The following is a 55,147-nucleotide window of genomic DNA, read 5'->3' on the forward strand; positions in this document are numbered from 1 at the left end:
TCCTGAGCCAGGATCAAACTCTCCATAAAAAGTTTGAATAGCTCTTTTAAAAATAAATCTAGAATTAACGTTGACGTGTTTGTCTTGTTTTGTTCAGTTTTCAAGGTTCAATTGTTCGTTGCTTCGTTTGAAGCGACCCTTATAATGTTACAGGTTTTTCATCTCAATGTCAACAACTTTTTTCAGAAGTTATTTTCATCTGGTTGTTTCTGCGTTGCTCGTTTGCGGCAACAGATAATACTATACCACCATATCAAAGGGTGTGCAATAGTTTTTTTCGATATTATATCAACTTTGTTAAAAAACATTTCGAACCCTACAATGCCCATTGCCCTACCCTAAAACGATTGCTTCTATATATAAGAATCATCATCCATTTCAGGCATAAAAAAAGGCCGCGGATATCCGCAGCCTTTTTTTATGGATCAGTCGCGATGGCGCATTTGTGGGAAGAGCAGGACGTCGCGGATCGAAGGGGAGTTTGTCAGTAGCATGACAAGCCTGTCGATCCCGATACCAAGTCCCCCTGTAGGAGGCATACCGTACTCTAGTGCTTCAATGAAGTCATCATCCATCATATGGGCTTCATCGTTTCCTTCTTCCCGTTCTTTCAACTGAGCTTCAAAACGCTCGCGTTGGTCGATAGGGTCGTTGAGCTCGGTGAAGGCATTAGCATGCTCACGTCCGACGATGAACAACTCGAAACGATCCGTGAACCTTGGGTCTTCGTCGTTCTTCTTCGCAAGTGGAGAAATGGCAACCGGATGACCATAGATGAAGGTAGGCTGAATAAGCTTTTCTTCTACAAGCTGTTCGAAGAACTCATTCACGACGTGGCCATACGTCATATTGTCTTTGATTTCAATGCCATGTTCTTTCGCAAGCGCACGAGCCTCTTCGTCGCTCATTTCCTTCCAGAAGTCTACACCGGAATGTTCCTTGACGGCATCCACCATGTGAAGACGGGTCCATTGCGGTTCGAGGTTCACTTCGTAGTCACCGTAAGGGACGGTGGTAGAACCGAATACCTCTTTTGCGATATGGGCAACCAGGTTCTCAGTCAGTGCCATGATATCACGGTAATCCGCATAGGCTTCATACAGTTCGATCATGGTGAACTCTGGATTGTGGCGGGTTGATACGCCTTCGTTACGGAATACGCGTCCGATCTCGTATACCTTCTCAAGACCGCCGACAATGAGGCGCTTCAGATGAAGCTCGATGGCGATCCTCATGAATAATGGCATGTCCAAGGCATTGTGGTGCGTCTTGAACGGGCGGGCGGACGCTCCACCTGCAATGCTGTGCATCATTGGTGTTTCCACTTCAAGATAGCCGTTTGTATCAAGGTAGCGTCTCATGGACTGGATGATGCGGCTTCTTGCGATGAAGGTTTCTTTGCTTTCCTGACTTGTGATGAGGTCAAGATAGCGTTGGCGGTAACGCTGTTCAACATCTTTGAGTCCGTGGAACTTCTCAGGCAGTGGGCGAAGGGCTTTTGATAGATGGCGGAATTCCTTCGCTTTGACGGAAAGTTCCCCGACCTTCGTTTTGAAGACAGTACCGGTTACCCCGATGATGTCCCCTAGGTCTGCTGAATTGAAAAGTTCATATGCCTCTTCACCGATGGCGTCTTTACGGACATAGATCTGCACTTGGCCTTCGAGGTCCTGAAGATGCGCGAATCCTGCCTTACCTTTTCCACGCTTCGTCATGATCCGTCCTGCGATGGTTACCGTGATGTCTTTTTCTTCAAGCTCTTCTTTTGAAAACTCGTCAAATTGAGATTTGATTTCGCGAGAGCTATGGGAACGGTCGAAACGTTTACCGAATGGATCCAATCCTTTTTCGCGGATGGCTTCCATTTTGTCGCGTCTGACCTGAAGCTGGTCATTTATTTCTTCGCTCATTTGTTTCACTCCTATTCTATCTACTTTCACTGACTGTCTAAATTATATACCCTACTATTTTACACAATATCTCGGTTTGTAACACCCCTAAAGTATCCGCTTCTAAAAACATCCAAAAAAGGCCGATCGGGCAGGCGGGTTCATCCGCTCACCTTCTCAAGCCTTTCTTCTATGCTTGTCCCAATCGTCCGTTGATATGGGCAACATTCACTCTTCATCGTCCGAAGGGGAAAGCTCATCCAACGGGATACTCAATGCCTCGGAGACACTTGTCAGAAAATCATCGCTCGGAACACGACTCCCCCGCTCGATCTCTCCCAGGACCGAGACAGACACTCCGAGTTCCTTTGCAAGACCGTCCTGTGTAAATCCTTTTAATTTCCTGAATGCACGAATGCGTCTTCCCCATTTATCTGTTTCCATAGCCGAACTCCTTCTTTATCAGGTATTTCGTCCAGAAGATTCTCCAACGGGGCACCGAATGAGGGATGTTCCAGGCCGGGAGCGATCTCCAACAGCGGTATGAGGACAAAAGCTCTTTCTTGCATCCTCGGGTGGGGGATGAGAAGATCTGCGTTTTCGATCGTCTCTTGTTCATACAACAGCACGTCAAGATCGATGATCCTCGGACCCCACTTGAACTCCCTTTCCCGACCAAGATCAAATTCCACCTGTAAGCATTGATGCAACAGCGTTTCTGGACGCAAACTGGTTTGAACTGCAATGACCATGTTCAAAAACTCGCCTTGATCCGTATATCCGACGGGCTCTGTTTCATAAATGGAAGAGAGCCTTTTGACTTCTATCTTACCATGACTGCCGAGGATTTGAATGGCTTTTTCCAAATATGCCTCCCGGTCCCCGATATTGGATCCGAGAGAAATGTAAGCGGTATACATATTATCGGCCCCTGGTGATTTCGACGGCGACGGATTTATAATGACCGGGAATCGGGGGATCGGGCTTGATAACGGTGATCTTGCACTCGGCAACGCTCGGGAAAGACTCAAGCAGGTTGCCGGCAATCCTCTCAGCCACTGCTTCTACAAGATTCAGCGCCTCACCCTCCACAACCGATTTGGTGACCGTAAAGATTTCAGCATAGTTCACCGAGTCCTCCAGGTTATCGCTCTTCCCGGATGTGCTGAGATCCAGGTGAAGTTCGGCACTCACCCTGAAACGCTGGCCCAGCTTGTTCTCTTCTTCAAACACCCCGTGATATCCGTAGAATTCCATTTCGTTCACATAGATTTTATCCATTCCACTTCCCCTTTCCGACTAATGCGTCCATCATTTTCGCCATCCTCGCCATTTCCTTCACATCATGGATCCGTACGATGTGGCAGCCTTTCTGGATACCGTAACATACCGTTGCACCCGTTCCTTCCATCCGTTGGTCGACAGGAAGATCTAGGACATGACCAATCAACCGCTTCTTCGATGTACCGAGAAGGACAGGGTAACCCAGCGACACAAGAATATCAAGATTCCTCATCATTGTCATGTTGTCATCCATCGTTTTCGCAAAGCCAATGCCAGGATCGAGGATGATCTGATCATCCTTCACCCCCGCCTGTTTCACGAGAAAAATGCTTTCCTGGATGTCCTGAATGCTGTCACGGACAAAGTCTTCATATTCTTCCGTTTCCCGGTTGTGCATCAGGATGATGGGGACACCCGCATCGGCAGCAACCCTCGCCATATCCGGATCCTTCTTTGCGCCCCATACATCATTGATGATAGATGCGCCTGCTTCAATGGCCCTTCTGGCCGTCTCTGCCTTGAATGTATCAATCGAGATCGGTACGTCGACTCGGGAAGCGATCGCTTCAATGACGGGGACAACGCGTGCGATTTCTTCCTCGGCCGATACAGGTTCATAGCCTGGCCGGGTGGACTCGCCTCCGATATCGATGATATCCGCCCCCATGTCCACCATTTCCTTGGCACGCTCCACTGCCGCTTCTATATGATTGTATTTCCCTCCGTCCGAAAAGGAATCGGGGGTTACATTCAGGATTCCCATGATCAACGTCTTTGCGCTGAAATCGAGTTCGTACTTTCCACATTTGGTTACTTGCTTCATTCCGCTGTTGCCTCCTAGCTCAATTCACTGATTCTTGTAAGGGTGGAGGTGCAGGCTCCATATTCCCGTTGCAGATGCACAGTCCATCTTCCCTCTGCCCCGGGATAAAGGGTCTCTTCCACTTGATGGACCGGTACCACTTCCTGAACGGAGTTGGTGAAGAAGATTTCATCAGCTTCAAGAAGATCTTCCTTTTTATAATACCCTTCTCTTACCCTTAGTCCCGCTTTTCCTGCCAGGGCCATAATGAAGCGGCGGGTGATCCCATTGAGCAACCCCGTCCCGACCGCAGGAGTATATAGGTCATCGTCTTTCGTCCAGAAAAGGTTGGACGTCACTCCTTCGCAAATCCAGCCTTCATCCGTTAAGAAGATGCCCTCTTTGACCGGGGAAGGGCCCACTTCCCTTTTACCTGCCAGGTTGTTGAGGTAGTGGTGGGATTTAAGCCGCTCACCGGTTTCAGGTGTATTGCGAGCCAATGACAGGAACACTCCTTCTTTGGAAGCCGCTCCTTTGTCAGGAAGGGGCTTCTGGAACAGAATGATTGTCGGATCCTCATAAGGTGCTGAGGGAAGGCCGATTTCCCCTGGGCCACCGGAGATATTCAGGCGGCAGTAGGCGTCTTCCCATCCATTCCGCTCAAGAAGGTCCTTCACGATCCCCATGACCTTGCTTTCAGGAAGGGAGCAGTGGATCTTCATATCCTGGAGGGATCTTGAGAGCCTGTCCAGATGGTCCCCGATGAGGAAGGGATGTCCACCATATGTCCGGAACGTCTCAAAAAGGCCCATTCCGTATAAGAACCCATGATCGAATGGTGATATGCGGGCTTCATCCCTGTGTATGATCTGACCGTTCAAGTAGATATACATCCTATACCGTCACCCCAGCACTTTTATAGGTTGCAAGGAAGTTTGCCAGGAGTTGCTTTCCGCCTTCGGTCATAATGGACTCGGGGTGGAACTGAACGCCTTCGATGGGAAGTTCCTTGTGACGAATCCCCATGATTTCCCCTTCTTCCGTTTCACCCGTGATCTCCAGACAGTCAGGAAGCGTCTCCCTCTTTACAATCAAGGAATGATACCTGGTGGCGGCAAACGGAGCGGGAAGATCCTTGAAAATCGTCCTTCCGTCATGGTGAACAAGGGAGACCTTGCCGTGCATCAGCCGTTCGGCCCGAACCACTTCTCCACCGAATACCTGGGCGATGGATTGGTGGCCGAGGCAGACACCAAAGATGGGGATCCGTCCCTTGAAGGTATGGATCGCCTCAAGACTGATCCCTGCATCATCAGGTGTGCACGGTCCTGGAGAAATCATCAGATAGGCCGGATTCAACTCCTCGATTTCCGCCAACGTTACGTCGTCATTCCTTCGCACGATGAGCTCTTCACCAAGCTCCCCGAGGAATTGAACCAGATTATACGTAAATGAATCATAGTTATCGATCATAAGGATCATGCCTTCACTCCCCTTCCTTCCGCGCGGTCCTTCGCCACCCACATAGCTTTTGCCTTCTTGAGGGATTCTTTGTACTCGTGGGCAGGATTGGAGTCGATGACGACACCCGCTCCAGCCTGGATGTGGCCGATTCCGTCCTTCACCAACATCGTGCGGATGACAATATTCAGTTCCATGTCACCGTTCACGCCGATCCACCCGACCGATCCCGTATAGATCCCCCTTCTCACAGGCTCCAGCTCCTCGATGATTTCCATCGTCCTCACCTTCGGGGCCCCAGTAATCGTCCCACCAGGGAACACTGAGCGGATCAAGTCCGCCCCTGTCTTGGTGTCGTGAATCCTCCCCCTCACGTTGGACACGATGTGCATGACGTGGGAGTATTTTTCAATGACCATGAATTCATTCACTTCCACGGTTCCATATTCACAGACCCTTCCGAGGTCGTTCCGCTCAAGGTCGACGAGCATCACGTGCTCGGCGCGCTCCTTCTCATTGTGGATGAGCTCGGAAGCAAGGCGTGCGTCTTCTTCATCGTCTGCCCCTCTTGAGCGCGTCCCGGCAATCGGCCGGGTGCTGACTTCAAGACCCTGCTTTTTGACGAGCAGCTCCGGAGAACCCGATACCACCTGCAGTTCCGGGGAATGCATGTAGCTCATATATGGAGAAGGATTCAAAAGACGGAGCTCTTTATAGACCAGGAACGGGTCGACTTTCAATTCCTGTGATTGTCGTACGGATAGGTTCACCTGGAATACGTCCCCTTGAGCGATGTACGCCTGGATCTTCCTGACCGCATCTGAAAAAGCTTCTTCGTCCATGGATACATGAATTTCTCCCGATTCATACACATCTTTACTGGAAGCAGTCGCCCCTGCAGGCTCGCTCCATTCAGCCAGCCGTTCTTTCAGCCTGTCCCCGGCGCCCTCATCCCCCAGAGAAGAAAGCATCATGATCCACAGGCAGTCGGTTTCATGATCAAAGACCACCCACTCGTTGAAATAATAAAAGTAGAGATCAGGCAGGGACTGATCATCATGGGCAACGTTCGGGATGCGTTCGATCTGCCTCGCATAGTCATAGGTGATGAAACCGATCACCCCCCCTTGAAAATCGGGGAGCTCTTCATGTCTCGGGGCTTTGCGCTGGGCGAGCCATCCTTCCAGCTGTACGAGGGGATCCCCCTCAAGCACCTCGACTGACCCTTCATGTTCAACTTCAAGTCCGTGGGAGTGTCCTGTCAGAATAGCTTCGGGCCTGATGCCAGCGATGCTATACCTTCCTCCGCGCCCGCTCTCCAGGAGGACGTGATGTGATTCACGACGGCTGATCCGTTCATATGATGCGAAAAATTGTTCTTTGGATGATGGATGCTTCAGAAAGTATACGTGCTGCATTGGCCACACTCCCTCATGTTTTTCTTCTTTCATGATACATGAAGAAGCACAAGGTTTCATCGATTAAAGTATGAAAAATACAGGCAATTAAAACGGCCGTGAAGCAAAGACTGCTCCACGGCCGCATGTTGTTATATCACTCTTCGTCGAATTGATAGAGAGGCGTGCTCAAATAGCGCTCTCCGTTACTTGGGATGATGGCAAGAACTTTCTTGCCTTTCCCTAACTTCTTCGCTACTTCATTCGCCGCGTAGATTGCCGCTCCGGATGAGATTCCGCCAAGGATTCCTTCTTCGCTTGCAGCTCTTCTTGCATAGTCGAACGCTTCTTCCTTCCCGACCTGGATGACCTCGTCATAAAGGGAGGTATTCAGAATCTCGGGAACGAAACCGGCACCGATCCCCTGGATCTTATGAGGACCCGGCTTGCCACCTGACAGCACAGGGGAATCCGATGGCTCCACAGCATACAGTTTGATATCGGGATATTTCTCTTTCAGGACTTCACCGACACCTGTGATGGTACCACCTGTACCGATCCCTGCGATGAAGGCGTCGAGCTGATCACCCATCTGCTCCACGATCTCGGGCCCCGTCGTTTCACGGTGCACCTTTGGATTGGCCGTATTCTTAAACTGCTGAGGCATGAAGTAACCCTTCTCCTTGGAAAGCTCTTCGGCTTTGCGGATTGCTCCACCCATTCCTTCTGCCCCAGGCGTCAAGACAAGCTCGGCACCGTAGGCACGCAGGAGGTTGCGACGTTCCATACTCATCGTATCAGGCATAACAAGAAGGGCACGGTACCCTTTCGCCGCAGCCACCATGGCAAGGCCAATTCCCGTATTACCACTCGTCGGCTCAACAATCGTATCCCCAACCTTCAATGTGCCTGCTTCTTCACCGGCTTCGATCATCGCAAGGGCAATCCGGTCTTTTACCGAGCTTCCCGGATTCATATATTCAAGCTTCAAATAAACGTCGGCACTTCCATCTTCCACAATTCGATTCAGTTTCACAATCGGCGTCTGCCCGATCAATTCCGAAATTGAGTTAGCTACTCTGACCATTACTCCTCACTCCTAATCCCAAGCATTTTTGTTGGTTTTGATTAAAATGTAACAATTTTCAATTTATTTGTCAACACATATGACTTCAGTCCCTACACAAACTTAACATATGCCATTGGGATCATTACTATGATTTGCACCCGGCAAAAGCATTTTTTCCGAGGTATTAAAATAAAGCCACCGATACACAATCGGTGACCCATCAACATGCTTATTTGGTTTGGTCTTTTCCATAGTACCAATCCACATCGAGCTCATCCCAAAGGATTCCGCCCGCATGGGGGATTCAACCTGCTCAAGAGCGATCTTCCGCCTGATTTGCTCTTTCACCTGTTTGAAGGAATAGTGATTCTTCTTGATCGTATCCTCCACAAAGTAAATGAGGTATCCGTCATCAGACGGAACAGGTTTGCTCCAATCTCCCTTGGACAGGGTGTTGACCTCTGCTTTCGCTTCCTGGGTCAGGATGTTTCCATCGTCAGGGATGTAGCCGAGATCTCCCCCAAGGGGGGCAGTCTTTTGATCAGTGGATTTTTCCATGGCCAACGCTTCAAAGCTTGAACCATCTTTCAGTTCCTTGAGTATCTGGTCGGCCTCAGACTGATCTGGCACTTGGATCTGCTTCAACTTCACCATTTTTGGAATGGTGTATAAGCGTTCATTCTGTTCATAATACTTCTTCAGTTCCTTATCGGAAATCTCCACGTCTTTTGTGAGGAGCTTTTCCAAGAGGAGATCCGCTTTGATCTGGGACTTGATGTCTTTCTCGTCCTGGAGATTGCCTTCATCGAAGACATTATAAGCGGACTGGATCATGGCGAATTCCCGATCGATCTCCTTTTGAGAGACGGAAATATCGTATTTCAGGGCCAGGCGATCCATCACCTTCCGGTTGATGAGCGCCTTCAGCTCCTCTTTTCCATACTTATCTTCAAGAGAATGGAGCCACTCCTCCCGGGTGATATCCTTCCCGTCGATGCTTGCCACTCTCTCTGTATTCTTCCCTTCCCCTTTTCCGGAGAAGATGAGCGTCAGGATATTTGTAGCCAATAAAAGTCCGATCACCGTCAATAGGACGGAACGTTTAATTCTCATCATCCATTCTCCCCGGCCTGAGATCGTATTATTTTGCTTGCAGCTGAAGCTCTTTCAGTTCTTTTTCAGAGAAGATATACGTTTCGTTACAGAAGTGACATTTGGCTTCGGCCATGCCGTCTTCTTGGATCATATCTTTGATTTCCTCTTCACCGAGGCTGATGATCGCATCACCGAACCGCTCCTTCGAACATTGACATTGGAAGTTGACAGGCATGGTTTCAAGGACCTTCACATTGTCCTTGCCCAGGACCTCGTCCAAAATCTGTTCAGGCGAAAGGCCGCGTTGGATGAGCTTTGAAATCGGCTCGATCTTTCCTAGGCGTTCCTCGATCTTCGTAATCGTCTCATCTTCTGCTCCAGGAAGAAGCTGAAGGATGAAGCCTCCTGATGCCAGGATCGTATTGTCAGGGTTCACAAGTACGCCGACTCCGACAGAAGAAGGCACCTGTTCACTGGTCACAAAATAGTAGGTGAAGTCTTCACCAAGTTCGCCTGATACGATCGGCACCTGTCCGGAGAAGTTATCCCTCATGCCGATATCTTTTACAACAGAAAGGGTACCTTCTGTCCCAACAGCACGACGCACATCCAATTTACCATGTTCATTCAGGTCGAAGTGGACATGGGGGTTGGTGACATATCCCCTTACCTCACCCTTTGCATTGCTATCGACGATGATGGCACCGATCGGTCCGCCACCTTCCACTTTTATCGTAAGTTTGTTCTCACCTTTGAGCATGGCCCCCATCATGAGACCTGCACTCATGGAACGCCCTAGGGCTGCAGAAGCAGTCGGCCATGTATTGTGGCGTCGCTGTGCTTCTCCTACGGTTTCTGTACTTTTGACGGCATATGCCCTTACTTGACCATCATAGGCCAACGCTTTTACTAAATAGTCGCTCATATAAAAGCTCCTTCCTTATCCGTTAATGTTGCGTTTATAAATCAGCTTCAAGCCTTTCAGCGTCAGGAATGGATCGACCACATCGATGACTGACGATTCTTTCGAGATCAACGTCGCCAACCCGCCGGTGGCGATGACGGTCGGCTCCTGAGTACTTTGTTCTTTCATACGGCGTACGATGCCTTCCACTTGTCCCACATATCCGTATAAAATTCCGGCTTGCATGGCAGTGACAGTATTCTTTCCAATAATATTCTCCGGACGCGCAATTTCAATCCGCGGCAATTTCGCAGCCTTTGAATAGAGTGCTTCCGTCGAGATCCCGATCCCAGGGGCAATGGCACCGCCCATATACTGCTTGTCTTCATTCACATAGCAGTAAGTGGTTGCTGTACCAAAGTCCACGATGATCAGTGGTCCTCCGTATTCATAAATACCTGCTACGGCATTGACAATACGGTCGGCTCCGACTTCCTTGGGATTATCATATTTGATATTCAAGCCCGTCTTGATTCCAGGTCCTACGACAAGGGGCGTGATATGGAAGTACTTCACGCACATCCTTTCAAGACTGAACATGATGGGAGGAACAACGGAGGATATAATAATACCATCAATATCATCAAAGGATAGCTTCGCATGCTCAAACAAATTCTTTACAAGCATGCCAAATTCATCCTCGGTCTTATGGCGATTCGTCTCGGCTCTCCAGTGATACTTCAATTCGTCATTTTCATATACACCGAACACAATGTTCGTATTTCCAACATCCATTACAAAAATCACAATTTTCACCTACTCGGTCATTGTTTTCACACTGCCAACATCATACCATAATCCGTTTGGGGAGGCGACTGGGTTGAACTGAATGGGAGATAACCGACAAGCGCTGTACACGTCTTGATGGGTTGAACGGACCGGATGTTTCGCAAGGGAGGGCCTGGAATTGTAAAGCACCGGTATCGTACCCAACGTGAGCAGGCGTGACCAATCGCTTTACCAACAGGGGGAACACATTGGAGGTTCTCAAAGGAATCGCTCTTTCTGCCTACTCCCATCTCAAAGACTTCTCACAAAAAACCAAAAAAAATCCGAACGGCTTCGAGTGCCGTTCGGATTTTCATTTGGTCGGAAGTCCAACCATTATTATACGCGGTCTGTATCGTCTCTGTTTGAGGAGTCTCCACTTACCGGTTCATCATTCTTTTTCTGGATGTTCACTTTCACGTCGCTTGTTTCGACGTCGGATTCATATACACGCTCTGGAAGTTTACCGTGATCCATTAGGTTCTTAATCTGAGCGGCATCAAGAGTCTCGACTTCAAGCAATGTCTTAGCGATGAGTTCCAGTTTGTCGCGATTCTCAGTAAGGATCGTTTTTGCACGCGCATAGCTTTCATTGATGAAGCGCTGCATTTCAAGATCGATATCATGAGCAATGGCGTCTGAATAATTTTGCTCGCTGTTGATGTCACGTCCAAGGAACACCTGACCGCCTTGTTGCTGACCGAATTGAAGAGGTCCGAGTTTTTCACTCATTCCATATTCCGTCACCATCTTGCGGGCAATGCCTGTGGCGCGCTGGAAGTCATTATGGGCACCGGTCGAAACTTCTCCGAAGATGACCTCTTCCGCTACTCGCCCACCAAGGAGTCCTGTGATTTTATCAAGGAGTTCCGGCTTCGTCATGAAGTAACGATCTTCCTTAGGAAGCATGACTGCGTATCCACCGGCCTGACCACGAGGTACGATGGTCACTTTATGAACCATATCGGCTTCATCAAGGACACAGCCGATGACGGTATGACCTGCTTCGTGGAAGGCAACGATCTTGCGTTCCTTCTCTGAAATGACACGGCTCTTCTTGGCAGGTCCGGCAATGACACGGTCCGTTGCTTCGTCGATGTCGCGCATGTCGATCTTCTTCTTATCTTCACGGGCGGCCACAAGGGCAGCTTCGTTGAGGAGGTTCTCAAGATCGGCACCAGAGAAACCAGGTGTCCTTTGGGCAATGGCTTTCATATCAACTGAATCATCAAGCGGCTTGTTCTTCGCATGTACGTTCAGTACCGCTTCACGACCGTTCACATCCGGGCGATCGACTGTAATCTGACGGTCGAAACGTCCTGGACGAAGCAATGCAGGGTCAAGGATATCAGGTCGGTTCGTTGCAGCCACGATGATGATTCCTTCGTTGGCACCGAATCCGTCCATTTCAACAAGGAGCTGGTTCAACGTCTGCTCACGTTCATCGTGACCTCCGCCGAGTCCTGCGCCACGTTGACGACCGACTGCATCGATCTCATCGATGAAGATGATACATGGAGCATTTTTCTTCGCATTTTCGAACAGGTCACGTACACGGGATGCACCGACCCCTACGAACATTTCCACGAAGTCCGAACCACTGATGGAGAAGAACGGAACGCCTGCTTCACCGGCAACCGCACGGGCCAGCAAGGTTTTACCGGTACCAGGAGGTCCTACAAGAAGGACACCCTTTGGAATGCGTGCACCGATTTCAGAGAACTTACGTGGATCCTTGAGGAATTCTACGACTTCCACAAGTTCCTGTTTCTCTTCGTCTGCTCCGGCAACATCCTTGAAGCGGACTTTTTTCTTCTCTTCGCTGTAAAGCTTGGCTTTGCTCTTACCGAAGTTCATGACACGGCTTCCACCGCCCTGAGCCTGATTGAGCAAGAAGAAGAAGAGAATGAAGATGATGACGAATGGGATGATCGTCGTAAAGACGGAAATCCACCCGTTGGTTTCTTTCGCTTCCAGGATTTCGACGTCTACCTTCTTAAGGGCATCTTCACCAGTTGTGCCACTGGCGGCGTCGTTGATCCGATCCATGAGCTTTCCATCGGTAGACAGGATGTGAGTCACGAAGTACTCGTCTTTCTTAGCATCCCTCATCTGCCCCTTCAGTTCATAAACGCCCCTTGAAGGCTGGACGGAGAATGATTTGACTTGATTGTCTTCCAACTTATTAATAAACGTACTGTAATCGATCGTTTTGGTTGGTTCGTTGTTGTTGTTGAAAAAACTCACCACACCTATGATCAGTAAAAATACAAGTAAATAGAATATGGTGTTAGAAAAGATCCGTTTCATCCCTTACCTCCTCCCACGGTAAACAAACTACGTAAAATAGTATCATAGTAAATCATGGCATTACAACAAATTGCACTTGCGAAGACCCTTCTTAAGATGGACGTTATTCCCCTGTTGTATACACCGCTGGTTTCAGTACTCCGATGTAAGGGAGGTTACGGTATCTTTCCGCATAATCAAGGCCATAGCCGACAACGAATTCATCCGGTACGATGAAGCCTACATAATCTGCCTTGATATCTGCTTTGCGTCCTGTTGGCTTATCAAGCAGAGTGACGATGCTGATTGATTTTGCCTTACGGTAGCGGAACAGTTCGACAAGATAGCTCAGCGTCAAGCCGCTGTCGATGATATCTTCGATAATCAGGATGTCGCGCCCTTCCACTTTCGTATCGAGGTCTTTGACGATCTTCACCTCTCCTGAAGAGACAGTGGAGCTGCCGTAGCTGGACACATCCATGAAGTCCATTTCCATATGGGCATCGATGCGCTTGCACAGATCCGCCATGAATGGCATCGCGCCTTTCAGTACACCGATTGCCAGCGGAAACTTATCTTGATAGGCATCCGTCAGTTCAGCACCCAGCGCTTTGATCTTTTCTTGAAGTTCTTCTTCTGAAATAAGTACCTTTTCAATATCCTGATTTAACAATGTTCAACTGCCTCCTAGAAGATGATTGCTCTTGACTTGTAAAACTAAACTATCCTCGCGTCCCTCTCCCGTATCGTAAACGGACTTCCTTAATCCGGGAACCCAAAGGATCCTGCCTTCAGAATCAGTGACGACCGGCCACCGGTCCCGAAGATGCAAAGGGATTTTTTCATCGATGAAAAGGGTCTTGAGCTTCTTCGAGCCCTCCATCCCTTTCACCTTCATGCGATCCCCGGATTCCCTCGTGCGTACAATCAACGGAAGGGTGACTCCATCCCTGTTCAGATGGATCGTTTCACCCCCGTCATCCTGTACATACCCCATTGAGGGCATAAGCGAGATCCGGATGCCGGTCGGAAGGATGATCGATGAATGGATTTCCAGTTCAAAATAGTATGGACCTCCGGAAAGGTTCCCGAAGTGAAAATAACATGTCTGATAAGCCTTTGTAACCTTAAGCCCTGAGGGTAAATCCAATTGTGCATTGGGATTCTCCCCCTTTAACAGACGTAATACATCGTAAATATGTATAGACGATAAAGAAGCGGGTTTAAGTTTATAAAGATAGTTTAATATTAGATTAATCGCTCTTCTTTGTAAAGGCTGAGCCATCTGGAGAAAGCGTTTGATATCAAGAGTGGAAAAATCCTCCTCCACCTTCCATATCTTATTCAACTTTACCCTTGTCAATTCCTCCAAAAACTCTTCATCTTCCAATGATTCTTCACTGAATTGTTGGAAATTTCGATGGACGTGCGGATTCTCTTCCTTTAAGAAGGGCAGCACCCTGGAACGGTATCGGTTCCTCGTATATGTATCCTTGCTGTTGCTTGGGTCGATCCTCGGGAAAAGATACTCCCGCTCGCAGTAATCCAAGATCTCTTCCTTGGTCACAGGAAGGAACGGCCGGATGATCTCCCCTGTTGAGAAGGGCCGTTTGAACGGAATGCCGGCACGTCCTTTGGCTCCCGCTCCACGCGTCCACTTCATAAGGATGGTCTCGACCTGGTCGTCCCCGTGATGCCCAAGAGCGAGTTTATTGCCTCCGTATCTATCCATAACCTGTCGGAGATACCCATAGCGGACCTTTCTTGCCATCTCCTGAAGGCTGCCTTTTTCCGTCTCCATCATTTCCGGGATATTGATGCGCTCACCAAAAAAGGGGATGTCCCGCTCCTTGCAGAACCCTTCGACGAACAAAAGATCTTCATACGACTCCCGGCCCCTGAACATATGATCGACATGGGCACAAGCCACCTCCACGTCGAGCTGGTCACGGAGAGCATGAAGGAAATGGATAAGGGCCAGGGAATCGGGACCTCCGGAAACGGCAACGACGAGCCGGTCTCCTTTTTCGAGCAATCGATGCCTTTGAATGAATTCCCGGGATGTCTGTTCTAGCATAGCAATCCTCTTTCCAACCGTTTTCCTTATATTGTATCAGTATCCCCGTGGAAACTCACGGGAGACGCTACAACAGTTCCCCGTAGAGGTAGAGGAAGTAGATCATCCCCACAATGAGGATGATGAGGACGGTCTCCAAGGACCTGCTTGTCTTTGATTGTTTAGCAGGCTTCTTCGGCGCTGCCTGTGGCGTCTTCCTGGTAGATGCAGGCTTGTGCGAATGCTTCTTTGCCGGTCCGTGATTCGCTGAGCGGGATATGCCTCTTAGAAGGTCTTCTCTCATCTCCTGTGCGGAAGAAAAGGTCCCCTCCAGCGCCCCGAAGATCGTCCCCCGGTATTTCCTCAAGCTGTCTGTTCCCTCCACCGCCATCTTCAGCTGCTGAAGCTGTCCGTTCTCGCGTTTGGAGAATCGGTTTGGATAAGCAAGATTGATCAGGATCATCCCGACGGCGAACAGATCATAGCTTGGTTCCGCCCGGCGGGACCCCCCGATCCAGTAGCCCCGATCGAAGAACTCCGTGAATTCCTTGATGGCACGTCCCTGGATGGTCGTGCCCCCCACATCGATGCACCTGATCCGGTGGGGCGCACCTGTGACGATCAGGTTCTCAGGCTTAAGATCTCCGAACACCCACCCTGCTTGGTGGATCCGCTCCAGGTCGGCAAGGAGCTGGGCGACGAGGACACCCGTCCAGGAGAACCCCTTCCCCTGTACGAAGGAGAGAAGCGTAGGTCCCTGGATGTACTCCATTGTATAAAAAGGGATCTTCTTCCCCCTGTATTCCCAATCATCCACATCCATGAGCCCGGGGCCAAGCGGGGTACCCTGGAGTTTCGAGAACGCTTTGAGTACGTTCACCTCGGATGTGATGGTGACATTATTATCGCTCATCTTGAGGGCCTGGTAGCCCTGCCCGTCCCTTACCAGATACACGATGCCATTGGCCCCGTATCCCAGCTCTTTCATGATGGTATAAGAAGCCCCATGCCATTTCCCCGTTATGGTCGTACCGGGCGGAAGATTAAATGGTTTCTTCGAAGTATTGTTCATCATCGCCACGAGAGAGCAGTCCCCTTAGTGAACGTTTTTTCTTGAAGTGGGTGATGGCCTCTGAAATCGCCGGCCCCGTCGGAGTGATGCCTCCCGGGGAAAGCTTCGAGAATATACTTGATAAGGTTTCAAGACGCGGGGTCCAGTCCAGCAATTTTTCGACATCCTGTCGTTTCCCGGGAAATACGAAAACGGAAAATTTGTTATCTCCCATTCTGGCATTCAAGCTGAGGGACAGGTCCAATAGCGCTTCCTTCACAGTGGGAAGCTTGTGCTTCATGCTTGCAGAAGTATCGACAAGGATCAACACTTCCATATCCACCGATTCACCCAGTTCATCCACTACTTCCATCACTTCTCCTCGCTGTTCCGGTGGGAGCTCCTCCATGGAGGCCGATTTCCCGAGGATCGACTTCAGCTCTTTATTGATGACACCCTGGAGCGTCTGGGTCATCGCCTTCCGCGTGACCATCTGGACGGTTTGGGAAAGTTGCTGGGCATAAACGACCTGACTGACCCCTCCTCCTGATAGAGCGATGCCCTCGATCTCCACCATTCCATTTTGATCGATGACGTCATTGTCCATGACGCCGATGACATTGACGGAGATCCCCTGTTCCTTTGCTAACGCGGCCATGGCAATGGGGTCTTCCCCCTGATTGGAGCATCCATCCGTGATCAATAGAATCTGACGAAGTGTACCTGCTTTCATAAGAGTCTCCTCCTCCTTCATAATTGCTATCAGCATCGCCGAATGGAGAGGGATTTATACTCTAGTGAACTACTTTCTTCTCTTTTTATGGCGGTTCCGTGAACCTTTCTCAGGAGATCTGCTTCTTCTGCCTGCTCTTCTGGATCGGGATCGATGACCATTTCGGAATATTATGTTTGATCGTGGAGACCACGATCGTCATGTCGTCATCAATCATACCCGAGCTCGACCGGATGACTTCTTCCATGAGGAGATCGGCCACTTCCTGAGGATCATCCGTCTGTAGTTCTTTGATCTTCCGTTTCATCCATACGTCATAGTTCTCTACGTGCTTCGGTCCTTCAAATGCCCCATCGCTCATCATGATCAAAAGGTCTCCCGCCTTCAACTGCTCGGAGACGACATCCACATCGAAGTCCTGCTGCAACATCCCCATGGGAAGGTTGCTCGCTTCGATCTTCATGATCTGGTCATTCCTTTTGATGAAGCTCGGTGTCGAACCGATCTTAAGGAAACGGGACGAAGCGTTCTGAAGGTCGATCATGGCCAGGTCCAGGGTGGAGAAAATCTCGTCATTGGTCCGCAGTGACAGAATCGAGTTGATCGACTTGATGGCCACCTGCTCTTCAATCCCCGACTCGAGGATCTTCTTAAGCAGTCTCAGGGTCTCATTGCTTTCATAATGTGCCCGTTCCCCATTGCCCATCCCATCGCTTATGGCCACGGCATATTTCCCCCTGCCGAGCTCGATCATGGAATAGCTGTCTCCCGAGACCAGACCTCCCCCTTTGGCTGCATGGGACACACCTGTGTCCACTACGAATTTCTTCGCTGATTGGAAGGTGACATGGCACTGTCCATTAGGGAATTGGGAACAGTCCTCTTTTTGGACGACAATGTTTTCACCAAGGATATCCGACAGCATCGGTGCAATCAACTTTTCCCCTTCACCGTGCCCCCCAGAGTACGGGATCACCATATCGATATCGACGTTGCCCTGTTCAAGGTTATAGATTTCAATATGATCGATTTCAATACCGAACTCGCCGATGCTCGCAAGGATCTGCTCTTCCTGCAGATAATGGTTCTCCCTCTCCCGCTGGATTTCTTTCGCAAAGTTGCCCATGACTTCCGAGACGCCGAGAAGCTGATCGGCCACGAGCTTCCTGCTTTCCTGCACCTGCTTCTTCAGCTTCAGATTGGCCTGATAGAACGTCAACTCCTGATAAATGGTTTCTTTCAGCTTTTTCTCCCTTGTACAGTGCTTCTCCACCTCTCGTGATAATCGGGAAGACAGGGGTACCCTGCCCTGGTCGTATTCAGTCATGACCTCTTTCATCATATTGTAGGTTTTATCAAAATTCCTCGCCCAGCACTGATCCTTCTTGAAGCAGGTCTGGCACGTCTTCTCCGTGACATTGCTGAGGAAATAGTCAAACTCTTTATCCTCGACTTCTTCCATTTTCATCTTCTCTTCCACCTGCTGAAAGCTGTTCGATAGCGCCTGGAAGACAGAGGAGAACTGCGTGACGCGGCTTGCCGTCACGTCCCGCACCTTGCGCATGTAGCCCTGCTGCTCCTGATGGTATTCTGCCGTACCCGGTATGTGCTTGGCGATTCGCTTGACCAGGCTCTGGGGCGTAAGGAATAAAAGCACGATCGCCACCCCTGACTCATAAAGGGTGGTCGTCAGTACCATACTGTTATCCCCGTACATCCCCATAAGGAGGGTGGCAATGAGCAACCCGATGGCAGCACCGAATTTCTTCCCTTCCTTCATCAAGCCCCCGAGAAGGCCCGCAAATGCAAGTAGGCTCATTTGTTGAAAGCTTGCCACGCTGGCCAGGCTGAATACAAGCCCTGTGACGACGCCAACCGTAGAGCCCACTGTCGCTCCTGCAACAAAGGAGAATAGAAGGACCAGATACCGCGAAAGGATATGCTCGACAGAAAGCCCCTGGAAGGCCCATCCGATCGTTCCGGTCATGATGGACGCAAGAAGGATGATCAGGCTGACGACTTCCTCCGTCTTCAGGGACCTCCTTCTCCTTTGAACAGTGACGAACGGGACGCTTTGGATGAAGATATAGGTAAGGAGGAAAGCAAGGAACGCTTCGATGAGAGCCATGACCCCGTTATAGAGGGTGAGCACCTGCCCCTGCTGGACGTAATCAAAGCCGAGCTTGACGAAAGCGACGGAAAAGAGAACGTAAAAGGACACGATCTTCATATCATTCTGGTGGAATTTTTGCGTCAGCCGGAACGCAAGGAGGAATATTATCGCCGTTGCGAACGTATAACTGATACTGGAGAAGGATAAGGTGACAGCTCCGGCCAGCAGCCCCATGAGCGCGATGGGTGATTTTTCCCTTCGGACAAGATAGACAGCTGCAAAGAACGGCAGGGCAAATGGTGTAAGATGAGAGAGGATCAAGGCTCTCCCAAGTAAAAAGCCGATCACAAACAGAGCCAGTCCCTTTTCAATGAAGAGCCACTCCAGCTTCGAATAAATCGATTTGATCCCTTTGGACATCTCGACCCTCGTTTGTTCGATGTCTACGTTCTGAACAGGTTCGATGATTGTTTGATCAGCTTTCCCCATGTAACAAACACTCCCCATAACTTTTTTTACTAGTATAAATGGGACATGCTCAGAACTTTGTCAGAATGAGGGAATGTATACCCAAAAAGTTTCGACGTGTTTCTGGACGAAGTGGTAAAATATTCAGAAAATAAAACGGTGATTTTTCCCTTTTCGTCCTCAAATCCAACTCCTATCAGGCTCAACCGCGTTTTGACAAATTATTTATGAAATAGTATTGACTTTGCATTTCTTTGTGGGTATTATAGTTTTTGTGCCTTAAAGGCCACTATATGGCGGTGTAGCTCAGCTGGCTAGAGCGTACGGTTCATACCCGTGAGGTCGGGGGTTCGATCCCCTCCGCCGCTACCATATCTTTGAGGCCCGTTGGTCAAGCGGTTAAGACACCGCCCTTTCACGGCGGTAACACGGGTTCGAATCCCGTACGGGTCATCATACAGAAGGACCACTTCAATCGAAGTGGTCCTTTTTTGTATGCACCTGTATGAAAAACAATAAAAAAACAGATACATTCATTGAATGCATCTGCATGAGGACCTGCTATATGGATTAATAGACAGCAAGTTATCCTTTTTTCGCTCCCCTTCCACCACGGCGAGACTCTGTATTTTTTTTCAATGAAGATAAGCGGTCTTCGCTGTCTTTCAAGAAGCGCGCCATCTTTTGTTCGAAGTTTTCCTTCGTACGGGTGTCAGCCGGTTTGTTGTTGCGTGGGCGTTGAGGACGTTGCGGGCGCTGTGGGCGTTGTGGTTGGTCTTTAGCTTTACGGATGGACAAGCCGATCTTTCCATCTTTCTCAACGTTGATAACCTTAACTGTCACTTCGTCTCCAACTTTAAGGTGCTCGTTGATGTCTTTGACATAATTGTCGGCTACTTCACTGATGTGAACCAGACCTGTCGTACCTTCTGCTAATTCCACGAACGCTCCGAAATTTGTAATTCCTGTTACCTTACCCTGTAACTTGCTGCCTACTTCAATTGACATAAAAGAAATGCTCCTCCTTAGAATGTTAGATAAACCTACTCTATATTATAGCCAATTAAAAAAAAGAGTGTCAATAAGACACCTCTCCTTTAGTTCTCTTTATCCTTTCCAGATTCAGGAATATTAAAGATAATCTCTCCATTATCCGATAGGAAATAATCACGCCTGGCCAGTTTGGCGATATAATCATCATCATTCAACTTCACGATTTCTTCTTCCAATGCCGTTTGTTTTTCCTTCAGTGCGTCAAGGTTTTTCTCCAGCTGTACCTTTTCTGCTTTCTTGTCTTCAAGCACCTGAGCCCTGGAAATGAGCGTCGAGACCATAAATCCTGTGATGGCGATTGCTAAGACGAAGAACACGGAAAGACGGCGGACTAAACGTTTTTTTCTTTTAGAGGATGCTTTATGTTTGTTTTCCTGCTGGCGGACATATTCATTCTCCATCGGAGTGACGTTTCTTCCCATTTCCAAACCTCCCTTTCCCCGATGCGGTCATTTTTTATTTTTTTTAATGGTCCATTTCCGGATCCATGTATATACTTTTTTGCCATTGGACTTCATAATTCCTGCCATTTTATTATATAACTTATCGACTCTTTTTGTAAGATGGTTCGGCAATAGTTTCCAAATTGTTCGAAATATCCACCAGATCGGAGCCAATGCGACCTTCAGTACCCCGTATACGATCCGCCATGCTGTCCTGAATACGAATCGGATGACGGCATATACCGTTTTCAGTATCCAGAGAACCACTGCCAGGATCATAAAAATGATCCATTTCACCGGTGAATAGATGAGCTTTTGCCCCATCTTCACCAAGAAGCGGTAAAAGGAGATCGTGAAGAGGATGAGCTTCTCCAGCAGATTTGTATACAACGTCTTGAAAAGCGCCTGATACGCAGCGAATCCGCAGAGCAGGGCCACGAATATGTACACCCTGATCTCTCCGAAGTTGACGACGAATAAAATGTAGAACATGGCGAGAGCCTGCAGGACCCAGAACAGGACATCATTGATAAAGACGAACCAGCGCTTCCGCTGGCTCCTGTTAAGAAATCGATGGTACGTGTCCAGGGACGCCCCGAATAATGCCCCCATGCCGATCATGGAGAGCATCGTATAGAATTGGGTGGTGAGTGTCATCGAAACAGCTTGCTAAAGAAACCTTTAGCTTTCTCCCCGCTTTGTTCATCAAGATAGACGAGGTCGAACACCTTCCCTTTGATCGAGACGATCCCCTTATCCACATCGAGGTTCTTCATCTGAAGGTTCTGTCCACGGACGGATAAAAAACCCATGACCGTCTCAAGGAGGAACTCTTCATTATCAAAGCTCTCAACCTGCTTGACTCCCGTGATATCGAGGAGTTTGCGTCCCCTCATCATGACATCGTGTTCCTGAAAGACTGCCTTTTCTTTATTGCCATCATGATATTGATTCATCTTCATCCCTCACATCCCATAGTACAAGCTTTGTACCATGTTATGGTGTGGATGATGGAATTAGAACCAAAACAGGGGTCACACTTCCTCCTGGTTGACCCTTTCTTCAGACAGGACCGTATACAGGCCGCTTGCTTCTTCTTTCTTAGTCGTCTCCAAAAGCCTTTCAATCTTTACCCTCATGACCTTTTGCCCAAACCTCACACTGAGCTCATCCCCGACTTTTACATTGGAGCTTGCTTTGGCCTGGGTCCCATTGATGGAGATCCTCCCCTGGTCGGCCACTTCTTTGGCAAGGGTCCTCCGTTTGATCAAACGTGATACCTTCAAAAACTTATCCAGCCTCATGGTGGTTGCCATTCTCATTCTCTCCTTTTACGGCTTTACAGCCATTAATGTGATTCATTCTTCGCTTCATCCCAAAATGCATCCAGCTCTTCAAGGGAATGATCTTCGAATGGTTTTCCAGATTGGTTCACGCGCTCTTCCACGTGGGAGAAGCGACGATAGAACTTTGAATTGGTCATGGACAGGGCCTCTTCAGGGTGAATGCGGTAAAATCTTGATACATTCACGAGGGCGAATAGGACGTCACCGAATTCCTGCTTCCGGTCCTGTTCACTTCCATTCTCGGCTTCCTGTTCAAATTCCTTCAGTTCTTCCCACACTTTTTCCCAGGCACCTTTGACGTTGTCCCAATCAAAGCCGACACCTGCTGCCTTTTTCTGATATTCATAGGCCTTCATAAGAGCAGGTGCTCCTTTGGCGACACCTTTTAGAAGCGGTGGCTGACTCTGTCCGCCTTTCTCCTGCTTCTTGATCTCTGCCCAGTTCGCTTTCACTTCTGCCGAATCCCCGACTTCGACATCACCGAATACGTGAGGATGCCGGCGAACCATTTTGGATGATAGTCCTTCCATTACTTCCTCCATATTGAACATGCCTTCATCTTCCCCGATCTGGGCATGAAGGAGGACCTGGAGGAGGACGTCCCCCAATTCTTCAACCATATGATCGATATCATCCTCATCGATCGCTTCCAAGAGCTCATATGTTTCTTCAATCAGATATTTCTTCAGTGACTGATGGGTCTGCTCTCGGTCCCATGGACAGCCGTCCGGTCCCCTCAAAGTCGAAATGATCTCCCTCAGAGCGCTGTACTGCTTGTATCGCTGTGAGCGATCTTTTACTGCAGGTACATACAGGCTCGTAAGATTGCTCAGCTGTGCAACACGATCAAGCTCGACGAGAGGGAGTCGCTCCACTTTCTCATCTGAGCTGCCAGCCGCCGTTACCAGCATGACTTCGAAATCATATGGATAGAGCTCCATGAGTGTCAGTTTCACTTCCGACGCGATGAAGCCGTCGTACACCTGACCGATGATGAGTTGTTGGGTCATCTGGATATCGTGGACGCTTAGGCTCGTCCCGTCAAGGAGCTGGAAGCCATCGATGGGATCGGCGCCGACGGAAGCAAACAGGGCATCCAGGAAGCTTTGTCCCCCTCCGATCACGACCTCCGCTTCTCCATTCTCTTGGAGCTCAAGGAGCAGCTGGACGGTCTTCTCCGCTACAAGGGGATGTCCCGGAACCGCATACAGGACCGAATGCTCCTTGGAAGCGGCCACAAGCTCTTGAACGATCTCCTCGTATACCGCTTCAAAGCGCTCGTGCTTTTCGTATACGGAATCGAAGGATGTATAGGTCATCCCTTCCGATTCCAGTTCCTTCACGACAGGATGTTCCTTTGTACGGAGGAATAGATGATGTTCGTTTTTCAACTGTTTATATACACCCAAAGGGATCTGATCTAAATCCCCCGCACCGAGTCCGATGACTGTTATGGTATGGCTCAATTGCATTCACTACTTTCTATACCGGGGCTGAAGGCCTTTCTTCAACCGGTTCATTTTACTGCCGAATGGCAAAAAGCTGATTTCTTCTTCTGATAGATGCCCCGCTCTTAGGAATAAGAAGAGAAACACCCCCGCCCCCACTGCCACACCGACAAGGGCGAAGAGCGCCGAGGTCATCCGCTCATGCGCCCCGTTTGTCAGGAGCCACCTGTAGCCAAGCAACAGGCCCTGCAGGACGAGGGTCATCCCTGCACCGCTGATAAAAAGGCTCTTATAAAATGACGGGGTGATCAAGCTGATTCCGAATAATCGTTTCATCTTCCACACAAGCCCGATCGTGATCAATCCCAATGTAAGAACCGTCGAGAGTGATGCACCCATGACACCGAACATAGGGATAAGGAGCATATTCAGGATGTATTTGATCGGGATCCCGCCAATGATGATGGCTGCGGGGAAATAAATCCTTCCGATCCCCTGCAGGATGCCTGAAAACGTAAGGATCAGACAGCTGAAGAAAATCGATAAGGAAAACACCGACAATACGCTGGATCCGTCTGCATTCTCAAACAGCATCGTATTTGTGGGCACCATGATATTCACGAGTCCGAGCGTTGCCGCAAAACCGATAAGGATACTGATCTTCAACGCAAGCTGACTGTAGTCCCTTACGAGCTCCTGCTTCCCTTTCAGGTAAGCCGTGGTGACCAGGGGAACGATCGTCAGCGAGATGGAGGTGGCCGCCACGGTCCCAAGCTGTATGAAGGGCTGTCCACGGTCATAGACACCTTTAAGGGTCTTCGCAGCTTCCTCTCCCACCCCGTGTGTAGTCAACAGTGCATATACATTCAGGGAGTCGACAAACTGAAGAAGGACGAGGAGCATGGCGCTCACACAGATGGCTGTTCCATCTTTCATGAGGGCCGTCCAGATCCCTCCGAACCCTTTAGGGAAAAAAGAAATGCCAGTAAACAACCCTTCCTGTTTCGCTGCCGTAAATAAAACCAGGACGATCACGGCACCAAGCCCTCCCGTAATCGAGCCGAATAGCGCCCCCTGTCCGGCAGCGTAGAGAGAATTCCCTTTGGCAAGGAGGACAGTGGACGACACCAGGATGGTCACGACGCGGATACTTTGCTCAGTCACCTGACTGACCGCCGTAGGGACCATCTGCTCCTTCCCCTGATGGTACCCCCTGAGGACCGATAATGGGGCCAGTAGCAAGAAGGATAAGGATATGACACGGATCAAAGGGGCCAGCTGAGGATCCCCCATCCAGGTCGAAATCATATCGGCGCCTGCATAGACGGCAACAAACCAGATCACTCCCACGAGGAGGAGGAAGATGAATGAGGTGGCCGCCACCTTCTTTGCCCCTTCCTGATCTCCCCTGTCGACCTTCTCTGCCACCATTTTTGAGATGATCACAGGGAATCCATAAGTGGAGAGGGCAAGGGCAATCCCGTAAAAAGGATACACCTGCTGATAAATATAAAATCCAATATCTCCTACGATATTCTGAAAAGGGATCCGATAGACGGCGCTCAATAACTTTGTCACAAGTGCCGCCATGGTGAGGATCATCGCACCCTTCAGAAATCCTTTGGAGGAGTATGTATGACCCAATGAAATCTCTGCCTTTCAAAGGCTTCCTTCCATGAAGGAACCCTGCATATTCCCAATGATCGAAGCGTGGGATTTCTTAAAAATAGTTTACCACAAATGAAAGTGGCGGGATGAATTCCACTATCAACAAAAAAAGAAAGAGCGGCCAAGAGCCGCTCCCATGAAAATATTATTGCTCCATCTGTCTTGCCAAGAAGCTGGCTGCCGTTTCAACCGCTTTATGTTCCACTTCACCAACCGTGCGATCTTTAGAGAAGATTGCCACTGCACCGATTGGGTCGCCATTGGCAACGATCGGGGCGATGGTGTAGGAAGAAAGATCTTCCCCGTGGCCGTCAACAAGCTCGGCTTGTCCCTGCTGGGTGTGAAGGAGGGATGCGCGGTCCTCCATCACCTTCTCGATGAGTTCACCGACATTCTTATTGAGGTATTCCTTCTTGGATGCTCCTGAGATGGCGATGACGGCGTCACGGTCGCAGATCAATACCGCACTTCCGAGACTGTCATACAATGCTTCACCATACTCTTTCGCAAAGTCTCCAAGCTCCGAGATCGGAGAGTATTTCTTCAAGATGACTTCGCCGTCGCGATCGACGAAGATCTCAAGGGGATCTCCTTCACGGATCCTCAAGGTCCTGCGGATTTCTTTCGGGATGACTACACGACCTAAATCATCAATACGACGAACAATACCAGTTGCCTTCATCTATAGCTGCCTCACTTTCATCAGATGATTTTATAGGGTAAAGCGATTGAAGCCGCTCTACCGTAATTGAGTTTAGTATCTTACAACTTAGAAGTTCTATACACAATCAGTTATTATTTCTGTCATTTCTCTTAAATGCTAATAGAGGTATCTTTTTCCATCAATGGCAGCTGCATTAATACTAATACCCTTATCATAGTAAAATCAAACTACGAGCGCATTTACATTTGAGTTACATTATCATAACGATTGGTAAGGAAAACCGGCACTGTATATGTTTTCTATGACAAATATTAAGATTGGTCAGGCTTCATGAACTTCCGTTTTCAAAGCCTGGTCCAAATTTTTCACAATGTCATATGCCATATTGAACCATTTGTCTGCTTTCAGTCTTGTGGTATTGATGGAGATCTTGAGTTTGGACCCTTCCATGCCGAGTCCTACAACCCTTCCATGTTTCGAACAGATGTCGAATACCTTCGATCCATCGATGGCCGCCGTACCTTCAGGCGACATGAAGATGTTCACGCTCTTCTTATCCTGCTTGACGCTGTCGAGTCTTGTATTCCTCGCATAGACCTTCATTTCCGATATCAGGAACAGATAGCCCACTTCTTCAGGATATTCCCCGAACCGGTCAAGGATCTCTTCTTCCAGCTCCTCAACTTCTTTAAGGGAAGAAAGGGCACGGAACCGTTTATACATTTCGATCTTTTGATGGCCGTCCTTGATGTAGGTGTCCGGAATGTATGCATCAAGATCAAGATCGACCTCAAGTGAGGCTTCCGGTTGCTTAGGACGATCACCTTTACGCTCCTCGATCGCTTCTTTGAGCATCTGAGAATACAGATCGAAACCGACGGAATCAATGAACCCATGCTGCTGGGCTCCGAGCAGATTCCCCGCTCCCCGGATGGTCAAATCGCGCATGGCGATCTTGAACCCAGACCCGAGTTCCGTGAATTCCTTGATGGCCTGAAGCCTCTTCTCCGCTACCTCTGTCAGGACTTTGTCCTTGCGGTAGGTAAAGTACGAGTATGCCACGCGGTTCGACCTTCCGACACGCCCCCTCAATTGATAGAGCTGGGAGAGACCCATTCGATCCGCATCAAAGACGATGAGGGTATTGACGTTCGGTATGTCGACCCCTGTCTCGATGATCGTCGTCGTGACGAGGACGTCGTATTCTCCTGCCAAGAAGCCGAGGATCACGGCTTCCAGTTCATTCTCTGACATCTGGCCGTGGGCATACGCCACCCTGGCATCCGGTACCAGCATCGAGATTTCGTCTGCCTTCCGCTCGATATCCTCGACGCGGTTGTACAAGAAGTATACTTGACCATTACGTGCCATCTCACGTTCGATCGCCTCTTTGATGAGGGCGCCGTTGTACTCCATCACATAGGTCTGGACAGGAAAACGGTTCTCAGGCGGCGTTTCAATGACGGAGAGATCCCTCACTCCGAGCATGGACATGTGAAGGGTACGCGGTATCGGTGTAGCCGTGAGTGTCAGTACATCGATATTGGTTTTCAGCTGTTTGATCTTTTCTTTATGTGTGACGCCGAATCGTTGTTCTTCATCGATGATGAGAAGGCCAAGGTCGCGGTATTGAATATCCTTCGATAAGAGCCTGTGGGTACCGACGACGATATCGACCGTGCCATCTTTCAGGCCTTTGGTGGTCTCCTGTTGCTGCTTCCGCGTACGGAATCGGCTCAAGAGGCTGATCTCCACCGGGAAGTCCTGGAATCGTTCCTTGATGGTTTCATAATGCTGCTGAGCAAGGATCGTGGTCGGTACAAGGAGGGCGACCTGCTTCCCGTCGGCAATGGCCTTGAAGGCCGCACGGATTGCAACTTCGGTCTTCCCGTATCCGACATCCCCGCACAGGAGGCGGTCCATGGGGCGCTCCCGCTCCATATCCAGTTTGATTTCATGGATCGACCTGAGCTGATCTTCGGTTTCCTCGTATGGGAAGGCAATTTCAAACTCTCTCTGCATGTCCCCGTCAGGTGAGAAGGCGTATCCCTTCGCCGCTTCCCTTTCGGCATAAAGCTTGATAAGGTCATCGGCAATATCTTGTACGGAAGAAGCAACCTTTGATTTAACCTTCTTCCATTCGTTCCCGCCAAGTTTGTACAGCTTCGGGTCTTTATTCTCCGAGGCAACATATTTCTGGACCAGATCGATTTGATCGACTGGGACATAGAGCTTATCACTGCCCTGGTATTTCAGGTGGAGATAGTCCTTGTGAACACCGTTGATCTCAAGCGTTTCGATACCTAAATACTTCCCGATCCCGTGATTCACATGGACGACAAGGTCTCCCACCTTCAGCTCGGAATAACTCTTGATCCGCTCGGCATTGGACATTTTCTGCCTTCTCGGCTTTTTCTGCGTGCGCTTATTGAAGAGCTCCTCTTCCGTGATGACGGCAAGCTTCTGCAGAGGAAGTTCAAAGCCGTTCGTCAAGCTTCCATTGATCATCTGGACTTTTCCGTTAAGAAGGGTGCCGCCGTCTTTTACGAATGCAATTTCGATCTGATAATCATCCAGTACGCGCTGAAGCTTTCTTACACGCTCTTCATCCGGCCCCAAGAGAACGACGGTATACTTTCCTTTTTTCCACCGGTCGAGCTCCGCTTTCAACACATTCATCTGCCCGTGGAAGTTCTGCATGGGCTTCGTGGATACATTGAAGATGTTCTGAGGGCTCGTATTCGGTATTTGACGAAGGAACAGGGAGAAATACACCTTTGATCGTTTCGCATTGGATACAAGGGATGCAAAAGGATGCGACACGACCATGTCATGGATGATCTGCCCTTCGGAGAGCAACGAGGTATACCATTCGGCTTCCTCTTTCTCAAGGGACTCGCTCATCTCCTGCACACGGCTGTACTCATCGAAGAAGAGGACGCCGTCTTCAGGCAGATAATCTAATAGACTAGCAGGCGTTTCATAGGCGAGGGACAGATACTTGAAGATCTGTTCCGGCACCTGACCGTTCTCCAGCTGCTCGACTTCATGACCGATATATTCCGTCATCTTTTCTTTGACGCCAGCAGACTTGATCTTTTTCAAGCTTTTGGATAGACCTTTATTGATTTCTCCGATCAGCCGCTCGATGTTCTGATAGGTAAGGAGAACCTCTGTGGCAGGTCCGATATCGACCGTCTTAAGTTTGTCGATGGACCGCTGATCCTCCACTGAGAACATGCGGATGGAATCGATTTCCGTATCGAATAATTCAATTCGAACCGGATGCTGTGATGTCAAAGGGAAAATATCGACGATTCCTCCCCTGAGACTGAATTCACCCGGCGTGCTTACCATGCCTGCGCGCTGATAGCCCATCTGGACAAGCTGATTCAAGATCTCATCCAGATCGATGTCTTCACCGACGTTGAAACGGATCTGGTTCTTGATCCACAGGTCCATCGGTGGCAGGATCTTTCTCAAGCCTGATACCGGGACGATGTACACCCCGTTCTGACGCTGGGAAAGCTTGTTCAGCACTTCGATTCTCTGGGCCCTGAGTTCCGGGCTCGCCACGCTCAGTTCAGCTGCAATCAGTTCGTTGGCTGAATACAGATAGACCTCGTCCTCACTAAGGAACTGCACCAGATCCTCATAGATTTTCTGTGCTTGGAACAGATTATGTGTGACAACGATCGTCGACCGCTTCGTCTGCAGATAGACATCTGCTATATAAGCGCTTCTGGAAGAACCCGAAAGTCCTGCCACAAGCTGCTCTGAAAGACGTTCCTCGATCCCTGTGATCAGGGACTGGACTTCTTCGCTCTGATGGACATATGTTAGAATTCCTTTCAAGAGTACGCTCCTCCCCGTGTTTCAATCTATATATATGATCGCTCTTTCATATTTAAACAGAAAAATGCTTTGGTTCTTCACCAAAGCGTCTTACTGGATGATATGGTCCAACCCATGATAGTCAGGATACCGCTCAAGGCTTTCCTGACAGTCTTCACAAATGGTTTTAATCTCGATATCACCGTCATTCCGGTAATGGATCATGTGCAGCCTCTCCTCATCCGACAGCCGATCAAGACCGAGGGTTTCCGAGTTGCATGCGTGGGTAAGGGTCCCGACCTTTGTACCGCAATGCCGGCACTGATAGTGAATAGCCAAATTTCCTTCCCTCCAAACCTTTCATTACCCATTAGTATGAACGGCTTTGGAAGGAAGTATTCATTCATCAGTTGAAGTGATTCATCACTTCGATGAACGGTTTTTCAAACCATGTTTTACATGCTTCCACGCTGGAAGTGATGACTTTGTCGAGCTCAACCTCATCTTCCTTGGAGAACTTCCCGAGCACGTAATCAGGGACGCTCATCCCGTTTGTCGGTCGATCGATCCCGACTCGGATCCGGTTGAAGTTCTGAGAACCGAGATGGGCAATCGTGGATTTGATTCCATTATGACCGCCGGCGCTCCCTTTTTGCCGGAGGCGGATCTTACCGACTGGCAGGTCCAGATCATCATAGATGACGAGGAGGTCTTCGTTGGCAATGTCGAAGTAATCCATCAGGAGAACGATGCTTTCACCTGAAAGGTTCATGAACGTAAGGGGCTTGAGAAGGACGATCTTCTCTCCGTTATGCCGGTGAACCCCATAGACTCCTTTGAACTTCGACTGATCAAGGGGGGTGCCCAGGTTGTCGGCAAGGGCATCTATAATGTCGAACCCGATATTATGACGCGTTTGATCAAAGCGCGCTCCCGGGTTTCCTAATCCTACTATCAATTTCATTTCTTACACCTCGTTTTGACCTTATATCAATAGAATAACGCAAAAAGCGTAACCTGCAAAAGGTTACGCTGTAAAACGTTAAATTATTCTTCTTTGGATCCGTTTTCTGAAGAGGCTTCGGACTCTCCGCCTTCTTCGCTTTCAGGAGAATCTTCTTCCTGCTTCTCACCGGAATCAATGTCTTCCTCTTGACGCGGTGCAAGAACGGAAGCGATGGTTGTTTCGTCTTCATCGTTGATGGTGAAGTTAAATTGATCACGGATATCACCGATCGTGACGGTATCACCGATTTGAAGTCCGGCGATATCGACTTCGATGCTGTCTGGGATATCAGATGGTTTCGCTGAAACTGATACCTCATACAGTGGTTGCTGAAGGACTCCGCCTTCTTTCACTCCTGCCGATTCACCCGATAGATCGATACGTACGTCAGCGTCAATTTCCTGTGACATGTTGACTGCCAGGAAGTCCACGTGAGTGACGGCATCCTTGAGATGATCCTGTTGATAATCGTTCAGGATGACGTTTTGTTTGCTGCCGTCCACATTAAGGGAGATGATCCCGTTGCGTCCAACTTCGCGAATCGTCTTGATGAATGTAATCGCGTCGACCTCGATGGCCGTATTATCCGTTTTATACCCGTACACTACTGCAGGGATGCTTCCTTTATGTCGTAGTTCCGTTAGTGAAGAACGTTTGAAGTCTTTACGTTTGGTTGCTTTCAATTCTGTTGCCATAAGTTATCCAACACCTTCCCAAATTCGTTTAGATGAAAAATTCTATACTTATTTGTTTCCCCATTCAGTATCGATTTAAACATGATTGCAGTCCGATCCCTTTCGAGGAACGGGAAGGATGCCCGCATATCAAGGCGTATGGCCGTTTGAGCTTTTTCGTTAAAAACGCAAAAAGATCCCCCAGTGATTCTGGGGGATCCTTTCAAAATATTAATCGAACAACGTGCTGACAGATTGCTGCTCATAGACGCGGATGATCGCTTCACTGATGAGCGGTGCAACGGAAAGCTGTTTGATTTTACCGATCTTTTTCTCGTCTCCGAGAGGAATGGAGTTCGTGACAACAAGTTCTTTGATCATGGAGTTATCAATGCGCTCGATGGCAGGACCTGAAAGGACAGGATGCGTACAGCATGCATATACTTCCTTCGCTCCGTTTTCCACAAGGGCATTGGCTGCCAGGGTGATGGTTCCAGCCGTATCGATGATGTCATCGATGAGGATGGCCACTTTACCATCGATATTCCCGACAATATTCATGACTTCCGCTACGTTTGGACGCGGACGGCGTTTGTCGATGATGGCGATTGGTGCTTTGAGTCTTTCTGCAAGCTTACGGGCACGTGTCACTCCTCCGTGGTCAGGGGATACGATCACGAGGTCATCACGGTTGAAGTCTCTCTTCTCGAAATAATCCGCAAGAATTGGAACACCCATAAGGTGATCGATGAGGATATCGAAGAATCCTTGAATCTGTGGAGCATGAAGATCAAGTGTGATGACGCGGTCTGCTCCAGCCGTTTCAAGCAGGTTCGCCACAAGCTTCGCCGTGATTGGCTCACGGGCACGCGCTTTACGGTCCTGACGGGCATAACCGTAGTATGGCATAACGATGCTGATTGTTTTAGCAGACGCACGTTTAAGGGCATCCACCATGATCAGAAGTTCCATGAGGTTTTCGTTCACTGGTTCGCAAGTCGATTGGATGACGAATACATCACAGCCACGGATGCTTTCTTCGATATTGATCTGGATTTCCCCATCGCTGAATCGTTTAACAGATGATTTACCGAGTTCCACGCCTACTTCATCAGCGATTTCCTTCGCTAAATGGTAGTTGGAATTAAGAGAGAATATTTTAAGCTTCGAATTAGTATAAGAGTTTGGCATGGTGGACCTCCAATTATTTCTTATGATTTAGATTTTGAGCATAATTTTCTTTGTTTACCTGGCGTGCTCTTGCGATAGAGAGTGCCTCACCCGGTACGTCTTCCGTGATGGTCGACCCGGCAGCCACATAGGCGCCCTGTCCGATCGTCACCGGCGCCACGAGGTTCGAGTTGCAGCCTACGAATACACCATCCTCGATTTTGGTAAGGAATTTATTCTTCCCGTCATAGTTCACTGTGATGGAGCCACAGCCGAGATTCACGTCACTGCCTACCTCGGCATCGCCGATGTAGCTGAGATGGGACGCTTTGCTTCCTTTTCCGAATGAAGCCTTTTTAATCTCGACAAAGTTTCCGATCTTCACTTCATCGCCGATGTTTGAAGCCGGTCGGATATGAGCGAATGGACCGATCTGGACATCTGCTCCTATGAAACTATCGTGTGCGACGGATTGTCTCAGGACAGTGCGATCGCCAATTGTGCAATCCTTCACTTCCGTATTCGGTCCGACCACTGCATCCTCACCGATGACCGTGTTCCCCTTGAGCACCGTCCCTGGCAGGATGACCGTATCTCTCCCTATCGTAATATCTGAATCAATGTACGTATTTTTTGGATCTTTGATGGTTACACCATTTCTCATATGAAATTCGTTGATGCGCCCTTGCATGGTGATCTCGGCCTGTGCCAAGGCCACTCGATCATTCACACCCAGCGTTTCAGCGAAATCGCCTGTTTGATATGCGCTGACAATCTCTCCTTCGACTTTGAGGATCTCAATCACATCCGGGAGGTAATATTCCCCTTGGACATTATCATTCGATACCTTCGTCAAAGCCTCGAAAAGAGCTTTATTGTCAAAGCAGTAAGTTCCCGTATTGATCTCCTTCACGCGTCGCTCTTCGTCTGTCGCATCTTTATGCTCGACGATCCGCTCGACCAATCCCTGATCATTACGGATGATACGTCCATATCCATCCGGAGCTTCCGTATGCCCTGTAAGGATGGTCGCCTTCGCGCCGAGACTTTCATGATGTGCAACCAGCGCTTCCATCGTCTCACCCTTGATGAGGGGAGTATCTCCGCATACGACTAAAGTAGTGCCTTCCAGATTCCCTAACACATCTTCCGACTGCCTTACCGCATGAGCCGTTCCCAGCTGCTCCGCCTGCAGGGCAAAGTCACTCTTCCCTTCAAGATGGGACTTGACGAGCTCTGCACCATGGCCGACGACCGTGACCGTCTTTTCCACGTTCAATGTGGAAATATGATCGACCACATGCTCAACCATGGGCTTCCCGCACACCTGATGAAGCACTTTATATAGCTTAGACTTCATCCGGGTCCCCTGACCGGCAGCTAAAATAACGGCATATCTATTTGTCATCTCGGATCCTCCAATAACCTTTTTATCCATAACGAATATATCCTAAAAACTCACCCATTTCAAGGATTCCTCTAAAAGTACATATATTTGTTAAAGGAGAGGATGCTTGCATGGAAGAGGAAAAATGTCACCCTGAAAATTGAAAGCGATTCATCCATCCGAAACCTCTCCAGCTGCACAATCACCCATATTTTAAAAAAAGTTCACAAAAACAGGTTTACTCCTTTCGATGGAGGGTATAAGGTAAGCGAAACAAAAACCCCGCACATAAAAAAAGAGCCTTACATAGTAGTAGGCTCTAGATGCATTCAATTCTTAAGAAGCCCCCGCTTCTTCCAGTTCTACTTCTTCTAACTCACCTAGACGATGATACTCTTCTAAAACAGCATCTTGGATCTTACCTCGGGTACCTGAATTAATCGGGTGGGCGATATCTCGGAATTCCCCATCAGGAGTGCGCTTACTTGGCATTGCCACAAATAAGCCATTGTTCCCATCGATCACACGGATGTCGTGTACGACAAATTCATTATCCAACGTGATAGATGCAATCGCTCTCATTCGGCCATCGGTGTTAACACGGCGTAATCTTACGTCTGTCACTTCCATTCTGTTCACCACCTTTTCCCTAGATGAAATCTACTGTATGTATTCAACATTTTTTTGAATATTCCTTCTTAAAGATCATATTTTTTTCAAAATTTTATTTTATTATCCGTATTTTTCTATTTCAAAGGAACTAGTCTTCTTTTGAAATGGTACCGCTTGCACACTTAACCTCATAAAAAAAACACCCGTGAAGCGTTACTTCACGAGTGCGATGACTTCGATTTCCACCAGTGCGTCCTTCGGCAGCTTTGCTACCTCCACACAGGACCTGGCCGGTTTATGAGAGCTGAAATACTCTCCGTACACTTCATTGATTGCTCCGAAATCATCCATGTTCTTGATGAATACGGTCGCCTTCACGACGGATTCAAGGCTTGCACCGGCTTCTTTAAGCACGGCTTGGAGATTGCGGAACACTTGATGTGTCTGCGCCTGCACGTCTCCTTCTACCATCATCCCTTCCAGAGTCAATGGGATCTGCCCTGAACTGTAGAACAGATTATTCACCACGATTCCCTGAGAGTATGGTCCGATGGCTGCAGGTGCCTGATTCGTTGAAATTGTACGCATTGGTATTCCTCCTCATGTCTTTATGGTAAAAACGTGACCCCTGACTGAAAGTAATTCCCCTCCGTCAACGAGATCTGTTTATCCCGTTCATTGACTTCCGACAGCTTCAGGATGGAAACATAGTCATCCACCAGTCGTTCGTCCAATGTGTCCGATTCGACAAGGACCCCGATCCCCGACAGGGTGGCAGAGAATTCCTCCAGCAGATTCTTCATTCCATTGACCGTACCACCGGCCTTCATGAAATCATCGACAACCAAGACCTTTGATCCTTCCTTCAAGCTTCGCTTCGAAAGGACCATGGATTGGATCCGCTTTGAAGACCCCGACACGTAATTAATGCTCACAGTGGACCCTTCCGTTACGCGGCTGTCGCGACGGACAATCACAACAGGCACGTTCAGGAACGATGCAATGGCATTGGCGATGGGAATCCCTTTGGTCGCCACCGTCATGATGACATCGATTTCCTTTTCAGCGAATGCAGAAGCGAGCATTTTCCCTACCTTCTTCATCAGCTGAGGATTTCCCAGAAGATCGGTCATGAACAGATATCCCCCCGGCAGGAGGCGATCTGAACTTTCCATATGTTCGCAAAGCTCACTGACGATCGCCTTTGCTTCCTCCGTATTCACCTTGGGGATATATTTCACTCCGCCCGCTGCCCCTGGAACCGTCTGGACCGTGCCTACCCCGCGCCCCTCGAATGTCTCCTTGATGATGGTCAGGTCTTCACTGATGGAAGACTTGGCTGAACCGTACCGCTCAGAGAAAAAAGTCAAAGGGACAAGCTGATGAGGACGATCCAACATGTAATGGGTCATGTCGATTAATCGCTCACTTCGTTTAAACTTCACTAAAGAAACCTCCCGAATCCGAATAATGTAATGTAAATATATCATTATTATACGGATTTAGGCAAGGACCTCTTATTCACCAAGCATCCTGACCGCGAACACCTGATCACAAAAGCCGCGAAGGCCATTGTAGATCCGGTGGACCCTCGATTCATACTGCACCAATCCATATACCGTCGGACCGCTTCCACTCATCAATACCGAATCGGCACCGAAGCGCTCCATTTGCTCTTTAATATGCGCCACTTCTGGATACATATTTAATGTGACAGATTCCAAAACATTGCTGAGATGATCACAAATCCCATGGTAGCTCTCATTTTCCAACGCTTTGATCATCGCTTCTGTATCCGGGTGCTTCAGGTTTTTTACATCCAGATTCTTGTAAACATCTGCTGTGGATACACCGATCGTCGGCTTGGCCAGGATGACCCAACAGTTCGGTGGGGATGGAAGGTGTCGGATCTTCTCTCCTCGTCCCGATGCCAGGGCCGTTCCCCCATACACACAGAACGAAACGTCAGAGCCGATTTCAGCCCCAAGATCCGCAAGCTCGTCCATGCTCAATCCAAGGCCCCACAGCTCGTTCAGACCTTTCAGCGTGGCGGCTGCATCGCTACTGCCACCTGCCAGTCCTGCTGCCACAGGAATCACCTTATCGATGGTGATGGCCACACCCTTTTTGATATTGAACCTCTTCTTTAACAACTGGGCCGCCTGATAAGCAAGATTCCGTCCGTCATCCGGAACAAACCGATTATGCGAAAGAATTGTAATTTTATCTTCTGGCAGATCCACCAGTTCAATTCGATCCGCAAGATCGATCGTCGTCATGACCATTTCGACTTCATGGTAACCGTCCGGCCGCTTATGTAACACATCCAAAGACAGGTTGATCTTTGCAGGCGCCTTTACTGATAACCTCATATCATCACCTTCTTACCAATCTCTTTGCTCTATATTGTATCATACACTAATTATAACGAGTGTTTTACATCAAAGCAGTAAGTAATTTTATCACGATGGGCCGTTTAAAGGAAAGGAGCCCCCCGTTGATCAAGAAGGCTCCTTCGGTAAATGATAAAAGTCGGCTAGACTACGACTGATCCCTTGATGTCAGCTGCTGGCTTGCGAGTTCTACTGCACGCTTCACCATGTTGCCGGCATCCCGTGAAGAAATGCCGCCCCAGCCTTCACGTTCCACGACATCATAAAATCCAAGATCTTTGGCCAGTTCTGCCTTCAATTGATCAGACATGACACCTTTTCGTTTAGCCATAGTCATCCTCCTTCAAGATCCACCTGGGCTTAGTATGTGCATGTACCCGGTCGGATACGAAGGGAGTTTGAACCAATTGGAATTTTTGACAAATAAAAAAGCAGTAAACGAGTTGTCTACTGCTGGCTAAAGATGATATTTCCTGCTGCTTCATCATAAAATGTTAGTTGAACTGTCTCAGTGAGAACATCTGCATAGCTGTAAGAAACTCTTTCAAACGCATTCTCTTCTTGATCGAGCTGAACTACGAACACTGAAGGATACGTTTCGGCAAGAACGCCTGAACGCTCAATTGTTTTGCGACGTCCACCGTTTGCTTTGAGCATTAATCGTTTCCCGAGATTAGAATCAAGGGACCTTTTAATGTCGGCTAATGTTTTTGGCATTTCGCTTCCACCTCACTAAAGATAAGTATAACACATTATGTAATTTCAGTCAAATAAATTTATTATTTTAACAAGAATCATGAATACCTGTCAACATATTTTATTCAACAAAAAGTACGTTTTTTCTACACCCCTACCTTTCCCCAGAAGTTGAAAAATTATGTAGACCTCGTCCAAAACCCTTATTCCTCAGCTATTCGCGGATGTACAAGCACACAAAAAGACCTTACAATCCCCTTGTAAGATCTCACTGTCTCTTCATTGATCGTCGGTAATCTTAAATGGCATTCCCGTCCGGAGCACCCCTTTAGTCTCGATCCCCCCAAGGCCCTTTTCTCCCGTGAGCGTGTTGCGGATCACATCCCACACGTTGACCGAGTCCTTGAAACCCGTAAAGCAGATCTTCGCCACAATATAGACGGGGTCGAGGGCATGGATATTCACCCTGGAAGGAGAGCTTGCGAAGTTGGCCCCGGCATGGATGAGGGACTCAAAATGGGACTGGCAGGCCCCTGCAAAGATGACTAGTTGATCAAGGTGGGGAGATTTCCTCCTCGCTTCCTTGACGGCCTCCACAAAATACTTGGAGTGCCTATAGGCATTGATTTCGCCTTTACCGCCTTTTGATTTGGTATACGCATCATGTCCGGTGAGGACGATGATATTCGGCCTGTATTTATCAATCAGAGGGCCGATACGGTTCGGCATCTCGGTTTCACTGCAGTGTATCCCCTTGACGGGCACGCCGATCTTTTCGTACAGATCGAGGCATTTCCGTAAGTAACTGGGATCCCCATCGAGGTGAAGGACCTTCCCTGGAACCTGGAAGTAGTTATAGTCCTCCCTGTAGGCATTGGTCACTCTGTATTCCTGCTTATGTTTGAGGAGTTCGATATCCTGCTTGAACAAGTCGAATGACTGCTCCTCCAGGTTGCGGAATTCCCTGGTGATCCGGTCCCGTTCCCTCGGATCCATCTTCTTCAGGTCGTGAAAAGGAGCATCCGCTATCAATCGATAATCTTCCCCGTATAGCATCGCCGTTTTTTGGCCATTCACCATACGGATATCGATCACGCGGAATAATATATCACACTGATACGATAGCCGGCCGACGACATCATTGATTTCGATATTCATATCCGTCACTCCCATAGACGATCAAGACTCAGGTCTGCCGATGTCTATCCTGCAGATTCCTTTACTTACCCTATGCAGCCCACCATTGATCTGTGTCAGCGTCCCAGGAAAAGAAAAAGAGACCGGACAAAGCCGGCCTCTTCGTTCGTTATTCTTTAAAATCAGGTAGTAATGCGTCACTTAGGTTACCGAATTCTTCAATGGAAAGGGTTTCCCCCCGGCGAGTCGGATCGACGCCTGCTTTCGACAGGGCCTCCAGGATAAGATCTTTCTTTTCTTTTCCTTGTGGAAGCTGACTTGTCAGGTTGTTCAGGATGGTCTTCCTTCGCTGGGCAAAGGAAGCACGGGAAACCGTGAAAAGGAAGTCTTCATCCTGTACCTGGACGGGAGGGACGCTCCGCTTCGTCAATCTGATGACAGCTGAATCGACGTTCGGCTGCGGCATGAAGACAGACTTCGGCACGGTCATGACCATCTCTGCCTCCGTATAGTACTGAATCGCGATGGAGAGGGAGCCATAGGCCTTTGTCCCGGGACGGGCCGATATACGGTCCCCTACTTCCTTCTGGAGCATCACACAGATCCCGCGGATCGGCAGGCGCTCCATCAACAGCTTCAAGATGATCGGCGTCGTGACGTAATATGGGAGGTTCGCCACGACCATGATATCTTCATATCCAGCGAGTTCCGTCTCGATGATTGATGCCACATCCGCTTCCAAGACATCCTGGTTCACGATCGTCACATTGTCATAAGGAGAAAGGGTGTCTTCAAGAATCGGGATCAGGCGCTGGTCGATTTCAAATGCAACCACCTTCCCGGAAGTCCGGGCAAGATGCTCCGTCAAAGCCCCGATCCCGGGTCCGATCTCGATTGCCGCCGTCTCTTTGGATAAACCTGCATGGTCGGTGATATTACGGAGGATATTCGGATCAATCAAAAAGTTCTGTCCTAGACTCTTTTTGAATGAGAACCCGTGCTTCTCCAAGATTTCCTTCGTTCGTATGGGTGTCGCTATATCTTTATGCATGCTCTTCCTCCTGAATGATCTCCATTAATGCCTTCTTGAATTCTTCCCTTTGAATATTGAACATCCGCAGACGCTTGTGCAATTGTTTCCCATTAGTGTAACCGATTCTGAGCTTCTCACCAAGGGCGATCCGGCGATCCTTTGATTTGGCGCTGCCGATCAGTCCCGCGTCGATGAGGTCTTCCTGTGTGATCAGCTCTTCCTGGTCTTCTTGAATGACTTGAGCCTCTTTCAGGGCCTCCCTGATTGCTTCAGGGCTTGCATGCTCCACGCCTATTCCCCTTCCCGCCTTCGGAAGGGCATCCTTCTTATGGATGAAGGCATGCTTGCAGCCGGGTACGGCATCGCTGACGATCTTCCGGATCCGCTCCCCGGGGAAATCGGGATCCGTGAAGATGATGACACCTCGCTTTTCATGTGCGTGCTTTATTTTTTCAATGGTTACGGGAGAAACGGCAGATCCATTCGTTTCAATGGTATCTGCATCCACGGAGCGACGGATCGCGACCGTGTCATCCTTCCCTTCCACCACGATGATTTCTTTAATTTTCATATTTCCTCCAAAGTCGTTGAAACTTTTTCCGGGTCTCACCCGTCTTATAGATTGAATACCTAACGACCATTATACCTTCTTCTGATAAAAATGAAAAAAAAGCAGGAGAATTCCCCTGCCTTAATCCAAGATCTTCACTTTCACCGTTTTCCGGCCCCAGCGATAGGCATCGGCATGATCTGAATAGAACACATCGATTTTGTTGCCTTTGATGGCACCGCCTGTATCAGCAGCGACCGCATATCCATATCCCTCTACATATACCTTCGTGCCCAGAGGAATGACGGATGGATCAACGGCAATCACTTTCGCATTCGGATTTGCTTTCAGGTTCATACCTGAAGCCGTATGGCCCGAGCATCCATTACAAGAAGCCGTATAAGCAGTAGAGCTCACATAGAATTCCTTGCCGCCGCTCGGCTCTTCCTTGGTGCTGGTGGTACTAGTGCTGACAGGCTTGGCTGCAGCCGTCGATTTCCCTCGGGAAACCTGGGCTACCAGCTTCTTCGTACCGACACTGACAATCTTATCCTGGCTTTCTTTGACGGTTTTTTCACTGATCAGCTTTCGGGAGACTTCTTTTCCATTCTCCTTCACGATCTCGAATTTCTTTTCTTTCTTCCCTTTTTTCCCTTCTTGAACAACCTTCTCCTGGCCGTTTTCAAGATCGGCATCTTTTTTGGAAACAACCGTAAAATCTGTTGCCTCTTCCACTACATCGGTGACTTTTTCAACTCGAACAACATTTACGACATCTTTTTCCCCAATGACTGTGTCTAATTCTGGTTCAACTCGGTCTGTTTTCTTGAGTGTGATTCCCTGTTGCTTTAAAAAGTCAGCGACCGTAGTCGAAGTAGACCATACCTTTTTCTTTTTCCCGCCGTCTACAAGGGACAGGGCAAATGCGGTATCAATCTTTACCTTCGTGTTCCCGTCAATCTTCTCTGATACATCCGGTTGAATCTCGTCGTGCTCCCCTAATTCAATATCCTGTTCAGAGAGTAAATCCTTTACCGTGTCAGCTGTCGTCCAGACCTTCTTGTTCTGATCTCCCACTGTCACATCTACCTGTTTAGCCGGTTCCCATACTATTTTCATATTATTGGATACCTTTGTATCTCCCGAGGGATACAAATAGTCTTCAGAGCGATTTGAAACATCTAATTCTTCTAATATATCTTGAATTGTATTTGCATGCGTTCTTATCTCTTTTTGCTCGCCGTCCAGGGTCAATGCGACCGCCTTCTTCGAACCTTCATAAAAAAGAATTCCGAAGATCGCTGCACTGGTAACGATCGTTGCAACCGTCACGATCCATTTCCCTCGACTCAAAGACTTGGAAAACAGGCTTTTCATGTTTTTCTCATTCATGAAAAACGCCTCCTTTTCTCGGAGTGATTATATAGAGTAATCCAAAGACTGTCAACCTGTACTTCTTTTTTCTTAATCTAGCAAAATGTTGAAATTAAGGGAACACAAAACATATTATGCAAAAAGAAAGGAAAAAAGGAAAGGGAGAGTTGTCGACAAGGTTATCCTATGTATGGACTTTCCTTTGTAGAACTTTTTGTTATTGTAGCCCTACCGGACAAGCTCTCCCCCAAATCGACAACAGCTTTTGTCAATTAATGTTGAATAATTTCTTTGCATTGCGGGTTGTAGCTGCTTCCACCTCTTCGATGGAGATTTCTTTCAGCTCGGCAATCTGTTCAGCCACAAGTCTCACATAGGCCGGTTCGTTCCGCTTGCCCCTGTTGGGATGCGGTGCAAGATAGGGACAATCGGTTTCAACCAACAGTTTCTCGAGAGGGATCTCCTTTGCCACTTCCTTCGGCTTGCGCGCATTCTTGAAGGTGACAGGACCCCCTAATGATATATAGAAATTCATATCCACACATTCTTTCGCCACTTCCGGACTTCCGCTGAAGCAGTGCATGATTCCGCCCACTTCAGAAGCCTCTTCTTCCTTGAGGATATCGACGATGTCCTGTGTGGCTTCGCGATTATGTATGATGATCGGCAGCTTCACTTTCTTAGCCAGACGGATCTGCCTTCTGAACACGTCCTTTTGCACATCCTCGGGTGATTTATCCCAGTGATAATCGAGACCCATTTCACCTAAAGCCACGACCTTCGGATGCTTTGTCCATTCTTCGATCCAATCAAGATCTTCGTCCTTCATATCGATGGCATCCACAGGGTGCCACCCTACACTTGCATAAAGAAAATCATAGGTTTCAACAAGCTCCATTGCCCTTTCGATCGTCGGCCGGTCAAATCCGACTACGACCATGTTCTCAACCCCAGCCTCTTTTGCCCGTGCTATGACCTCCTCTACATCTTCATCGAATTGCTCTGCATTCAAGTGGACATGTGTGTCAAATAGCATGTTAAACACTCCTTGTGTGAGATTAGTTTAATATAAAAAATCATGACAAGCTTCTCAGAATTGTAACAATTGCGTTACATATTATGGTTATATTGGTTGGTTTTTAGTAATTTTTGTTGCTTTTTGTCCTTCACACATTGTATATAAAGCCAACGGAAATCTAAAATGATTTGTTTATAGGTCTATTGGATCTACAGGGGAAACGGAAAGCGCCATTACATAATGAAGTAACAAATTGCTTTATTAGCGATAGCTTTATCTTCTCTCAATACAATTGATTCATACAAATCGCATTCAAAATCATTTTCTTACTATAATAAAAGAAGAAAAGGGTGTTCCACGTGGAACACCCCTTTCCTTTCTTATTTCACCCGCGCTCCATTGGCAAGGGTTTGATCGACGGTTGCAAGAGAAAGGATGCCGTTTTCCTCTCCGGCAAGAATCATTCCCTGTGACAATTCCCCACGGAGTTTGACCGGTTTCAGATTGGTGACACAGATCACCTTCCGACCGACCAGATCTTCCGGAGAGTAGAACTTGGCAATGCCCGAAACAACTTGTCGTTTCTCATATCCGAGATCAAGTTGGATCTTGAGCAGCTTATCGGTTTTTTTCACCGGTTCAGCAGCCGTCACCTGAGCAACACGGAGGTCCACTTTCATGAAATCATCAATGGCGATTTCGTTGGATTCCTCCACGGATGGTTTTTCCTCTGTAGCAGGCGCTGACCCCTGCATCTTTTCTTTGATGAAGGCCACTTCTTCGGCAAGGTCAAGGCGCGGGAAGATCGGCTCCCCTTTCTTCACCACTTCAGTACCGGCAGGAATCACGCCGAATGTTTCAAGGCTTGTCCACGTTTGAAGAGCTTCATCATGCAGATTCAACTGCTCGAAGATATTCTTCGGTGTACGCGTCAAGAACGGCTGTAAGAGAACGGCGACACGTCGTAATGATTCTGCAAGGTGACTCATTACACTGCCAAGATCTTCGCGTTTTTCTTCATCCTTCGCAAGGGCCCAAGGCTGTGTTTCATCAATGTATTTGTTCGTGCGGCTGACAAACTGCCACAGACTTGAAAGAGCAACCGAGAACTCCATGTTCTCCATCGCTTCTTCGTATTTCTTCACGGTATCAAGGCCCATATCGGCAAGCTGCTTGTCGTACTCGCCACGAGGTCCTGCATAGCTCGGGATGACGCCGTCAAAGTATTTATTGATCATGGCAACTGTACGATTCAACAGGTTCCCTAGATCATTGGCAAGGTCGAAATTGATTCGCTCCACGAATCCTTCAGGCGTGAAGACGCCATCTGAACCGAACGGTACTTCCCTGAGAAGATAATAGCGGAGGGAGTCCAGTCCATAACGATCGATGAGTGTCACGGGATCCACGACATTCCCTTTCGACTTGGACATTTTCCCGTCCTTCATGAGCAGCCAGCCATGGGCAAAGACTTTTTTCGGCAGCGGCAGCTCGAGCGCCATAAGCATGATCGGCCAGTAGATGGTGTGGAAACGGACGATTTCCTTTCCGACAAGATGAACATCTGCAGGCCAGTATTTTTGGTACTTCTGATCATTTTCCGTTCCATATCCAAGGGCGGTGATGTAGTTCGAAAGAGCATCGATCCATACATAAATGACATGTTTCGGATCACCCGGCACTTTTACGCCCCAATCGAAGGTCGTACGGGAAACGGCAAGGTCTTCGAGGCCCGGCTTAATGAAGTTATTGACCATTTCATTCTTCCTGGACTCTGGCTGGATGAATTCCGGATTTTCTTCATAATAAGCCAGAAGACGATCCACGTATTTGCTCATCTTGAAGAAGTAGGATTCTTCCTTTACTTTTTCAACGGGACGGCCACAGTCAGGACAGTTCCCGTCCACAAGTTGTCTTTCCGTGAAGAATGATTCACACGGTGTACAGTACCAGCCTTCGTATTGGTCAAGGTAGATATCACCTTGTTCCAACAGGCGGGTAAAGATCTTCTCGACGATTTCCTTATGACGGGTTTCCGTCGTACGGATGAAGTCGTCGTAAGAGATGTCGAGTTTACCCCAAAGGTCCTTGATGCCGCTGACGATTTCATCCACATAGGCCTGCGGGGTGATTCCCTTTTCTTCCGCTTTGCGCTGGATCTTTTGTCCGTGCTCATCCGTCCCGGTCAAATACATCACATCGAATCCACGCATCCGTTTGTATCGGGCCATGGCATCCCCCGCCACGGTCGTATACGCATGTCCAATATGTAGATTTCCACTTGGATAGTAAATCGGTGTTGTTAAATAGAAGGTATTCAATTTCTCTTCCACCATAATTCCTCCTCGTTATCCTCATGCCCGATGAACCTCTTCATCTGAAGCAATGTTTTCATTTCTGTCACAAATCGACCATCCAGCATCTCTCAAGGATTTGACCGATCCGCTCTCCTAAAAAACCTTTTCCTAGATAAAAACGACCCCCACAAATAGCCCATTCCAGCCGAAAGGTCTACAGTGGTATAATTGTTATGTAATTCCATTTTCTTCTTATCATCTTAACCGCTTATCTCATCAAAATATACCTAAAAATGCTGGTTTCTGCAACTATAGCGGAATCCCCTCAAACCATGTCGAAACAAAGGGTGATTCATGTCGAAATAAGTCGAATAATCACTGTTCTCAAATGAAATTCGACAATATTCTGATTCGTTACACTTATTACAATAATGTTTAATTGGTAATACATTTTTTTACAAGGTTCCGATAATGTTGTTATAACAACATTTGAATATCCATAAATTCGTAATTTTTTACAGATTAATTTGTTGACGTGTTACCAAATCGTTGGTATGATAATAGCAGTAAAAGAAATTTGTCGAATATTGACGAACTACAGAGAGATATACATTCATTTCTATTTAATGGAGGAGATTTACTATGAAATCTACAGGTATTGTAAGAAAAGTTGATGAACTTGGTCGTGTGGTTATTCCTATCGAATTGCGTCGTACACTAGGCATTGCTGAGAAAGACGCTCTTGAGATCTACGTTGATGACGAAAGAATCATCCTCAAGAAATACAAACCAAGCATGACTTGCCAAATCACTGGTGAAGTATCCGATGACAACATCAAACTAGCTGATGGCAAACTCATTCTTAGCCGCGAAGGTGCGGATATCCTTCTTAAAGAAATCCAAAACGCCCTTACTACAAAATAATTGTCGTTATAAAAAGGACTGGCCCGTGGCCAGTCCTTTTCTTATTCCCAGTTATTCTACATGGTACGCTTGATACACATCACGCTTCGGAAGGGAGCGCTCCAGTGACACTTTCTTGATTGCGTCTTTTGAAGAAGCGCCTTCCTTCTCCATGTAATGCTCGACATGCTCTTTCACCGGAAGGGATGTCCACCATTCTTCCTCGACAACCTTTTCACCCGGAGGACGGCCTTCGATCAGCAGGCAGAACTCCCCGCGTACTTCTCCGTCCTGAGCCCATTCCATCACTTCTTCAAGAGAGCCCCTGATGAATTCCTCGAACTTCTTCGTCAGCTCACGGCAGACCACGATTTGACGGTTACCAAGAGCGGCGTGAAGCTCCTTGAGGGTTTCTTTTAACCTGTGCGGTGATTCATAAAGGATGAACGTGCTTTCGATCTGCTTCAGTTCCTCCAGCTCGTTCCGCTTATCCTTCTTCCCCCGATGCAGGAAGCCATAGAAGTAAAATGGCTGCGGAGCGAGTCCGGAAGCGATAAGCGCAGTGAGGGCAGCATTGGCACCCGGAAGCGGAATGACAGCCACTCCTTCTTCGATTGCCAGCTGTACAAGCTCATATCCGGGATCTGAGATAGACGGCATACCCGCATCGCTTACAAGGGCTACGGTCTCCCCGTCTTTCATCCGTTCAATCAGCTTCGGCCCACTTGCTTCCTTATTATGTTCATGGTAGCTGACGATCGGGGTCTGAATTTCGAAATAATTACAGAGCTTCTTCGTATTCCGCGTATCCTCGGCGGCGATGACCGTCGCTTCCTTCATCATCCTGATTGCCCGGAACGTCATGTCTTCCAGGTTTCCGATTGGAGTCGGGACGAGGTACAGGCTCCCTGTCTGACCGTCTTCAAAGCTTTTCTGTTGGTTCATCCTTGTTGCCTCCCTTCCCGAAGAGCATCTCCCTCACTTCTTCGGTGTACTCTCCATGTTCATCGTATACATATAGCGGTGGCAGGATCTTCAGGTCGGGCTTGCCGTCCTTGATCCCCTCCACCAGGATCGTATTGGCTTCACGCCCGGCCTTCGGATAGACGAATCGCAATCTCTTCGGCTCGAGTCTATGCTTCCTCATCAGAGAAAGAATTTCCAGCAACCGTCCCGGTCTATGGACGAAGGCCGCTTTCCCGCGCTGTTTCAACACAAAGGCGGCAGCCTCTATCGTGTCTTCGAGGGTACAGAGTATCTCGTGCCTCGCAATCGCAAAGTGCTCGTTCTCATTCCGTTTGTCCTCTGCAGGGGTCTCGAAATACGGTGGATTGCATGTAACGACATCAAAATGGGAGTGATGAAGAAGATTACCGATCTCTTTCACGTCCCCGAGCTTCATCTCAATCTGATCATCGAGCTTGTTGTACCTGATGCTCCGCGTCGCCATATCATGGAGCCTTTCCTGAATCTCCACTCCCGTGATGGGCACATTCGTCCTCGCTCCCATCAGAAGGGGAATGATCCCGTTTCCCGAACAGAGGTCGACGATCTTCCCCCTTTGGAGTGGAAGGTAGGTGAAGTGGGCAAGGAGGACGGCATCCAGGGAAAATGAAAACACCGAGGGACTCTGGATGATCCTCATATCTTCTGCCAATAAGTAATCCAATCGTTCATCATCTTTTAGTTCAAGCATGCTTTCCTCCTGTTTTACATCAAGAAAAAGGACCAATCCGGTTAGGAATCAGTCCTTCGTTCTCTTCCTGCCTATTTTTTATTTAAAAAGGAAAGGCAGAACAGACAATCTTCATCCTTGCGCGGACTGCCGAAATGGATATTGCAGATGTGGAAGCCTTCCTGATACAGGCGGGCAAGGTTATCGTAACCTTCCCCGATATCCAGTGCCTTCTCCCCTTCTCCTGCTCGTTCCATTGCTTGCGCTTGTCCGGCAGCCGCTGCGGATGAGGCCTCCGTTTGCTCCAGCCTGCGGCGTAAATGTTCATTCTCAAGCTTCAAAGAATGATTCTCCTCCACCATCTCAGCCAGGAACTCCTTGAGCTCACCCAATTGACGATGTAAATGATCAATTTGTTGTTCCATATTACTGACTGAATCAAAGAATTCTTTCTTATCCACAATGCTACACCCCGTTACTCTGTGGCTTGGACTGATACGGCACTCTCATTCATAATTTCATCTAATGTGAATTCAAGAACGCGTTCTTCCTCCTTGATCTCCACTTGAAGGATACGCTCAAGAATATTAAGACCAACCACTTTGCCTTTTCCATGAGGTGTCTTGATCACAGCCCCCATATCCGGAAGTTCTTCCTTGGCCGCCTCGTATTCATCGTTCTCGTACTTAAGGCAGCACATCAGGCGTCCGCACAACCCTGAGATCTTCGTAGGGTTGAGGGATAGATTTTGATCCTTCGCCATCTTGATCGATACAGGCTCAAAATCACCCAGGAACGTCGAGCAGCACAGCATACGGCCACAAGGACCGATCCCACCGAGCATCTTCGCTTCATCACGAACGCCGATCTGACGAAGTTCGATGCGCGTACGGAAGATGGAAGCCAGGTCTTTGACCAGCTCCCGGAAATCCACGCGTCCGTCCGCTGTGAAGTAGAAAATGACCTTATTGCGGTCGAATGTATATTCCACGTCAACCAGCTTCATATCCAGACGATGCTGATTGATCTTATCACAGCAGACATTATAGGCTTCCTCAGCAGACGACTTATTCTCGTCCACAATCAACCGATCTTTTTGATCGGCGATCCGAATGACTTTTTTAAGGGGAAGCACAACGTCATTCTCACCCACTGACTTACGTTCAACAACTACTTTACCGAATTCGACCCCTCGTACGGTCTCCACGATCACATAACAATTCTTATGGACGTCGAGCTGACCCGGATCGAAATAATAGATTTTCCCCGCTTTTTTAAAGCGTACTCCTACAACATCGTACAAAGGACCATCACCCCTGCAGTTTTAGCATAAGCTGTTCTACCAGCAGCTGCGAATTCATATTGGCGTTCAACTTGCGTTTGGCTTCAAGTATGGCCGTCATATTAGTAGAAAGACGGTTCGTCGATACATGAAGTGCGTTGGATTTCCAGTTTTCCTTTTGGTCCGGGTATACAAGCTGTTCGACTTTTCCCAGCTGGATATGGAGTAAGTCTTTATATATCAGAAGTAAAAGATCCAGTGCGCGATCGACTTGATCTTTCTCTTTGAAGTGCTGTACAAAATCCTCCTGGACTTTCACCATCGCTTGGAAGGGACTTTTCTGAAGGACTTCATATAATTTTAACACTATTATTCTTGCTTGTGCAAACCACTCATTGCGACATAATTCTACAGCTTCCTCATAATGATTGGTCAAATTCGCGGCCAAAGATGCGAATTGGGGTTCGATTCCTTCTTCCAGCAACTGCTTGACAAGCTGCTCTTTCGGAAGAGGCTTGAAGGATACAACCTGGCATCTTGAGAGAATGGTCGGCAGGATGCGGTGCACGTTCTCCGTGACGAGGATGGCCGTCGTATCAGCAAGGGGCTCTTCGAGGAACTTCAGAAGGGAATTGGCTGCATTGGCAGTCATTTTATCCGAGTGCACAATGATGTATACCTTTTTCTTGGACTCCACTCCGGTTTTGGAGAATTCCTCCTGCAGCGCTTTGATCTGTTCCTTTTTTATGGAAAGGCCATCCGGTTCCAGCAAATGGAGATCGGGATGGTTCCCATTATCAATCCGTCTGCAGTTGGAGCACTCTCCACAGGCAAGTCCGTCCACTTTCCGCTCACAAAGGAGCGCCTTGGCAAACAGCAGGCTCATTTCCTTTTTCCTTGTCCCCTTTTCCCCTTCAAACAGATAGGCATGGGCCACCCGATCCTTCAAGATGCTGTTCTGAAGCATTTGAAGTACGACGGGCTGGAATGGTTGTAATTCTTCCATCATCATTTCCTAATCACTCTCTTACCTGTATAGATTGATGAGCAGTCCTTTGATTTCCCCAATTTTATCCAAGATATCAATGGACGACCTCTCCTGATCCATCACCGCTTCGGCAAGATCGATCAGGTGCTGGTCGATGGTCTCGACGAGGCGTAGCTTCCTGCCTTCGCCAAACTGATTCCACGTATGGGATTCCTGTAGCTCCACCCCGTAGTCCACCGCTTCCTTGAGGAACTTTTTCACTAGCGTCTTATATTTGGCCAGATCCCGGAAGGACCGGCTATGTCCCAGACGGGAGCCGGCATTTCCGATGGTGGACAGAAGTTGATTTAACTGCTCCATATGCAGCTTCTGATCATGCTGCTGTACCATTTGGCCAAAGCGTGCTTGCGCCGACCCCGCCTGGCGCTGATCCTTCGGCAACTTATCGACTGGTATCCGCAGGTCCTGATTAATCTTCATCCCTACACGCCCTTTTTAGAACTGATGGAATTGCTCAACCGGCATGACGAAGACCGTCGCTCCGCCGACTTCGACTTCGATCGGATAGGGAACGTATGAATCGGCGTTTCCACCCATCGGTGAGACAGGGGCCACCATCTGTTCCCTGGACTGACAGTTATCCTTGATTACTTGAAGGGCTTTATCCACCCTGATATCTTCCGTTCCGATGATGAATGTGGTATTTCCCGATTTCAGGAAACCACCGGTGCTTGCCAATTTTGTCGAACGAAAATTATGATCCCGCAGAGCATTTGATAATTTATTGCTATCCTTATCCTGAACTACAGCCATAATCAATTTCATCTGAATCATCCTCTCATTCAATCATCCATATACTTCCTACTATTATAGCACTGAACGACGCTTTCTTACACTGTCCGTTTCTGTAAAAAGCCCTTCACGATTTCGTACGCCGCATCGGCTACAGCTGTCACACTTCGGCTCGCATCGACCACTTGTATACGATTTGGATATTTATGCACAAGTTCCAAATACCCCTCCCGTACCTTATGGTGGAATCCGACCGACTCAAGATCGAGTCGATTGACCTCTCTCCCTTTATGCTGATTGATCCGGTTCAACCCTTCCTCAGGCTCGATATCAAAGTAAAGGGTAAGGTCAGGCATATGATCCTCGATGGCAAACGCATTGATCTCTTCGATGGCATCCATCCCGATTCCCCGGGCCTTCCCTTGATAAGCTAGGGAGCTGTCGATGAAGCGGTCACAAAGGACCACTTTCCCCTCCCGAAGTGCCGGCAGCACCTTCTCGATGAGATGCTGCCTCCTTGCAGCGGCATAAAGCAAAGCTTCCGTTCGCTCATCCATCTCTGTATTCTCCGTATGTAAAATGACTTCCCGTATCTGTTCGGCAATCTTGATGCCACCAGGCTCCCTGGTAATGACAACGGGTACGCCATCTTCTTCCAATCGTTTTGCCAACACGGCCAATACGGTCGACTTCCCGGCCCCTTCAGGCCCTTCAACCGTTATGAAGCTACCATTCATCATGATTGTTCCTCCAATTCCTTGAACACATAAATCTTTTTTTCTTTCAATTCGTGGCGCCCCTGGATCGCTGCGCCCATGTCCACATACTCCTTCAACCGGCCGATCACATCATCTGTGATAGCTTCACCTTTCAGGAGCAGGGGGATGCCAGGAGGATAAGGGATGACCATTTGGGAAGAAACGCGACCTTCAGCCGATTGAAGAGACACCGCCTCTTCCTCCCGATCCTTCATTTCCTTCCAACCCATGGACAAGAGACTGTAGGATCGGATGGATGCCGGTGGAATGAACGTCTCTTCCCTTTCCTCCGCGTCCATTTCCCCTTCAAGCATATCCCTGACCCTTTCCAGGGCCTCCCCATAAGGAAAGTCAACGGATTCCTTCATCAGTGGAAAAATGAGCAACACCTGCCTGGGGTCGGCAAGCTCTGCAAAAACACCTATCTCCTCCAGCTTTTTCTGAAGTCGATAACCGGACCATCCGGTAAATCTGACAAGAACCTTAAGAGGATCATCGGCCCTAATCACCTTCAGTCCCGGATGAAGCCTGTCCAGTTCCGAGATGAACCAGGAGATATCTTCCAACCCCTTCGCCACATCGGACGGTTTCATCGTCCCAAGATAAGAACGGGCATAATCGAGGGATGCCATGATGGGATACGAAGGACTGCTCGATTGAAGCATCGAGAGATACTCTTTCACCCGGACCTCATCCACCCTGGAACCCTTGATATGTAAATAAGAACCCATCGTCATGGCAGGCAGCATCTTATGAGCCGATTGGATGACAATATCCGCGCCAAGAGCAAGTGCCGACTCGGGAAACTCATCGCTTGCCTGAAAATGCGCACCATGCGCTTCATCCACGATACAGGGAATCCCCTGCCTGTGCAGTTCCCCAATGATTCCGTCAATGGGATAGGTAAACCCATAATAGGTGGGATAGGTCAGCACACAGGCTTTGGCACCCGGAAACGCCTCAAGTGCCTCCTTGACCGTTTCTAACGAGACACCAAGAACGGATTCCCCCTTTTCCTCCCACTCTGGTTCGAGCAGGACCGGAACAGCACCTGCAAGCCTGATTCCATTCCATACAGACTTATGACAATTCCTCTGGACCAGTACATAATTCCCTGCCGTACACGTAGCCAGGATGGCTGCCATATTCCCTGATGTACTGCCATTCACAAGAAAATGACTCGACGTGCTTCCATACAAATTCGAAAGCAAAGTCTGCGCCTCCGCAATCGGCCCCTCGGCATCGTGAAGATCATCCAGACCCGTGAGTTCCGTCAAGTCCCCTTTTTGAGCGGGATTTCCCGTAATGATGCCATTTTTATGACCCGGTACATGAAACGAAATCGGGTCGTTTGTTATATGGTTATTGATTGCCTGTACAAGCGGCATCTTTGATTGATCAACGTTCATCTTCCACTAACCCTTCCAACACTCTATCCATCTATCGTATCATATCCAGGCTCCATTGCGTTCAGGCTTATTCTTCCTGAGCTTCCCGGGCAAAAAAAAATCATAACCAAATCGGCTATGAATAGATTTCTGGAGTATTCACTTTCTTCAACCTTTGCACGAACAGCTTATAAAGAGGATCACTTGTCTCCGTCTCCACCATCTCCCGCTCGCACTCATAGCATATAAACGATGTATACAGATGGATCCCGATCCGCTTCTCCTCACTGCAAACAATGCAGCATTCACCAACCGCCTTCGCGTTCACATTACTCATAGCGCTCTCCTCCTCCATACATCTATTCTGCCACCAACCGCCGAATTGTATACGCAATTATCAACTTTTCAACTAACTGAATTATCACGGTGTACTACCATCTTATGTATCACCGGCTTGGTCTGTGTTCACAGGCTGAAAAAAGTTGGGCGTTCTGAGGAGTAAAGCTGTTTCATAATCTTTTTTGTTTGTACAGGGACAGAGCGTCAAGTTTTGGGATGAACTGGATATTTTGATTTATTTTTTATAGTGACTCTTACCATTTTTCATATTTATTGTACACAGACAGAACGTCAAGTTGTGGGATTTTTTGGAATTTGAGACGGAATAATTTTATCCCTTACGAACTTGAAACTACGATTGAAAGGTCGCAAGTATGCACGGCCTTACGCAAATACAGGGGTCGGATCGCAAATAGAAAAATGAACATTGGTACGTTTCGCAAATAAAAAGTCGTTTTTCACAAATAAAATCAAAAATATCGCAAATAAATGGTTGAATTTCGCAGGTATTTTCGTGCCTGAAGGGGAACGATGGGTCCTTGAGTGCTTCAAATGGGAAAAAGATGTTGCGAGGAATGTCGAATGGTGTCAGTTACATAAGTGAATACTTTATTTGGAAAAACTTCACTGATATAAGCATTCTATCCGCAGGTATCACGCCCCCTTCGCACGGAATGAAAAAAAGTCGCAAATAAGCGCGACTTCCCCATAGCCTCATCTCCAGATAACGCCTCTGTCCAACCCACTTGGCTGATCATATACTCCCACATGTCATTCAAGCTCTTAAACTCTGCCTCTTTGACCTTGCTCACCGGCCTCATCCCATACTCTAACCGTAATCTGGTCCTCCTAACCAACCCTTTCAACCTGCGATCTTCACATATCTCTCTAATCAACATCTTTCTAGCCGCCCTATTTCAAACGGCTAACATCACCGCCGACATCCCCTGCCAACAAAAAAACACCACAAAAAAAGCAACCCATCAAATGAGCTGCTTTTTATACTTTGCCTGGCGACGTCCTACTCTCACAGGGGGAGATCCCCCAACTACCATCGGCGATGGAGCTGCGCTGGCAGGACGCCTACCATCAATTCAGCGCCGCGGAGAACGAGCAGCAGCTCTTCCAGCGGATCGCCGCGTATTCGAAGCGCCTGGGCTTCGAATACTGCTGTTACGGAATCCGGGTGCCGCTGCCCGTGTCGAAATCGGCCGTCGCGATCTTCGACACCTATCCGGACGGCTGGATGGCGCACTATCAGGCGCAGGACTACATCAAGATCGATTCGACGGTCCGCGACGGTGCGCTCACCACCAACATGATCGTCTGGCCGGACGTCGACGAGGTCGCGCCATGCCCGTTGTGGGAAGATGCGCGCGAGGCCGGGTTGTCGGTCGGCATCGCGCAGTCGAGCTGGGCCGCGCGCGGCGCGTTCGGCCTGCTGAGCATCGCGCGCCATGCGGATCGCCTCACGCCTGCCGAAATCGACATGCTCACGCTGCAGACCCACTGGCTCGCGAACCTGTCACATTCGCTGATGAGCGGCTTCATGGTGCCGAAGCTCGCGCCAGCGGCAAGCGTCGTGCTGACGGCGCGGGAACGCGAAGTGCTGTGCTGGACCGCCGAAGGCAAGACGGCATGCGAGATCGGTCAGATCCTCGGCATCGCGGAGCGGACGGTGACTTTTCACGTCAACAACGTCCTCGTGAAGCTTGGCGCGACCAACAAGGTGCAGGCGGTCGTCAAGGCGGTCTCGGCGGGGCTCATCGATATGTTCTGA

56 protein-coding genes and 2 tRNA genes are annotated in these 55,147 nt (G+C 48.5%); 4 read left to right on the top strand and 54 right to left on the bottom strand.

Annotated elements, in window-relative coordinates; all coding sequences use genetic code 11:
• Positions 1-425: 425 nt before the first annotated feature.
• The 18 genes from lysS to spoIIE form a co-directional block, all read right to left on the bottom strand.
• Positions 426-1,910: a lysine--tRNA ligase gene (gene lysS, locus ABJ225_RS21210; RefSeq protein WP_048007746.1), complete on the bottom strand. Its 1,485-nt coding sequence runs from the start codon at positions 1,908-1,910 to the stop codon at positions 426-428.
• A 207-nt stretch (positions 1,911-2,117) separates the two neighbouring features.
• On the bottom strand, positions 2,118-2,333 hold the full coding sequence (locus tag ABJ225_RS21215; RefSeq protein ID WP_079513606.1) for a helix-turn-helix domain-containing protein: 216 nt from the start codon (positions 2,331-2,333) through the stop codon (positions 2,118-2,120).
• On the bottom strand, positions 2,285-2,809 hold the full coding sequence (folK, locus tag ABJ225_RS21220; protein WP_347321534.1) for a 2-amino-4-hydroxy-6-hydroxymethyldihydropteridine diphosphokinase: 525 nt from the start codon (positions 2,807-2,809) through the stop codon (positions 2,285-2,287). The genes ABJ225_RS21215 and folK overlap by 49 nt, the downstream gene beginning before the upstream one ends.
• A gap of 1 nt (position 2,810) precedes the next feature.
• A complete protein-coding gene (gene folB, locus ABJ225_RS21225) occupies positions 2,811-3,170 on the bottom strand; it encodes a dihydroneopterin aldolase (RefSeq protein ID WP_347321535.1) in 360 nt (119 codons plus the stop codon).
• Positions 3,163-3,996 (bottom strand): dihydropteroate synthase, encoded by an 834-nt coding sequence (gene folP, locus ABJ225_RS21230; protein ID WP_347321536.1) that lies wholly within the window; start codon positions 3,994-3,996, stop codon positions 3,163-3,165. The genes folB and folP overlap by 8 nt, the downstream gene beginning before the upstream one ends.
• 14 nt (positions 3,997-4,010) lie before the next feature.
• Positions 4,011-4,868, bottom strand: coding sequence for an aminodeoxychorismate lyase (pabC, locus tag ABJ225_RS21235; RefSeq protein WP_218247802.1), 858 nt, complete (start codon positions 4,866-4,868; stop codon positions 4,011-4,013).
• Position 4,869: 1 nt separating this feature from the next.
• Positions 4,870-5,457 (bottom strand): aminodeoxychorismate/anthranilate synthase component II, encoded by a 588-nt coding sequence (gene pabA, locus ABJ225_RS21240; protein ID WP_347321538.1) that lies wholly within the window; start codon positions 5,455-5,457, stop codon positions 4,870-4,872.
• Positions 5,454-6,854, bottom strand: coding sequence for an aminodeoxychorismate synthase, component I (gene pabB / locus ABJ225_RS21245; RefSeq protein WP_347321539.1), 1,401 nt, complete (start codon positions 6,852-6,854; stop codon positions 5,454-5,456). Before pabB ends, pabA begins: the two co-directional genes overlap by 4 nt.
• Positions 6,855-6,990: 136 nt before the next feature.
• A complete protein-coding gene (cysK, locus tag ABJ225_RS21250; RefSeq protein WP_347321540.1) occupies positions 6,991-7,920 on the bottom strand; it encodes a cysteine synthase A in 930 nt (309 codons plus the stop codon).
• A 102-nt stretch (positions 7,921-8,022) separates the two neighbouring features.
• Positions 8,023-9,015, bottom strand: coding sequence for a peptidyl-prolyl cis-trans isomerase (locus tag ABJ225_RS21255; protein WP_347321541.1), 993 nt, complete (start codon positions 9,013-9,015; stop codon positions 8,023-8,025).
• Between the two features lie 28 nt (positions 9,016-9,043).
• On the bottom strand, positions 9,044-9,922 hold the full coding sequence (gene hslO / locus ABJ225_RS21260; RefSeq protein WP_218247806.1) for an Hsp33 family molecular chaperone HslO: 879 nt from the start codon (positions 9,920-9,922) through the stop codon (positions 9,044-9,046).
• Positions 9,923-9,937: 15 nt separating this feature from the next.
• Complete coding sequence (locus ABJ225_RS21265; RefSeq protein ID WP_347321556.1) at positions 9,938-10,708, bottom strand: type III pantothenate kinase; 771 nt, start codon at positions 10,706-10,708, stop codon at positions 9,938-9,940.
• Between the two features lie 360 nt (positions 10,709-11,068).
• Positions 11,069-13,039, bottom strand: coding sequence for an ATP-dependent zinc metalloprotease FtsH (gene ftsH / locus ABJ225_RS21270; RefSeq protein ID WP_056541694.1), 1,971 nt, complete (start codon positions 13,037-13,039; stop codon positions 11,069-11,071).
• Positions 13,040-13,142: 103 nt separating this feature from the next.
• Complete coding sequence (gene hpt, locus ABJ225_RS21275; RefSeq protein ID WP_048007735.1) at positions 13,143-13,691, bottom strand: hypoxanthine phosphoribosyltransferase; 549 nt, start codon at positions 13,689-13,691, stop codon at positions 13,143-13,145.
• Between the two features lie 3 nt (positions 13,692-13,694).
• The gene (gene tilS / locus ABJ225_RS21280; RefSeq protein ID WP_347321542.1) at positions 13,695-15,095 is read right to left on the bottom strand and encodes a tRNA lysidine(34) synthetase TilS; all 1,401 of its coding nucleotides are present in this window, start codon (positions 15,093-15,095) and stop codon (positions 13,695-13,697) included.
• A 67-nt stretch (positions 15,096-15,162) separates the two neighbouring features.
• Positions 15,163-16,149: a protein kinase domain-containing protein gene (locus tag ABJ225_RS21285; RefSeq protein WP_218247807.1), complete on the bottom strand. Its 987-nt coding sequence runs from the start codon at positions 16,147-16,149 to the stop codon at positions 15,163-15,165.
• On the bottom strand, positions 16,118-16,879 hold the full coding sequence (locus ABJ225_RS21290; RefSeq protein ID WP_079513602.1) for a VWA domain-containing protein: 762 nt from the start codon (positions 16,877-16,879) through the stop codon (positions 16,118-16,120). The genes ABJ225_RS21285 and ABJ225_RS21290 overlap by 32 nt, the downstream gene beginning before the upstream one ends.
• An 88-nt stretch (positions 16,880-16,967) precedes the next feature.
• The gene (gene spoIIE / locus ABJ225_RS21295) at positions 16,968-19,460 is read right to left on the bottom strand and encodes a stage II sporulation protein E (protein ID WP_056541688.1); all 2,493 of its coding nucleotides are present in this window, start codon (positions 19,458-19,460) and stop codon (positions 16,968-16,970) included.
• Between the two features lie 274 nt (positions 19,461-19,734).
• Here spoIIE and ABJ225_RS21300 point away from each other — a divergent pair.
• A tRNA-Met gene (locus tag ABJ225_RS21300) sits at positions 19,735-19,811 on the top strand.
• A gap of 9 nt (positions 19,812-19,820) precedes the next feature.
• Positions 19,821-19,892 (top strand) — tRNA-Glu (locus tag ABJ225_RS21305).
• A gap of 132 nt (positions 19,893-20,024) precedes the next feature.
• Here the strand turns inward: ABJ225_RS21305 and ABJ225_RS21310 are convergent.
• The 26 genes from ABJ225_RS21310 to metG form a co-directional block, all read right to left on the bottom strand.
• On the bottom strand, positions 20,025-20,447 hold the full coding sequence (locus ABJ225_RS21310; protein ID WP_053429989.1) for a S1 domain-containing RNA-binding protein: 423 nt from the start codon (positions 20,445-20,447) through the stop codon (positions 20,025-20,027).
• Positions 20,448-20,536: 89 nt separating this feature from the next.
• Positions 20,537-20,914 (bottom strand): FtsB family cell division protein, encoded by a 378-nt coding sequence (locus ABJ225_RS21315; protein ID WP_053429990.1) that lies wholly within the window; start codon positions 20,912-20,914, stop codon positions 20,537-20,539.
• A gap of 27 nt (positions 20,915-20,941) precedes the next feature.
• Positions 20,942-21,592 carry a spore cortex biosynthesis protein YabQ gene (gene yabQ, locus ABJ225_RS21320; protein WP_056541685.1) on the bottom strand — a complete coding sequence of 217 codons (651 nt, stop codon included), beginning with the start codon at positions 21,590-21,592 and terminating at the stop codon, positions 20,942-20,944.
• The gene (gene yabP / locus ABJ225_RS21325) at positions 21,589-21,891 is read right to left on the bottom strand and encodes a sporulation protein YabP (protein ID WP_048007754.1); all 303 of its coding nucleotides are present in this window, start codon (positions 21,889-21,891) and stop codon (positions 21,589-21,591) included. Before yabP ends, yabQ begins: the two co-directional genes overlap by 4 nt.
• Before the next feature lie 78 nt (positions 21,892-21,969).
• On the bottom strand, positions 21,970-22,239 hold the full coding sequence (locus ABJ225_RS21330; RefSeq protein ID WP_347321557.1) for an RNA-binding S4 domain-containing protein: 270 nt from the start codon (positions 22,237-22,239) through the stop codon (positions 21,970-21,972).
• 44 nt (positions 22,240-22,283) lie between these two features.
• Positions 22,284-23,753: a bifunctional methyltransferase/pyrophosphohydrolase YabN gene (yabN, locus tag ABJ225_RS21335; protein ID WP_347321543.1), complete on the bottom strand. Its 1,470-nt coding sequence runs from the start codon at positions 23,751-23,753 to the stop codon at positions 22,284-22,286.
• A gap of 3 nt (positions 23,754-23,756) precedes the next feature.
• Complete coding sequence (locus ABJ225_RS21340; RefSeq protein ID WP_347321544.1) at positions 23,757-25,373, bottom strand: putative polysaccharide biosynthesis protein; 1,617 nt, start codon at positions 25,371-25,373, stop codon at positions 23,757-23,759.
• 169 nt (positions 25,374-25,542) lie between these two features.
• A complete protein-coding gene (gene spoVT, locus ABJ225_RS21345; RefSeq protein ID WP_056541679.1) occupies positions 25,543-26,079 on the bottom strand; it encodes a stage V sporulation protein T in 537 nt (178 codons plus the stop codon).
• A gap of 303 nt (positions 26,080-26,382) precedes the next feature.
• The gene (mfd, locus tag ABJ225_RS21350; RefSeq protein WP_347321545.1) at positions 26,383-29,916 is read right to left on the bottom strand and encodes a transcription-repair coupling factor; all 3,534 of its coding nucleotides are present in this window, start codon (positions 29,914-29,916) and stop codon (positions 26,383-26,385) included.
• Positions 29,917-30,006: 90 nt separating this feature from the next.
• The gene (gene fin, locus ABJ225_RS21355) at positions 30,007-30,234 is read right to left on the bottom strand and encodes an anti-sigma-F factor Fin (RefSeq protein ID WP_048007726.1); all 228 of its coding nucleotides are present in this window, start codon (positions 30,232-30,234) and stop codon (positions 30,007-30,009) included.
• A gap of 67 nt (positions 30,235-30,301) precedes the next feature.
• A complete protein-coding gene (gene pth / locus ABJ225_RS21360; RefSeq protein ID WP_347321546.1) occupies positions 30,302-30,859 on the bottom strand; it encodes an aminoacyl-tRNA hydrolase in 558 nt (185 codons plus the stop codon).
• A gap of 83 nt (positions 30,860-30,942) precedes the next feature.
• On the bottom strand, positions 30,943-31,596 hold the full coding sequence (locus ABJ225_RS21365; RefSeq protein WP_347321547.1) for a 50S ribosomal protein L25/general stress protein Ctc: 654 nt from the start codon (positions 31,594-31,596) through the stop codon (positions 30,943-30,945).
• A gap of 210 nt (positions 31,597-31,806) precedes the next feature.
• A complete protein-coding gene (locus ABJ225_RS21370; RefSeq protein WP_053429996.1) occupies positions 31,807-32,766 on the bottom strand; it encodes a ribose-phosphate diphosphokinase in 960 nt (319 codons plus the stop codon).
• A 13-nt stretch (positions 32,767-32,779) separates the two neighbouring features.
• Positions 32,780-34,153, bottom strand: a complete 1,374-nt coding sequence (gene glmU, locus ABJ225_RS21375) for a bifunctional UDP-N-acetylglucosamine diphosphorylase/glucosamine-1-phosphate N-acetyltransferase GlmU (RefSeq protein ID WP_347321548.1) — start codon at positions 34,151-34,153, stop codon at positions 32,780-32,782.
• 315 nt (positions 34,154-34,468) lie between these two features.
• A complete protein-coding gene (spoVG, locus tag ABJ225_RS21380) occupies positions 34,469-34,762 on the bottom strand; it encodes a septation regulator SpoVG (protein WP_048007721.1) in 294 nt (97 codons plus the stop codon).
• Between the two features lie 195 nt (positions 34,763-34,957).
• The gene (locus ABJ225_RS21385; RefSeq protein ID WP_347321549.1) at positions 34,958-35,332 is read right to left on the bottom strand and encodes a RidA family protein; all 375 of its coding nucleotides are present in this window, start codon (positions 35,330-35,332) and stop codon (positions 34,958-34,960) included.
• 20 nt (positions 35,333-35,352) lie between these two features.
• Positions 35,353-36,189 carry a pur operon repressor gene (gene purR / locus ABJ225_RS21390; protein WP_053429998.1) on the bottom strand — a complete coding sequence of 279 codons (837 nt, stop codon included), beginning with the start codon at positions 36,187-36,189 and terminating at the stop codon, positions 35,353-35,355.
• Between the two features lie 72 nt (positions 36,190-36,261).
• Positions 36,262-37,116: a 4-(cytidine 5'-diphospho)-2-C-methyl-D-erythritol kinase gene (gene ispE / locus ABJ225_RS21395; RefSeq protein ID WP_053429999.1), complete on the bottom strand. Its 855-nt coding sequence runs from the start codon at positions 37,114-37,116 to the stop codon at positions 36,262-36,264.
• A 169-nt stretch (positions 37,117-37,285) separates the two neighbouring features.
• Complete coding sequence (locus ABJ225_RS21400) at positions 37,286-37,468, bottom strand: small, acid-soluble spore protein, alpha/beta type (protein WP_053430000.1); 183 nt, start codon at positions 37,466-37,468, stop codon at positions 37,286-37,288.
• A 116-nt stretch (positions 37,469-37,584) separates the two neighbouring features.
• Complete coding sequence (gene veg / locus ABJ225_RS21405; RefSeq protein ID WP_048007716.1) at positions 37,585-37,854, bottom strand: biofilm formation stimulator Veg; 270 nt, start codon at positions 37,852-37,854, stop codon at positions 37,585-37,587.
• 258 nt (positions 37,855-38,112) lie between these two features.
• Positions 38,113-38,991: a sporulation peptidase YabG gene (gene yabG / locus ABJ225_RS21410; RefSeq protein ID WP_056541665.1), complete on the bottom strand. Its 879-nt coding sequence runs from the start codon at positions 38,989-38,991 to the stop codon at positions 38,113-38,115.
• 148 nt (positions 38,992-39,139) lie between these two features.
• Positions 39,140-40,021, bottom strand: a complete 882-nt coding sequence (gene rsmA, locus ABJ225_RS21415) for a 16S rRNA (adenine(1518)-N(6)/adenine(1519)-N(6))-dimethyltransferase RsmA (protein WP_056541662.1) — start codon at positions 40,019-40,021, stop codon at positions 39,140-39,142.
• Positions 40,014-40,574 (bottom strand): ribonuclease M5, encoded by a 561-nt coding sequence (rnmV, locus tag ABJ225_RS21420; RefSeq protein WP_053430003.1) that lies wholly within the window; start codon positions 40,572-40,574, stop codon positions 40,014-40,016. Before rnmV ends, rsmA begins: the two co-directional genes overlap by 8 nt.
• A 120-nt stretch (positions 40,575-40,694) precedes the next feature.
• Complete coding sequence (locus tag ABJ225_RS21425) at positions 40,695-41,945, bottom strand: G5 and 3D domain-containing protein (protein WP_235563733.1); 1,251 nt, start codon at positions 41,943-41,945, stop codon at positions 40,695-40,697.
• A gap of 250 nt (positions 41,946-42,195) precedes the next feature.
• Positions 42,196-42,963 carry a TatD family hydrolase gene (locus tag ABJ225_RS21430; RefSeq protein ID WP_238283369.1) on the bottom strand — a complete coding sequence of 256 codons (768 nt, stop codon included), beginning with the start codon at positions 42,961-42,963 and terminating at the stop codon, positions 42,196-42,198.
• Positions 42,964-43,325: 362 nt separating this feature from the next.
• Complete coding sequence (metG, locus tag ABJ225_RS21435; protein WP_347321550.1) at positions 43,326-45,278, bottom strand: methionine--tRNA ligase; 1,953 nt, start codon at positions 45,276-45,278, stop codon at positions 43,326-43,328.
• Positions 45,279-45,884: 606 nt separating this feature from the next.
• On the opposite strand from metG, the gene ABJ225_RS21440 reads away from it, so the two are divergent.
• A complete protein-coding gene (locus ABJ225_RS21440) occupies positions 45,885-46,166 on the top strand; it encodes an AbrB/MazE/SpoVT family DNA-binding domain-containing protein (RefSeq protein WP_048007712.1) in 282 nt (93 codons plus the stop codon).
• A gap of 51 nt (positions 46,167-46,217) precedes the next feature.
• Here ABJ225_RS21440 and rsmI read toward each other — a convergent pair whose 3' ends face one another.
• From rsmI to ABJ225_RS21490, 10 genes are all read right to left on the bottom strand, one after another.
• Positions 46,218-47,090, bottom strand: coding sequence for a 16S rRNA (cytidine(1402)-2'-O)-methyltransferase (rsmI, locus tag ABJ225_RS21445; protein WP_347321551.1), 873 nt, complete (start codon positions 47,088-47,090; stop codon positions 46,218-46,220).
• Positions 47,068-47,841 (bottom strand): tRNA1(Val) (adenine(37)-N6)-methyltransferase, encoded by a 774-nt coding sequence (locus ABJ225_RS21450; RefSeq protein WP_347321552.1) that lies wholly within the window; start codon positions 47,839-47,841, stop codon positions 47,068-47,070. The genes rsmI and ABJ225_RS21450 overlap by 23 nt, the downstream gene beginning before the upstream one ends.
• 71 nt (positions 47,842-47,912) lie before the next feature.
• Entirely contained in the window at positions 47,913-48,281 is a 369-nt protein-coding gene (yabA, locus tag ABJ225_RS21455) for a DNA replication initiation control protein YabA (RefSeq protein ID WP_056541651.1), read from the bottom strand.
• 14 nt (positions 48,282-48,295) lie between these two features.
• Positions 48,296-49,123, bottom strand: coding sequence for a PSP1 domain-containing protein (locus ABJ225_RS21460; protein WP_053430007.1), 828 nt, complete (start codon positions 49,121-49,123; stop codon positions 48,296-48,298).
• Between the two features lie 7 nt (positions 49,124-49,130).
• Positions 49,131-50,114 (bottom strand): DNA polymerase III subunit delta', encoded by a 984-nt coding sequence (gene holB / locus ABJ225_RS21465; protein ID WP_056541648.1) that lies wholly within the window; start codon positions 50,112-50,114, stop codon positions 49,131-49,133.
• Positions 50,115-50,129: 15 nt separating this feature from the next.
• Positions 50,130-50,570: a YaaR family protein gene (locus ABJ225_RS21470; protein ID WP_347321553.1), complete on the bottom strand. Its 441-nt coding sequence runs from the start codon at positions 50,568-50,570 to the stop codon at positions 50,130-50,132.
• Between the two features lie 15 nt (positions 50,571-50,585).
• Entirely contained in the window at positions 50,586-50,915 is a 330-nt protein-coding gene (locus ABJ225_RS21475) for a cyclic-di-AMP receptor (protein WP_048007747.1), read from the bottom strand.
• 65 nt (positions 50,916-50,980) lie between these two features.
• Positions 50,981-51,622 carry a dTMP kinase gene (gene tmk / locus ABJ225_RS21480; RefSeq protein ID WP_347321554.1) on the bottom strand — a complete coding sequence of 214 codons (642 nt, stop codon included), beginning with the start codon at positions 51,620-51,622 and terminating at the stop codon, positions 50,981-50,983.
• On the bottom strand, positions 51,619-53,049 hold the full coding sequence (locus ABJ225_RS21485; RefSeq protein ID WP_347321555.1) for an aminotransferase class I/II-fold pyridoxal phosphate-dependent enzyme: 1,431 nt from the start codon (positions 53,047-53,049) through the stop codon (positions 51,619-51,621). The genes tmk and ABJ225_RS21485 overlap by 4 nt, the downstream gene beginning before the upstream one ends.
• Positions 53,050-53,164: 115 nt before the next feature.
• On the bottom strand, positions 53,165-53,365 hold the full coding sequence (locus ABJ225_RS21490; protein WP_048007703.1) for a sigma factor G inhibitor Gin: 201 nt from the start codon (positions 53,363-53,365) through the stop codon (positions 53,165-53,167).
• 1,062 nt (positions 53,366-54,427) lie between these two features.
• Between ABJ225_RS21490 and ABJ225_RS21495 the strand changes: the two genes are divergently transcribed.
• The gene (locus ABJ225_RS21495) at positions 54,428-55,147 is read left to right on the top strand and encodes an autoinducer binding domain-containing protein (protein ID WP_243567400.1); all 720 of its coding nucleotides are present in this window, start codon (positions 54,428-54,430) and stop codon (positions 55,145-55,147) included.

Source organism: Rossellomorea sp. RS05 (genome assembly GCF_039822645.1).
Classification (GTDB): domain Bacteria; phylum Bacillota; class Bacilli; order Bacillales; family Bacillaceae_B; genus Rossellomorea; species Rossellomorea marisflavi_B.

Coding starts and splice junctions, on each gene's coding strand:
- lysS (WP_048007746.1), bottom strand. CDS start 1,910: ATGAGCGAAGAAATAAATGACCAGCTTCAGGTCAGACGCGACAAAATG.
- ABJ225_RS21215 (WP_079513606.1), bottom strand. CDS start 2,333: ATGGAAACAGATAAATGGGGAAGACGCATTCGTGCATTCAGGAAATTA.
- folK (WP_347321534.1), bottom strand. CDS start 2,809: ATGTATACCGCTTACATTTCTCTCGGATCCAATATCGGGGACCGGGAG.
- folB (WP_347321535.1), bottom strand. CDS start 3,170: ATGGATAAAATCTATGTGAACGAAATGGAATTCTACGGATATCACGGG.
- folP (WP_347321536.1), bottom strand. CDS start 3,996: ATGAAGCAAGTAACCAAATGTGGAAAGTACGAACTCGATTTCAGCGCA.
- pabC (WP_218247802.1), bottom strand. CDS start 4,868: ATGTATATCTACTTGAACGGTCAGATCATACACAGGGATGAAGCCCGC.
- pabA (WP_347321538.1), bottom strand. CDS start 5,457: ATGATCCTTATGATCGATAACTATGATTCATTTACGTATAATCTGGTT.
- pabB (WP_347321539.1), bottom strand. CDS start 6,854: ATGCAGCACGTATACTTTCTGAAGCATCCATCATCCAAAGAACAATTT.
- cysK (WP_347321540.1), bottom strand. CDS start 7,920: ATGGTCAGAGTAGCTAACTCAATTTCGGAATTGATCGGGCAGACGCCG.
- ABJ225_RS21255 (WP_347321541.1), bottom strand. CDS start 9,015: ATGAGAATTAAACGTTCCGTCCTATTGACGGTGATCGGACTTTTATTG.
- hslO (WP_218247806.1), bottom strand. CDS start 9,922: ATGAGCGACTATTTAGTAAAAGCGTTGGCCTATGATGGTCAAGTAAGG.
- ftsH (WP_056541694.1), bottom strand. CDS start 13,039: ATGAAACGGATCTTTTCTAACACCATATTCTATTTACTTGTATTTTTA.
- tilS (WP_347321542.1), bottom strand. CDS start 15,095: ATGCTAGAACAGACATCCCGGGAATTCATTCAAAGGCATCGATTGCTC.
- ABJ225_RS21285 (WP_218247807.1), bottom strand. CDS start 16,149: ATGATGAACAATACTTCGAAGAAACCATTTAATCTTCCGCCCGGTACG.
- ABJ225_RS21290 (WP_079513602.1), bottom strand. CDS start 16,879: ATGAAGGAGGAGGAGACTCTTATGAAAGCAGGTACACTTCGTCAGATT.
- spoIIE (WP_056541688.1), bottom strand. CDS start 19,460: ATGGGGAAAGCTGATCAAACAATCATCGAACCTGTTCAGAACGTAGAC.
- ABJ225_RS21310 (WP_053429989.1), bottom strand. CDS start 20,447: ATGTCAATTGAAGTAGGCAGCAAGTTACAGGGTAAGGTAACAGGAATT.
- ABJ225_RS21315 (WP_053429990.1), bottom strand. CDS start 20,914: ATGGGAAGAAACGTCACTCCGATGGAGAATGAATATGTCCGCCAGCAG.
- yabQ (WP_056541685.1), bottom strand. CDS start 21,592: ATGACACTCACCACCCAATTCTATACGATGCTCTCCATGATCGGCATG.
- yabP (WP_048007754.1), bottom strand. CDS start 21,891: ATGAATCAATATCATGATGGCAATAAAGAAAAGGCAGTCTTTCAGGAA.
- ABJ225_RS21330 (WP_347321557.1), bottom strand. CDS start 22,239: ATGAGGCTGGATAAGTTTTTGAAGGTATCACGTTTGATCAAACGGAGG.
- yabN (WP_347321543.1), bottom strand. CDS start 23,753: ATGCAATTGAGCCATACCATAACAGTCATCGGACTCGGTGCGGGGGAT.
- spoVT (WP_056541679.1), bottom strand. CDS start 26,079: ATGAAGGCAACTGGTATTGTTCGTCGTATTGATGATTTAGGTCGTGTA.
- pth (WP_347321546.1), bottom strand. CDS start 30,859: ATGAAATTGATAGTAGGATTAGGAAACCCGGGAGCGCGCTTTGATCAA.
- ABJ225_RS21365 (WP_347321547.1), bottom strand. CDS start 31,596: ATGGCAACAGAATTGAAAGCAACCAAACGTAAAGACTTCAAACGTTCT.
- ABJ225_RS21370 (WP_053429996.1), bottom strand. CDS start 32,766: ATGCCAAACTCTTATACTAATTCGAAGCTTAAAATATTCTCTCTTAAT.
- glmU (WP_347321548.1), bottom strand. CDS start 34,153: ATGACAAATAGATATGCCGTTATTTTAGCTGCCGGTCAGGGGACCCGG.
- spoVG (WP_048007721.1), bottom strand. CDS start 34,762: ATGGAAGTGACAGACGTAAGATTACGCCGTGTTAACACCGATGGCCGA.
- ABJ225_RS21385 (WP_347321549.1), bottom strand. CDS start 35,332: ATGCGTACAATTTCAACGAATCAGGCACCTGCAGCCATCGGACCATAC.
- ispE (WP_053429999.1), bottom strand. CDS start 37,116: ATGAGGTTATCAGTAAAGGCGCCTGCAAAGATCAACCTGTCTTTGGAT.
- ABJ225_RS21400 (WP_053430000.1), bottom strand. CDS start 37,468: ATGGCTAAACGAAAAGGTGTCATGTCTGATCAATTGAAGGCAGAACTG.
- veg (WP_048007716.1), bottom strand. CDS start 37,854: ATGCCAAAAACATTAGCCGACATTAAAAGGTCCCTTGATTCTAATCTC.
- yabG (WP_056541665.1), bottom strand. CDS start 38,991: ATGAATATCGAAATCAATGATGTCGTCGGCCGGCTATCGTATCAGTGT.
- rsmA (WP_056541662.1), bottom strand. CDS start 40,021: ATGCATAAAGATATAGCGACACCCATACGAACGAAGGAAATCTTGGAG.
- rnmV (WP_053430003.1), bottom strand. CDS start 40,574: ATGAAAATTAAAGAAATCATCGTGGTGGAAGGGAAGGATGACACGGTC.
- ABJ225_RS21425 (WP_235563733.1), bottom strand. CDS start 41,945: ATGAATGAGAAAAACATGAAAAGCCTGTTTTCCAAGTCTTTGAGTCGA.
- ABJ225_RS21430 (WP_238283369.1), bottom strand. CDS start 42,963: ATGCTATTTGACACACATGTCCACTTGAATGCAGAGCAATTCGATGAA.
- ABJ225_RS21440 (WP_048007712.1), top strand. CDS start 45,885: ATGAAATCTACAGGTATTGTAAGAAAAGTTGATGAACTTGGTCGTGTG.
- rsmI (WP_347321551.1), bottom strand. CDS start 47,090: ATGAACCAACAGAAAAGCTTTGAAGACGGTCAGACAGGGAGCCTGTAC.
- ABJ225_RS21450 (WP_347321552.1), bottom strand. CDS start 47,841: ATGCTTGAACTAAAAGATGATGAACGATTGGATTACTTATTGGCAGAA.
- holB (WP_056541648.1), bottom strand. CDS start 50,114: ATGATGATGGAAGAATTACAACCATTCCAGCCCGTCGTACTTCAAATG.
- ABJ225_RS21470 (WP_347321553.1), bottom strand. CDS start 50,570: ATGAAGATTAATCAGGACCTGCGGATACCAGTCGATAAGTTGCCGAAG.
- ABJ225_RS21475 (WP_048007747.1), bottom strand. CDS start 50,915: ATGAAATTGATTATGGCTGTAGTTCAGGATAAGGATAGCAATAAATTA.
- tmk (WP_347321554.1), bottom strand. CDS start 51,622: ATGATGAATGGTAGCTTCATAACGGTTGAAGGGCCTGAAGGGGCCGGG.
- ABJ225_RS21485 (WP_347321555.1), bottom strand. CDS start 53,049: ATGAACGTTGATCAATCAAAGATGCCGCTTGTACAGGCAATCAATAAC.
- ABJ225_RS21490 (WP_048007703.1), bottom strand. CDS start 53,365: ATGAGTAATGTGAACGCGAAGGCGGTTGGTGAATGCTGCATTGTTTGC.
- ABJ225_RS21495 (WP_243567400.1), top strand. CDS start 54,428: ATGGAGCTGCGCTGGCAGGACGCCTACCATCAATTCAGCGCCGCGGAG.